This is a genomic window from Streptococcus vulneris, assembly GCF_019218685.1.
GTDB classification, from domain to species: Bacteria; Bacillota; Bacilli; order Lactobacillales; family Streptococcaceae; genus Streptococcus; species Streptococcus vulneris.
Genome location: NZ_JAHUZC010000003.1, coordinates 1 through 57671, shown reverse-complemented (window position 1 = coordinate 57671; position 57671 = coordinate 1). Strand labels below are relative to the sequence as shown.

Annotated in this window: 53 protein-coding genes (1 of these 53 running past the window's edge); 48 read left to right on the top strand and 5 right to left on the bottom strand. The window is 41.5% G+C overall.

The annotated features are described in order from the left end of the window. The 19 genes from KUA57_RS03510 to KUA57_RS03420 form a co-directional block, all read left to right on the top strand. On the top strand, nt 1-5706 hold the 3' portion of the coding sequence (locus KUA57_RS03510; protein ID WP_218493628.1) for a ZmpA/ZmpB/ZmpC family metallo-endopeptidase. The gene continues 165 nt to the left of window position 1, outside the view; the window shows 5706 of its 5871 coding nt (coding positions 166-5871); the start codon falls outside the window, past its left edge; it ends in the stop codon at nt 5704-5706. Nucleotides 5707-5858: 152 nt separating this feature from the next. Further along, nucleotides 5859-6551 (top strand): phosphoglycerate mutase, encoded by a 693-nt coding sequence (locus KUA57_RS03505; protein ID WP_000240129.1) that lies wholly within the window; start codon nt 5859-5861, stop codon nt 6549-6551. Between the two features lie 120 nt (nt 6552-6671). Continuing rightward, nucleotides 6672-7373 carry an ABC transporter ATP-binding protein gene (locus tag KUA57_RS03500; protein WP_020901700.1) on the top strand — a complete coding sequence of 234 codons (702 nt, stop codon included), beginning with the start codon at nt 6672-6674 and terminating at the stop codon, nt 7371-7373. Further along, on the top strand, nt 7369-10077 hold the full coding sequence (locus tag KUA57_RS03495) for an FtsX-like permease family protein (RefSeq protein ID WP_185756818.1): 2709 nt from the start codon (nt 7369-7371) through the stop codon (nt 10075-10077). Before KUA57_RS03500 ends, KUA57_RS03495 begins: the two co-directional genes overlap by 5 nt. A 144-nt stretch (nt 10078-10221) precedes the next feature. Further along, a complete protein-coding gene (gene rpsO, locus KUA57_RS03490) occupies nt 10222-10491 on the top strand; it encodes a 30S ribosomal protein S15 (RefSeq protein ID WP_001018251.1) in 270 nt (89 codons plus the stop codon). Nucleotides 10492-11213: 722 nt separating this feature from the next. After that, nucleotides 11214-11825, top strand: a complete 612-nt coding sequence (locus tag KUA57_RS03485) for a CadD family cadmium resistance transporter (RefSeq protein ID WP_125448184.1) — start codon at nt 11214-11216, stop codon at nt 11823-11825. A 495-nt stretch (nt 11826-12320) separates the two neighbouring features. Continuing rightward, a complete protein-coding gene (locus KUA57_RS03480; protein WP_070479865.1) occupies nt 12321-12599 on the top strand; it encodes a TIGR04197 family type VII secretion effector in 279 nt (92 codons plus the stop codon). Then, complete coding sequence (locus KUA57_RS03475) at nt 12596-12955, top strand: DUF3958 family protein (protein ID WP_000039827.1); 360 nt, start codon at nt 12596-12598, stop codon at nt 12953-12955. Before KUA57_RS03480 ends, KUA57_RS03475 begins: the two co-directional genes overlap by 4 nt. Continuing rightward, a complete protein-coding gene (locus tag KUA57_RS03470; protein WP_125448183.1) occupies nt 12945-14597 on the top strand; it encodes a T7SS effector LXG polymorphic toxin in 1653 nt (550 codons plus the stop codon). Before KUA57_RS03475 ends, KUA57_RS03470 begins: the two co-directional genes overlap by 11 nt. A 12-nt stretch (nt 14598-14609) precedes the next feature. Continuing rightward, nucleotides 14610-15218: a TipC family immunity protein gene (locus KUA57_RS03465; RefSeq protein WP_125431265.1), complete on the top strand. Its 609-nt coding sequence runs from the start codon at nt 14610-14612 to the stop codon at nt 15216-15218. After that, nucleotides 15215-15520, top strand: coding sequence for a hypothetical protein (locus tag KUA57_RS03460; protein ID WP_250646308.1), 306 nt, complete (start codon nt 15215-15217; stop codon nt 15518-15520). Before KUA57_RS03465 ends, KUA57_RS03460 begins: the two co-directional genes overlap by 4 nt. Nucleotides 15521-15681: 161 nt before the next feature. Further along, nucleotides 15682-16296 carry a TipC family immunity protein gene (locus KUA57_RS03455; protein WP_218493627.1) on the top strand — a complete coding sequence of 205 codons (615 nt, stop codon included), beginning with the start codon at nt 15682-15684 and terminating at the stop codon, nt 16294-16296. 12 nt (nt 16297-16308) lie between these two features. After that, the gene (locus KUA57_RS03450) at nt 16309-16932 is read left to right on the top strand and encodes a TipC family immunity protein (RefSeq protein ID WP_218493626.1); all 624 of its coding nucleotides are present in this window, start codon (nt 16309-16311) and stop codon (nt 16930-16932) included. Nucleotides 16933-16936: 4 nt separating this feature from the next. Then, nucleotides 16937-17551, top strand: a complete 615-nt coding sequence (locus tag KUA57_RS03445) for a TipC family immunity protein (RefSeq protein WP_218493684.1) — start codon at nt 16937-16939, stop codon at nt 17549-17551. A gap of 4 nt (nt 17552-17555) precedes the next feature. Then, nucleotides 17556-18170 carry a TipC family immunity protein gene (locus tag KUA57_RS03440; protein ID WP_218493625.1) on the top strand — a complete coding sequence of 205 codons (615 nt, stop codon included), beginning with the start codon at nt 17556-17558 and terminating at the stop codon, nt 18168-18170. Between the two features lie 226 nt (nt 18171-18396). Continuing rightward, nucleotides 18397-19443: a FecCD family ABC transporter permease gene (locus KUA57_RS03435; protein ID WP_218493624.1), complete on the top strand. Its 1047-nt coding sequence runs from the start codon at nt 18397-18399 to the stop codon at nt 19441-19443. 1 nt (nt 19444) lies between these two features. Further along, nucleotides 19445-20200 carry an ABC transporter ATP-binding protein gene (locus KUA57_RS03430; protein WP_125448163.1) on the top strand — a complete coding sequence of 252 codons (756 nt, stop codon included), beginning with the start codon at nt 19445-19447 and terminating at the stop codon, nt 20198-20200. Between the two features lie 19 nt (nt 20201-20219). Further along, nucleotides 20220-21230, top strand: a complete 1011-nt coding sequence (locus KUA57_RS03425) for an ABC transporter substrate-binding protein (protein WP_125448162.1) — start codon at nt 20220-20222, stop codon at nt 21228-21230. Next, nucleotides 21211-21903: an alpha/beta hydrolase-fold protein gene (locus KUA57_RS03420; protein ID WP_218493623.1), complete on the top strand. Its 693-nt coding sequence runs from the start codon at nt 21211-21213 to the stop codon at nt 21901-21903. Before KUA57_RS03425 ends, KUA57_RS03420 begins: the two co-directional genes overlap by 20 nt. A 43-nt stretch (nt 21904-21946) precedes the next feature. Here the strand turns inward: KUA57_RS03420 and KUA57_RS03415 are convergent, their stop codons facing one another. Next, on the bottom strand, nt 21947-22696 hold the full coding sequence (locus KUA57_RS03415; RefSeq protein WP_125448160.1) for a lysophospholipid acyltransferase family protein: 750 nt from the start codon (nt 22694-22696) through the stop codon (nt 21947-21949). A gap of 132 nt (nt 22697-22828) precedes the next feature. On the opposite strand from KUA57_RS03415, the gene KUA57_RS03410 reads away from it, so the two are divergent. The 6 genes from KUA57_RS03410 (at nt 22829) to KUA57_RS03385 (ending at nt 30089) form a co-directional block, all read left to right on the top strand. Beyond that, complete coding sequence (locus KUA57_RS03410; protein ID WP_218493683.1) at nt 22829-25165, top strand: cation-translocating P-type ATPase; 2337 nt, start codon at nt 22829-22831, stop codon at nt 25163-25165. Nucleotides 25166-25266: 101 nt separating this feature from the next. Further along, nucleotides 25267-25944, top strand: coding sequence for a tRNA (adenine(22)-N(1))-methyltransferase (locus KUA57_RS03405; protein WP_218493622.1), 678 nt, complete (start codon nt 25267-25269; stop codon nt 25942-25944). Then, on the top strand, nt 25931-26728 hold the full coding sequence (locus KUA57_RS03400; RefSeq protein ID WP_218493621.1) for a Nif3-like dinuclear metal center hexameric protein: 798 nt from the start codon (nt 25931-25933) through the stop codon (nt 26726-26728). Before KUA57_RS03405 ends, KUA57_RS03400 begins: the two co-directional genes overlap by 14 nt. 16 nt (nt 26729-26744) lie before the next feature. Continuing rightward, on the top strand, nt 26745-27848 hold the full coding sequence (locus KUA57_RS03395) for an NAD(P)/FAD-dependent oxidoreductase (RefSeq protein WP_185756816.1): 1104 nt from the start codon (nt 26745-26747) through the stop codon (nt 27846-27848). Between the two features lie 254 nt (nt 27849-28102). Beyond that, nucleotides 28103-29122, top strand: a complete 1020-nt coding sequence (gene galE, locus KUA57_RS03390; protein WP_001156552.1) for a UDP-glucose 4-epimerase GalE — start codon at nt 28103-28105, stop codon at nt 29120-29122. Between the two features lies 1 nt (nt 29123). Continuing rightward, the gene (locus KUA57_RS03385; protein ID WP_250646307.1) at nt 29124-30089 is read left to right on the top strand and encodes a glycosyltransferase family 2 protein; all 966 of its coding nucleotides are present in this window, start codon (nt 29124-29126) and stop codon (nt 30087-30089) included. A 57-nt stretch (nt 30090-30146) separates the two neighbouring features. Here KUA57_RS03385 and KUA57_RS03380 read toward each other — a convergent pair whose 3' ends face one another. Next, the gene (locus KUA57_RS03380; protein ID WP_185756814.1) at nt 30147-30344 is read right to left on the bottom strand and encodes a ferredoxin; all 198 of its coding nucleotides are present in this window, start codon (nt 30342-30344) and stop codon (nt 30147-30149) included. A gap of 45 nt (nt 30345-30389) precedes the next feature. On the opposite strand from KUA57_RS03380, the gene KUA57_RS03375 reads away from it, so the two are divergent. The 10 genes from KUA57_RS03375 to whiA all read left to right on the top strand — a co-directional run bounded on the left by KUA57_RS03375 (nt 30390) and on the right by whiA (nt 37446). Beyond that, on the top strand, nt 30390-30887 hold the full coding sequence (locus KUA57_RS03375) for an SAG1386/EF1546 family surface-associated protein (RefSeq protein WP_125448157.1): 498 nt from the start codon (nt 30390-30392) through the stop codon (nt 30885-30887). An 8-nt stretch (nt 30888-30895) separates the two neighbouring features. Next, a complete protein-coding gene (gene cmk / locus KUA57_RS03370; RefSeq protein WP_042750775.1) occupies nt 30896-31570 on the top strand; it encodes a (d)CMP kinase in 675 nt (224 codons plus the stop codon). A gap of 119 nt (nt 31571-31689) precedes the next feature. Then, the gene (locus KUA57_RS03365; protein ID WP_218493619.1) at nt 31690-32196 is read left to right on the top strand and encodes a dihydrofolate reductase; all 507 of its coding nucleotides are present in this window, start codon (nt 31690-31692) and stop codon (nt 32194-32196) included. After that, the gene (locus KUA57_RS03360) at nt 32196-32366 is read left to right on the top strand and encodes a hypothetical protein (RefSeq protein ID WP_045612102.1); all 171 of its coding nucleotides are present in this window, start codon (nt 32196-32198) and stop codon (nt 32364-32366) included. The genes KUA57_RS03365 and KUA57_RS03360 overlap by 1 nt, the downstream gene beginning before the upstream one ends. 36 nt (nt 32367-32402) lie before the next feature. Further along, the gene (gene clpX, locus KUA57_RS03355) at nt 32403-33635 is read left to right on the top strand and encodes an ATP-dependent Clp protease ATP-binding subunit ClpX (RefSeq protein ID WP_218493618.1); all 1233 of its coding nucleotides are present in this window, start codon (nt 32403-32405) and stop codon (nt 33633-33635) included. Nucleotides 33636-33643: 8 nt separating this feature from the next. Further along, nucleotides 33644-34231, top strand: coding sequence for a ribosome biogenesis GTP-binding protein YihA/YsxC (gene yihA / locus KUA57_RS03350; protein WP_000422605.1), 588 nt, complete (start codon nt 33644-33646; stop codon nt 34229-34231). Between the two features lie 10 nt (nt 34232-34241). After that, nucleotides 34242-34622: a RidA family protein gene (locus KUA57_RS03345; RefSeq protein ID WP_001140420.1), complete on the top strand. Its 381-nt coding sequence runs from the start codon at nt 34242-34244 to the stop codon at nt 34620-34622. A gap of 51 nt (nt 34623-34673) precedes the next feature. Next, entirely contained in the window at nt 34674-35564 is an 891-nt protein-coding gene (gene rapZ / locus KUA57_RS03340; protein ID WP_061590350.1) for an RNase adapter RapZ, read from the top strand. Beyond that, nucleotides 35561-36538: a YvcK family protein gene (locus KUA57_RS03335; RefSeq protein ID WP_001231075.1), complete on the top strand. Its 978-nt coding sequence runs from the start codon at nt 35561-35563 to the stop codon at nt 36536-36538. The genes rapZ and KUA57_RS03335 overlap by 4 nt, the downstream gene beginning before the upstream one ends. Then, nucleotides 36535-37446 (top strand): DNA-binding protein WhiA, encoded by a 912-nt coding sequence (gene whiA / locus KUA57_RS03330; protein ID WP_000011285.1) that lies wholly within the window; start codon nt 36535-36537, stop codon nt 37444-37446. The genes KUA57_RS03335 and whiA overlap by 4 nt, the downstream gene beginning before the upstream one ends. A 32-nt stretch (nt 37447-37478) precedes the next feature. Here whiA and KUA57_RS03325 read toward each other — a convergent pair whose 3' ends face one another. Beyond that, complete coding sequence (locus tag KUA57_RS03325) at nt 37479-38447, bottom strand: NAD(P)/FAD-dependent oxidoreductase (RefSeq protein WP_125409541.1); 969 nt, start codon at nt 38445-38447, stop codon at nt 37479-37481. A 137-nt stretch (nt 38448-38584) separates the two neighbouring features. Here KUA57_RS03325 and cdaA point away from each other — a divergent pair, with 137 nt between their 5' ends. From cdaA to KUA57_RS03285, 8 genes are all read left to right on the top strand, one after another. Next, entirely contained in the window at nt 38585-39442 is an 858-nt protein-coding gene (cdaA, locus tag KUA57_RS03320) for a diadenylate cyclase CdaA (RefSeq protein WP_064275962.1), read from the top strand. Then, on the top strand, nt 39429-40208 hold the full coding sequence (locus KUA57_RS03315) for a CdaR family protein (protein ID WP_218493617.1): 780 nt from the start codon (nt 39429-39431) through the stop codon (nt 40206-40208). Before cdaA ends, KUA57_RS03315 begins: the two co-directional genes overlap by 14 nt. Nucleotides 40209-40232: 24 nt before the next feature. Then, complete coding sequence (gene glmM / locus KUA57_RS03310) at nt 40233-41585, top strand: phosphoglucosamine mutase (RefSeq protein WP_023948132.1); 1353 nt, start codon at nt 40233-40235, stop codon at nt 41583-41585. Between the two features lie 73 nt (nt 41586-41658). Beyond that, a complete protein-coding gene (locus KUA57_RS03305; protein ID WP_001050081.1) occupies nt 41659-42033 on the top strand; it encodes a DUF1149 family protein in 375 nt (124 codons plus the stop codon). Between the two features lies 1 nt (nt 42034). After that, nucleotides 42035-42883 carry a DegV family protein gene (locus KUA57_RS03300; protein ID WP_000762173.1) on the top strand — a complete coding sequence of 283 codons (849 nt, stop codon included), beginning with the start codon at nt 42035-42037 and terminating at the stop codon, nt 42881-42883. A 392-nt stretch (nt 42884-43275) separates the two neighbouring features. Next, the gene (gene dapB / locus KUA57_RS03295; RefSeq protein ID WP_000027873.1) at nt 43276-44043 is read left to right on the top strand and encodes a 4-hydroxy-tetrahydrodipicolinate reductase; all 768 of its coding nucleotides are present in this window, start codon (nt 43276-43278) and stop codon (nt 44041-44043) included. Next, nucleotides 44040-45239: a CCA tRNA nucleotidyltransferase gene (locus KUA57_RS03290; protein ID WP_080977758.1), complete on the top strand. Its 1200-nt coding sequence runs from the start codon at nt 44040-44042 to the stop codon at nt 45237-45239. Before dapB ends, KUA57_RS03290 begins: the two co-directional genes overlap by 4 nt. Then, nucleotides 45236-47107: an ABC-F family ATP-binding cassette domain-containing protein gene (locus KUA57_RS03285; protein ID WP_125448151.1), complete on the top strand. Its 1872-nt coding sequence runs from the start codon at nt 45236-45238 to the stop codon at nt 47105-47107. Before KUA57_RS03290 ends, KUA57_RS03285 begins: the two co-directional genes overlap by 4 nt. A gap of 36 nt (nt 47108-47143) precedes the next feature. Here the strand turns inward: KUA57_RS03285 and mntE are convergent, their stop codons facing one another. Further along, nucleotides 47144-48328: a CDF family manganese efflux transporter MntE gene (gene mntE / locus KUA57_RS03280; protein WP_125416205.1), complete on the bottom strand. Its 1185-nt coding sequence runs from the start codon at nt 48326-48328 to the stop codon at nt 47144-47146. Between the two features lie 307 nt (nt 48329-48635). Here mntE and KUA57_RS03275 point away from each other — a divergent pair, with 307 nt between their 5' ends. The 4 genes from KUA57_RS03275 to yaaA all read left to right on the top strand — a co-directional run bounded on the left by KUA57_RS03275 (nt 48636) and on the right by yaaA (nt 54381). Then, nucleotides 48636-51332, top strand: coding sequence for a cation-translocating P-type ATPase (locus tag KUA57_RS03275; RefSeq protein WP_125416203.1), 2697 nt, complete (start codon nt 48636-48638; stop codon nt 51330-51332). A 115-nt stretch (nt 51333-51447) separates the two neighbouring features. Continuing rightward, nucleotides 51448-51858 (top strand): peptide deformylase, encoded by a 411-nt coding sequence (locus tag KUA57_RS03270; protein ID WP_218493616.1) that lies wholly within the window; start codon nt 51448-51450, stop codon nt 51856-51858. An 11-nt stretch (nt 51859-51869) separates the two neighbouring features. After that, nucleotides 51870-53465 (top strand): hypothetical protein, encoded by a 1596-nt coding sequence (locus KUA57_RS03265; RefSeq protein WP_218493615.1) that lies wholly within the window; start codon nt 51870-51872, stop codon nt 53463-53465. Between the two features lie 187 nt (nt 53466-53652). Continuing rightward, entirely contained in the window at nt 53653-54381 is a 729-nt protein-coding gene (yaaA, locus tag KUA57_RS03260) for a peroxide stress protein YaaA (RefSeq protein WP_218493614.1), read from the top strand. A 50-nt stretch (nt 54382-54431) separates the two neighbouring features. On the opposite strand, the gene pclR is transcribed toward yaaA, so the two are convergent. After that, complete coding sequence (gene pclR, locus KUA57_RS03255) at nt 54432-55916, bottom strand: virulence transcriptional activator PclR (RefSeq protein WP_218493613.1); 1485 nt, start codon at nt 55914-55916, stop codon at nt 54432-54434. Between the two features lie 217 nt (nt 55917-56133). Between pclR and KUA57_RS03250 the strand changes: the two genes are divergently transcribed. Next, a partial coding sequence (locus tag KUA57_RS03250; RefSeq protein WP_218493612.1) for a mucin-binding protein occupies nt 56134-57671 on the top strand: 1538 nt, incomplete at its 3' end.

Here is a 57671-nt window from a genome sequence, read left to right as displayed (position 1 = left end):
ACAGAGTTAAGTAAGCAAGAGAAGGACTTGATTGTAAAGGATTTTCCTAATATTGCTGAAGATAGTGAGAGTACCTATTATCTAGTCTATCGTATGGATGAGAAAGCCCAACTAGGTCAGTTGCCTAATACCGGTGAGCACAATAATCTGGTTACCGCCCTTACTGGTGGAGCCCTCGCTTCGATTGGACTCCTCATTTTTGCTGTTTCGAGAAAGAAAGGCAATAAGAAAGCATTGTTGAAGGTTGTTTTGATAACAGGCGTGGGGAGCGGTTTGGTCTCTTCGGTTCAGGCTATTGAAAATCAGCTTTTGCTACAATACAATCAAGAATATCAATTATCCCAAGGAGATAGTCTGCCTCTGCCAAGAGTCCTGTCAGGTTATACCTATCTAGGCTATATTAAGCAAGACAAGAAAATTAATCAGTTAGAAACTGTTGCTAGAGATCAGAAACTAGACGATACGGTTCACCCTCATTTCCAGTCCAATGAAGGTGGACAAAATGTAAGAGATGAGCGGAAAAATCCGTCTCCAACAATCCCTACTGACAAGCCAATCCCTTCTAAAGATTCACCCAATCAAAAGCCGTCTGGTATTGCTAGTGTGGATCCTCATGACGAAGTCTTGGCTGGTCGTTTAAATAAACCAGAGCTCTTATACAAAGATCAAGAGATTGTAACCAATCTAGACTTTTCAGAAGTGGTTCAGGAAAATCCCGAACTAGCAGAGGGAACCATTCGTGTCAAACAAGAAGGTCGTGCTGGGAAGAAGATTGAACTTATTCGCATCTTCACTGTTGAAAATCAAGAAATTTCCCGAGAAGTTCTCTCGACTAAGGTAGAAGAAGCCTTACCACGTATAGTAGAAAAAGGGACTAAGAAGGCAGTTGCTCCGAGTGAAGCACCTCAGTCTGCAAGAAAAGGAGAGCCTGAGACTCAGGCCTCATTACCAGAATATAAAGGTGAGCAATCTGGTGCAATAGTTGCCCCTAAGACAACTGAAAAACCAGAATATACAGGAATTCAATCTGGAGCCATCGTCGAACCAGAAACGGCTGATAAGCCATCCTATACAGGTCCCCAGTCCGGAGCGGTTGTTGAACCAGAGAAAGTAGCTCCACAACCAGAATACAAGGGAACTCAAGCTGGTGCCATCGTCGAACCGGAGACTCAGCCTTCCCTGCCAGAATATAAAGGTGAGCAATCTGATGCAATAGTTGCCCCTGAGAAAACTGATAAACCATCCTATACAGGCACTCAGTCTGGAGCAATAGTCGAACCCGAGAAAGTAGCTCCACAACCAGAGTACAAGGGAACTCAAGCTGGTGCCATTGTCGAACCGGAGACTCAGCCTTCCTTGCCAGAATATAAAGGTGAGCAATCGGGTGCAATAGTTGCCCCTGGGACAAATGAAAAACCAGAATATACAGGAATTCAATCTGGAGCCATCGTCGAACCAGAAACGGCTGATAAGCCATCCTATACAGGTCCCCAGTCCGGAGCGGTTGTTGAACCAGAGCAAGTAGCTCCACAACCAGAGTACAAGGGAGCTCAAGCTGGGACCATCGTCGAACCAGAGACCCATGCTTCCTTGCCAGAATATAAAGGTGAGCAATCGGGAGCTGTTGTAGCCCCTGAGACAAATGAAAAACCAGAATATACTGGCATTCAATCTGGAGCAATAGTCGAACCAGAACAGGTACCATCGAAACCATCTTATACAGGCACCCAATCGGGAGCAATAGTTGAACCCGAACAAATTGCCCCTCTTCCAGAATATACTGGCAATATTGAGCAAGCAAAACCAGAAAATCCGGCTGAAAAACCAAAAGAAAAAGATCCAGAAAAAACACTTGAATTAAGAAATGTTTCTGATCTGGAGTTATATAGTCAGACCAATGGTACTTACAAACAACATGTTTCTTTAGACAGTGTTCCAAGTAATATAGACACTTACTTTGTTAAGGCAAAATCGTCGTCATTCAAAGATGTCTATCTACCTGTCGCTTCAATAACTGCAGAAATAAAAAATGGACAATCCGTTTATAAAATCATAGCCAAAGCTGAGAAACTCCAGCAAGAGCTAGAAAATAAATATGTCGATAATTTCACCTTCTATCTCGCAAAAAAGGCCACAGAAGAAACAACAACTTTCGCTTCCTTTAGCAACCTGGTTAAAGCAATCAACAAGAATCTCTCTGGAACCTATCATTTAGCGGCTAGCTTGAATGCCAACGAAGTGGAGTTGGGACCTGATGACAGATCTTACATCAAAGGCACCTTTACTGGTCAGTTGATTGGTGAAAAAGATGGTAAGCAGTATGCTATTTACAATTTGAAAAAGCCACTGTTTGCCACATTGAGAGGGGCCACAGTAGAAAAGTTGAGCCTAAAAAATGTCGCTATTTCAGGTAAAGATGATATCGGTTCACTGGCAAATGAAGCTACGGATAACACAAAGATTAAGCAAGTTCATGTCGATGGTGTTCTGGCTGGGGAACGTGGTATCGGTGGTTTGTTGGCTAAGGCAGACCAATCAAGCATCACAGAGAGCAGTTTTAAGGGAAGAATTGTTAATACCTACGAAACGACTGCTGCATACAATATTGGTGGTTTGGTCGGTCATTTGACAGGAGGCAGAGCTTCACTGACTAAGTCAAAAGCGACAGTAGCCATTTCATCCAACACGAATAGTTCAGATCAGACTGTTGGTGGGCTAGCAGGTCTAGTAGACCAAGATGCGCATATACAGGATAGCTATGCTGAAGGTGATATCAACAATGTCAAGCACTTTGGTAGAGTTGCAGGTGTGGCTGGATATTTGTGGGATCGAAAGACGAATGAGGAACAGCATGCAGGAAGATTGACCAATGTACTAAGCGATGTCAATGTAACCAACGGAAATGCTATTACCGGTTACCACTATAATGAAATGAAGGTGGCTAATACATTCAGCAACAAAGCTAATAGAGTCTACAATGTCACCTTGGTCAGGGAAGAAGTCGTCAGCAAGGAATCATTTGTAGAAAGAGGAACAATTTTAGATGCTTCTGAAGTGACTAATAAAAAAGCAGAAATCACTCCTTTCACTCCTCCAACAGTGGAGCCCCTTTCAACAAGTGGTAGTAAAGAAAGTGATTTTTCTAAGGTGAATCATTATCAAGCTCAGCGCGCCTTGGCTTATAAAAACATTGAAAAATTGCTACCTTTCTACAACAAGGCAACCGTCGTCAAATACGGAAACCTGGTCAATGAGAACAGTCTTTTATATAAAAAAGCACTCTTGTCTGCAGTCATGATGAAGGATGACCAAGTCATCACCGATATTGTTTCCAACAAACAGACTGCAAACAAACTCTTGCTCCATTACCAGGATCATTCCTCTGAAACATTCCAGCTCAAGTACCAGAATGATTTTGCTAAGTTGGCAGAATATAGTCTAGGAGATACGGGGCTTCTCTATACGCCAAACCAATTCTTGTATAATCAAGAAACGATTATCCGGCAAGTCTTACCAGAATTGAAGAAGGTAAATTATCATTCAGATGCTATTAGAAACACACTTGGTATTTCACCAAAAGTGAAGCAAACCGAGCTCTATCTAGAAGAGCAGTTTGCTAAAACGAAGGAGCATCTAGAAGACAGTCTGAGAAAACTCTTGTCAGCGGATGCTGGTCTAGTGGAAAACAATCAAGTAATGACAGGTTATATTGTAGATAAAATCAAGCGTAACAAGGAAGCCTTGCTTCTTGGTATGAGCTACTTGGAGCGTTGGTATAACTTTAGCTATGGTCAGGTTAATATTAAAGACTTGGTCTTGTATCACCTTGATTTCTTTGGAAAAGGAAATGCATCTCCGTTAGATACTTTGATTGAGTTAGGGAAATCAGGATTTAATAATCTGCTTGCTAAGAACAACGTTGATACTTATGGTATCAGTCTTGCCAGCCATCATGGAACGACAGATTTGTTTAGCACGCTAGAAAATTACCGAAAAGTCTTTTTACCAAACACTAGCAACAATGACTGGTTTAAAAAACAGACCAAAGCTTTCATTGTCGAAGAAAAATCCACTATTGCAGAGGTCAAAGCTAAGCAAGAGCAAGCAGGGACTAAGTATTCTATCGGTGTTTATGACCGAATTACTAGTAGTACTTGGAAATACCGCAATATGGTCTTGCCTCTCCTTACTTTGCCAGAAAGATCTGTATTTGTCATTTCAACCTTGTCTAGCTTAGGATTTGGCGCTTACGATCGCTACCGCAACAGTGACTATAGGGCTGGAGATAAACTCAATAAGTTTGTTGAAGATAATGCGCGTGAAACAGCCAAGCGTCAGCGAGATCACTACGATTATTGGTATCGTATTTTGGATAAACAGTCACGTGAAAAACTCTATCGTACGATCCTGCTTTATGATGCCTATAAGTTTGGTGATGATCATACTGAAGGAAAGGCTTCAACAATCGCAGACTTTGAGAATTCAAATCCTGCAATGCAACATTTCTTTGGACCAGTTGGTAACAAGGTAGTTCATAATCATCACGGTGCATACGCAACAGGAGATGGTGTCTATTATATGTCTTACCGTATGTTGGATAAGGATGGCGCTATTACGTATACCCATGAGATGACCCATGATTCAGATCAGGATATCTATCTTGGTGGCTATGGTAGAAGAAGTGGTCTTGGTCCTGAGTTCTTTGCTAAAGGCTTATTACAAGCGCCAGATCATCCAAATGATGCAACCATTACTATTAACTCAATCTTGAAACATTCAAAATCAGATAGCTTAGAAGGATCCCGTCTACAAGTCTTAGATCCGACGGAACGATTCAAAGATGCATCCGATCTCCAAAAATATGTTCATAACATGTTTGACCTCATCTATCTGTTGGAATATCTTGAAGGGCAATCAATCGTTAAGAAACTGAATGTTTCCCAGAAAATGGAAGCTCTCAGAAAAATTGAGAACAAGTATGTGAAAGATCCAGCAGACGGAAATGATGTTTATGCTACTAATGTTGTGAAAGATTTGACTGAAGAAGAAGCCCAAAAATTGACTAGCTTTGAGAGTTTGATTGACAATAACATTCTTTCGGCTCGAGAGTATCAGGCTGGCACTTATGAGAGAAATGGCTACTTTACGATTAAACTCTTTGCACCAATCTTTTCAGCATTGAGCAGTGAGAAAGGAACTCCTGGAGATCTTATGGGGCGTAGGATAGCTTATGAACTCTTAGCTGCTAAAGGATTTAAAGATGGTATGGTCCCATATATTTCCAACCAATATGAAGAAATTGCTAAACAAAATGGTCAGACAATCAACCTCTACGGTAAAAAGCAAGGATTAGTGACAGATAAGCTTGTCTTAGAAAAGCTATTTGGTGGTCAGTATTCATCTTGGGCAGGCTTTAAAAAAGCTATGTATCAAGAGCGCGTTGCTCAGTTTGATCATTTGAATAAAATTACTTTTAAAGATCCGACGCAATCATGGATGAGCAATGCCACGAAAACCATTCAAAGAGTAAAAGAATTGCAAGAACTGATGGATCAAGCTGTTCTCAAGGATGCAGAAGGTACGCGTTGGAGTGACTATAACCCAGAAACTGACAGTGCCGTCCATAAACTTAAGAGAGCAGTCTTTAAAGCCTACCTAGACCAAACAAATGATTTTAGAACCTCTATTTTTGCAAATAAAAAGTAATGAATTATAGAAGTTCCTAATCAGGATGAGAGGACTTTACTTCCTGACTGTCAGAACTTGTCGATTTTAACTAGCTTTTTTGTGAAAAATTGTGTAAAATAGAATAGATAAACGAGGGGAAACCTCGGAAAATTTAAAGGAGAATCCATCTAATGGTAAAATTGGTTTTTGCTCGCCACGGTGAGTCTGAATGGAACAAAGCTAACCTTTTCACTGGTTGGGCTGATGTTGATTTGTCTGAAAAAGGTACACAACAAGCGATTGACGCTGGTAAATTGATCAAAGAAGCTGGTATCGAATTTGACCAAGCTTACACTTCAGTATTGAAACGTGCGATCAAAACAACTAACTTGGCTCTTGAAGCTTCTGATCAATTGTGGGTTCCAGTTGAAAAATCATGGCGTTTGAACGAACGTCACTATGGTGGTTTGACTGGTAAAAACAAAGCTGAAGCTGCTGAACAATTTGGTGATGAGCAAGTTCACATCTGGCGTCGTTCATACGATGTATTGCCTCCAAACATGGACCGTGATGATGAGCACTCAGCTCACACTGATCGTCGTTACGCTTCACTTGACGATTCAGTTATTCCAGATGCTGAAAACTTGAAAGTGACTTTGGAACGTGCCCTTCCATTCTGGGAAGATAAAATCGCTCCAGCTCTTAAAGATGGTAAAAACGTATTCGTAGGAGCTCACGGTAACTCAATCCGTGCCCTTGTAAAACACATCAAAGGTTTGTCAGATGACGAGATCATGGACGTGGAAATCCCTAACTTCCCACCATTGGTATTCGAATTCGACGAAAAATTGAACGTAGTTTCTGAATACTACCTTGGAAAATAATTTGTAAAAAGAAAGCCTAGGAATACCTAGGTTTTTCTTTTTATTCTAGTATCCAACTCTTCGAAAAAGCGTTATAATGATAGTAAAGAGTGACTTAATTGTAAGAAAGAGAGAAGGACGATGGCTTATATTGAGATGAAACATTGTTACAAGCGTTATCAGGTTGGGGATACGGAGATTGTGGCTAATCGTGATGTGAATTTTGAAATTGAAAAAGGGGAGCTGGTCATTATTCTTGGCGCTTCAGGTGCTGGAAAATCAACCGTTCTCAATCTCCTAGGAGGTATGGATACCAATGATGAGGGGGAGATTTGGATTGATGGTGCCAATATTGCCAACTATAGTTCGCACCAACGAACAAACTATCGTCGTGAAGATGTAGGCTTTGTTTTTCAATTTTACAATCTGGTCTCCAATCTGACAGCCAAGGAAAATGTGGAATTGGCCTCAGAAATTGTGACAGATGCCTTGGATCCTGAGCAGGTCTTGACAGACGTAGGTCTGGCTCATCGCCTCAATAACTTTCCAGCCCAGCTTTCTGGAGGGGAGCAACAGCGAGTGTCCATTGCACGCGCTGTAGCTAAGAATCCTAAAATTCTCCTTTGTGATGAACCGACAGGTGCCTTGGATTACCAGACAGGGAAGCAAGTCTTGAAGATTCTCCAAGACATGTCTCGTCAAAAGGGAGCGACGGTAATCATCGTGACTCACAATAGCTCGCTAGCTCCTATAGCTGATCGCGTGATTCACATGCGTGATGCCACTGTTATGAGAGTAACAATCAATGAGAATCCACAGGCTATCGATACATTGGAGTATTAGCATGAAAAAAACATACCGAAAAGACATGTTCCAGTCGGTGATTGCTTCTAAGGGACGCTTTGCTTCTATCTTGACCTTGATGATGCTGGGTTCTTTAGCCCTAGTAGGTCTTAAAGTAGCCAGTCCAAACATGGAACGCACGGCAGGGGATTATCTCCGTAAAGCCAATACCCTGGATCTGGCAGTGATAGCTGATTATGGCTTGGACAAAGAAGATCAGGACGAACTAAAGACCCTTCAAGGAGCAAGTGTTGAGTTTGGCTATATGGCAGACCTAACCGTTGAAAATAGTGAAGAAGCGGTTCGACTGTATTCTAAGCCAGAGGGAATTTCAACCTTCCAAGTGACAGAAGGGCGACTTCCAGAGGCTGATGGGGAAATTGCCTTGGCTGATTTCTGGAAAGACCGCTATCAGATTGGGCAGACAATTACCTTTAGCAAGAAAGAAGAAGGAAAGTCTGTTATAAAATCCCAATCTTTCATAATTACTGGATTTGTTCAGTCGGGTGAGATACTTTCTCAAGAAGACTTGGGAGGGGCTAGTAGTGGAAATGGAAGCCTGGCTGGCTATGGAGTGATTTTACCCAGTCAGTTTGACTCAGATGTTTATAGCATTGCGCGTGTGCGCTATGATGATTTAAAAAATTTGGATGCTTTTTCATCAGACTATAGAAGCAAACGAGATCAACACCAGGAAGACTTACAAAACTTGCTTGCCGATAATGGTCAAAAAAGATTGGCAAGTATCAAAGCAAATGGGCAAAAGAGCTTGGAAGATGGAAAAGAGCAGCTCCAAACAGCTGAAGGTAACCTTCAAAAAGGCAAGAGCCAGTTAGAACAGGTTGAAAGTCGATTGAAAACGCAAGAAGAACAAGTGACTGCTTTGCCTGAGCCTCAAAAGAGTCAAGTCAAGGAGCAATTGACAAAAACTAAGGAAGAATTGGCTACAGAAAAAGAAAAAATGGCTCAGACAGAGAGTAATCTAGCCAAGGAAAAAGAGAAGCTTGAACAACACCAGAAAGAGCTTGATGAACTGGCAGAGCCTACTTACCATGTATACAACCGCCAAACCATGCCAGGCGGTCAAGGCTATCTCATGTACAGTAACGCTTCAGCAAGTATTCGTTCTGTCGGGAATATCTTTCCAGTGGTGCTTTATATGGTTGCTGCAATGGTGACCTTTACAACTATGACTCGCTTTGTGGATGAAGAGCGTACCAATGCTGGTATTTTCAAGGCCCTAGGTTACCAGAATAAAGATATTGTTGCCAAGTTTGTCCTCTATGGTTTTCTTGCAGGAACTGTGGGAACTGTTTTAGGAACGCTTCTAGGACATTATCTCCTTGCAGGCGTGATTTCGGATGTTATAACAGCTGGAATGGTTGTTGGGAAAAGTCAGGAGTATTTCTATTGGTCTTATAGTCTTATTGCCCTAGCTTTAAGTTGGGTATCCAGCGTTTTGCCGGCTTATCTGGTGGCACGGAGGGAATTGCACGATGAAGCAGCTCAACTTTTGCTGCCCAAACCTCCCGTTAAAGGATCAAAGATTTTGCTGGAACGCTTGAGCTTTATTTGGAGTCGTTTGAGCTTCACTCATAAGGTTACGGCGCGAAATATTTTCCGTTATAAGCAACGGATGTTGATGACCATTTTTGGAGTTGCGGGTTCGGTTGCTCTCCTATTTGCAGGTCTTGGCATTCAGTCTTCTGTGGGAGGAGTTGTCGATCGTCAATTTGAACAAATCCAGCAATACCAGATGATTGTAGCGGAAAAGAGCAGTGTAGCGGAGCAAGAAAAAGCAGACCTAGAAAGTGCCTTGCAAGCTGAGCCTATCCATGCTTATCAAAAGATTTACTCTAAATCCATTGAAAAAGATTTCAAAGGAAAAGCAGGACTTCAGACTATCACTATAATGGTCACAAGCCGAGAAAATTTCAAACCCTTTATCGCATTAGAGGAAAATGGCCAAGAGGTGCAGGTCACAGATGGAGCAGTCGTGAGTCAAAAATTAGCTCAACTAGAAGGTATTACGGTTGGAGACAAGCTGGAGCTTGATGGGAAAGAAATCAGGGTCGCGGCTATTTCTGAAAACTATGTTGGACACTTTGTTTATCTCAACCGAGCGACATACGAACAAGTCTACGGTACCAGTCCGAAAGACAATACCTACCTAGTAAAATTAAAAGAGCCAACACCATCCAATACGGAGAAAGAAGCTGCGGCCTTTATGAAAAAAACTGCTGTTTCTGGGGTGGTCCAAAATGCAACGGCTATCCACCTTTTTGAATCTGTAGCCAATTCTCTCAATAAAACCATGGCAATCCTTGTCCTTGTTTCCGTCTTGCTAGCCATTGTCATTCTTTACAATCTCACCAATATCAATGTGGCAGAACGTATCCGTGAACTTTCGACCATCAAGGTTCTCGGTTTCCATAATAAAGAAGTGACCCTCTATATCTACCGCGAGACCATGGTGCTGTCTTTTGTGGGGATTGTTCTCGGTTTGGTAGGCGGCTACTATTTACATCAATTTTTGATTCAAATGATCTCACCTGTCACCATACTTTTTTATCCACGAGTCAGCTGGGAAGTCTCTGCTCTTCCAATCGTCGCAGTGACTGTGATCTTAGCCTTACTGGGTCTCTTTGTAAATCACCACTTGAGAAAGGTGGATATGCTTGAAGCCCTGAAATCAGTAGAGTAGATCAAGTTTTTAAAAAGTAAATCAGTTGACAAAGTCCCTGCTTCTTGGTAGAATAAGAACTGTCGGAAAGACAAATAACTTCTTCTTGGTTGCAGGCATGCCAACCTGTCACTCGGATGAAGCCAAATAAAAAGGAGAAACATCATGGCAATCTCAAAAGAGAAAAAAAATGAAATCATCGCACAATATGCACGTCACGAAGGTGATACAGGTTCAGTAGAGGTTCAAGTTGCTGTCCTTACTTGGGAAATCAACCACCTTAACGAACACATCAAACAACACAAAAAAGACCACGCTACTTACCGTGGATTGATGAAGAAAATCGGTCGCCGTCGTAACTTGCTTGCATACTTGCGTAAAAACGACGTTAACCGTTACCGTGAGTTGATCAACTCTCTAGGACTTCGTCGCTAATCTTGCGTCTAAAACGTTTCTATACTTCGTTGGCTTCGGCTTGATGTACCATTAGTACAATCTTCGCCTCGTCCGCCTAGTCTATAAACGTTTTATCCAGCAAGACTGGAGCTCTCTGACTTCAGAGGGCTTTTTGTTTTTATCTGCTTGCTTAGGCCGTGTTCAATTAACAAGATACAAAGGCCGTCAAAAGCACAAAGCAAAAATAGGAAAATTGACGAAGAAACTTCAGTTTCTAGGAGATTTTATCTTTTTTGCCAAGTGCTTAGGCCGTGTTCAATTGAGCATGTCTTGATAATGAAGCTACTCCATTGGGTAGCTTTTTTGTATGGATTTTATCCCAATCTCAAATTGGCTCTCTGATTTTTAGAGAGCTTTTTTATTGAGGTTTTATCGATCACAATTTTGGAGACTACAAAAACCTCAAATGGTATCAGCTAATTACACCATAAAGGTGCGTAGCTACTCGGCTTGAAAAGCCGAGTAGCTGTCTGCAAGCCCCTTCGGAGAGCCCACACTTTACGAAGTAAAGTATAGTATGTTATACTTTACATGGAAGTAGTCACCGAATTCCAGTTAGAAATTACTTTGTAACTACGTTTTGAGGAGGAGTAAAATGCTTTCCTACGTTCGAAATTACCCACTAGCGATAGCTAAATTAATGTGTCTGTGCTCTCCTAAAATCTGCTGATTTATTACTGACTAATACAGGAGGTTTTTTTATGGGACAGACAATCATATCTGCTATTGGTGTTTATATTTCCACCAGTATCGATTATTTAATTATTTTATTTATTTTATTTGCACAGCTATCACAGAATAAACAAAAATGGCATATTTATGCGGGGCAATATCTAGGCACAGGCTTACTTGTAGGGGCGAGTTTAGTTGCTGCTTATGTCGTTAATTTCGTGCCTGAAGAATGGATGGTTGGATTGCTTGGTTTAATCCCTATCTATTTAGGGATTCGCTTTGCAATTGTTGGAGAAGGTGAGGAAGAAGAGGAAGAAATTATTGAAAGATTAGAACAAAGCAAGGCAAATCAACTGTTTTTGACAGTTACATTGCTGACAATTGCGTCTGGTGGAGATAATTTAGGTATCTATATACCTTATTTTGCTTCGTTAGATTGGTCACAGACCCTCGTGGCTTTGCTTGTGTTTGTAATCGGCATAATTATCTTATGCGAGATTAGTCGGGTGTTATCCTCTATTCCGTTAATATTCGAGACAATTGAAAAATACGAGCGAATCATTGTGCCCTTAGTATTCATTCTACTTGGACTATACATCATGTATGAAAATGGCACGATAGAGACTTTTCTGACCGTGTAGATTTTTTTGTTTCACTAGGATTTTAGCCCGAGCTCAAATCAGCTCTCTGATTTTCAGAGGGCTTTTTATGTTGTCACTTTACCTCGCGATATACTCGAGTATAATCTTCGGTTACGGTTCCTAGCACTATAAGGTAAAATAAACCAGATTTTCTCCCTTCGTGTAGATTTTATCTTTTTTGCCAAGTGCTTAGGCCGTGTTCAATTAACAAGATACAAAGGCCGTCAAAAGCACAAAGCAAAAATAGGAAAATTGACGAAGAAACTTCAGTTTCTAGGAGATTTTATCTTTTTTGCCAAGTGCTTAGGCCGTGTTCAATTGAGCATAGCTTGATAATGAAGCTAGTCTAATTAGGTAGCTTTTTAGATATAAAACTATTTTATTATCTAAATATAGAATAAATTAGGGCTTGCATTCAAAACATGGTATAATAGGTCTATATAGCTAAATAAAGTAAACCTATCACAAGGGATTGAGAAAAAGGATAAAACAGTCATGTCAACAGTAAAAAGTGATCTAAATATTGCGCAAACATATGCGAGTCAGCTGAAAAATGCTTGTCAATCGTTAACAGCAATTGCTGTGGCTAGTCAAGATGATCGAACGACCCTTCAAGGGAATAACAAAGCCCATCAATGTCTGACAAAGTCTCAAAATCTAGCTAGTCAGATTTCGGCAGCCGTCACCCTGACTTCCGAACGACTGCACTCTATAGCGAGTGATTTTGAGGCGTTAGATGAAGCGGGTGCCAATGGTTTTAGGAGTCATGCATGAGCAAGTTGGATGAGTTGAAGAAAAGAGAGCGAGAACTCTTGTACCAGCTAGAAGACAATGGAAAAGAGAAATATCGCACCAAAGAACTGATAGAAACCTTTGAAGGGTATGATAGAGCTAGTCACCGTTATCAAAATGATTTGTGGGAGGCGGCCTATCAGAGCCGATATGCAGGACAGTTGGAAGAAACACTCCTACAAAGAAACCAACTTAAAAACCAAATTCTTGAGAACCTCAGCTACCGCATGGATGATTTGAAAAAAGAAAAGTTCCGGTTAGAGGGAGACTTGGATGCGGTCTACTATGAAAGACGCAAAGAACTAGAAAGAGAGGAGGAAAAACGACATGGGCATTGATATGTACTTAGAACAATCACAACTACAAAGTTCGAGTGTAGCAACCATGTGTCAATCTCAGGTGGAGGCTTATCAAGACTTGCAATCAGCCATTCAAAAGTTTTCAGAGGATACAGAGAGTCTAAAGGGCGATGCTTATAATTCGGCTAGAAGTTTTTTTGCAAGTGTCTTATTACCCTTGAGCAAAGGGGGACAACTCTATGCCGAGACCTTCTCTCAAGCTATCAAGAAATTACCAGAAGACTACCAAACGATGGTCGACAGCAAGAGTTGGCGGGAGGATGATCTACTTGATAAGATCCGCCAGGAAGAGCAAATGATTGCCTATCTAGATGAAGTCAACCAAACCCTTTCTAGCTTGACCATGGATAGTGAAGAAAAGGGAAGATTGAGACGCAGTAATGTGGAACTCATGCGAGGACATCATGCCAATAAACGCGTCTATGAAACGATTTTGAGAGACCTGCGCGCCTATGATAGCTATTCAGGAGGACTGTTCGATGAACTAGACAGTATCGATGTGCAACTGAGTCGCGGACTGGCCCAGATTGAAACGAGTTGGGATGCAAAGACAGGGGTCTTTAAAGTCCCATCTGACCTGACTTGGGCCAACTACCTATTTGCCTATTCTGACACAAAGGATATGAAACTCAGTCGTCAAGAGAAAGCCTTTGTTCAGACCATGATGGCAGAGTACGGATTTGACGCAGAGACAGCCCAACAGCTCTTGACCATCAAGCAAGGGATAGATAAGAAGTTCCCAACCTCAAGTCAAGAGTTTCGTGACTATATCTTTTTGCGAGTCGTCGGTGCCGCCAACTATGATGACTTTAAGTGGAACGAAACGGCAGGTGGATTGTGGCATTATTTTTATAAAGAATTTGTGAGTGATCCGAATACAGGCCAAAAATTGAGAACATTGAAACCAATTCTTGAAATCTTTCAAGAACTGGGATTGAAAGAAGAAAAGGCCAAAGAACTGTATTATAATCTTAGATTGCAGCATGAGATGGCGGGTGGGAAATCTGATAATATAGATCAAATTAAGAAATATGATCGAAAAAATGGAACTAACCATTATGATTCCTATAAAAGTACTTATGAAGGGATTTATGGTGATACGGGTAACTTTGACCAATTTTGGGATAGCAAACTGAAGGCCTACTCTAACAATGGAGCAGGTCACGCAGACTTTACCCACCAGTCCATCACTATGGCGACTCATCTTAATCCTAATCAAGTTCAGTTATCCGACATCTATGGCGGTAGAGAGCATGTCAAGGATCTTTCAGGGTGGGAGGGAGACACGACCTTTAATGCAAACGATATGAAGCCAAGTATTGGCGAGGATGACTACAAGGCAGACCTAGACTCGGTCAACCTTATCAGCCGTATGCAAGAGGGACAATCCTATGACCAAGCTATAACTTCTTATTATGCTGACCTTCAAAAAGACTCTTCTCAGAGAGAAAGAGAATTCTTGAAAAATAAGGATTGGAAAAAGGTAAGAGGTACTATCTATTCTAGCCTAGTACCGGCGGATATACTAAAAAAAGGTGAGGTTTCTATTAAAGAGTATATTGAGGAAGAATACCCAGAAGTATCCACATTTTTAAATCGCTTAGAAGCCTTGGTAGACTAGGAGGAAAAGTTAATGAAGAAAACACTGAGTATATTAGCTTTAGTTGCAATAATCATATCATCCTGTTTCTACTTTTTTATCCATCAACCTAAAAATATTTTTGATGAAATCTACCAAGAAACGGAGAAGACCTATCGTACAAATAATATTTTAAGAAACATAGATGGGTTTAAAATTAGTCCAGGTTGGCCTAATGATGGAGAATATTTTGCATACACCCCTTCAGGGAAGTATCAAACTCATCCTGAAGGTTATAAAGACATAAGTATTGGATTTAACTTTGGTTCAGGTATTAAAGGAATGACGATTCTTTTTGAAAAAAGGATTAATTCGGATATTACCCTATGGTATTCGGCTCACTATAATATAAAAAAGAAAGTCCTTCAAAAGGAGATTGCGATTTTTGAAGAACCAAGGCAACCAGGTCAATATCTAGAGGATGAAGAAAAAATAAGAGAATATCTCAGAAAATATAATATTTCTAAAGAAGAATTAGAGAAAGACTATGACGAAATCGTTAACCAGAAAGTCTTGAAAGATTGGTGCACGATTTATGACAGCAAGTATTCACCAAGCAACTATGGCGATGTTAAGATTGAAACCCAGTGGGAGAATTGGTGATAGGCCATGCAGACTTTACCCATCAGTCCATTACCATGGCGACTCATCTAAATCCTAATCAAGCTCAGTTATCCGATCTCTATGGTGGTAGAGAGCGTGTCAAGGACCTTTCAGGCTGGGAGGGAGACACGACCTTTAACGCTAATGATATGAAGCCAAGTATTGGCGAGGATGACTACAAGGCTGACCTAGATTCGGTCAACCTTATAGGCCGGATGCAAAAGGGGCAATCCTATGACCAAGCTATCTCTTCTTACTATGCTGACCTTCAAAAAGACTCCTCTCAGAGAGAAAGAGAATAAGGATTGGGATACAGTCAGAGATACTATTTATGATAGTTTGCGACCAACAGATATTAAGCTAGATGGTGAGGATGCTCTTAAAGCATATATTGAAAGAAAATATCCAGGTGTATCCAAGTTTTTAAATCGCTTAGAAGTTGTGGCAGATTAGGAGGATGATTATGAAAAAAATACTCGGTCTAGTAGCGTTATTTGTACTAATTGTAGTATCTTGTTTTTACTTTTTTATCAATCAACCTAAAAATATTTTTGATGAGATTTATCAGGAGACGGAGAAAACCTATCGATCAAATAATATTTTAAGAAATATAGATGGCTTTGAAATCAGACCGGATTGGCCAAGTGATGGAGAGTATTCTAAATATTATCCATTTGGAACTTATAATAAAGACCATACCCCAGAAGAGTATTTTGAAATCGAAATAGGTTTTAATTTTGATACAAAAACACAATTAAGTTCAATCTCATTTGAAAAACGAATTGGGCCAAATGTTAGAGTTAGAATATGGGATAACTATACTCGTAAGGATCGTGTTTTAAAAAAATTTGTGAATATAGGTTTAAAGAAAGCAGATACGGAAACTTATATTGAAGACGAAGCTCAGGTGAAATCCTACCTAGAACAGTACGGTATCACTGCTAAGGACTTGGATTCTTACTACGACGAAATCGTCAACCAGAAAGTTCTGAAAGATTGGTGCTCGATTTATGACAGCAAGTACTCGCCAAGCAATTATGGCGATGTGAAAGTCGAAACCCAGTGGGAGAATTGGTGATAAGGTGATAACATGAAGAAAATCCTAGGCCTAGTAGCTTTATTTGTGATAATCGTATTATTTTGTTTTTACTTTTTTCCTAAACAACCTAAAAACATTTTTGATGAAATTTATCAGGAGACGGAGAAGACTTATCTTGGAAACAATGTTTTTAACCAGTTGAAAGATGTTGAAGTACATAAGTATGAAATATATGATAAAGATATGCAGGGAACAGGAAAGTATACTCCCAAGGTAATTTACATTGATAATTATCTTCCTGAAAATTATTCCGAGACTGAAATAGAGTTTAATTTCGATAGTATAAACAAAGGAATGTTTATTTGGTTTGAGTGGAAAGTTAATTCAAAGTTTTCTTTGTGGTATTTAAGTTATTACAATATTAAGAGTAAGACTCTAGAGAAAGAACTTGCAATTATAGAGGAGCCAAGAAAGGCTGGAGAGTACCTCAAAGATGAAGAAAAAATAAGAGAATATTTAAAAAAATATAACATATCCAAAGAAGATTTAGACAAACATTACGACGAAATTGTCAACCAGAAAGTTCTGAAAGATTGGTGCTCGATTTATGACAGCAAGTACTCGCCAAGCAATTATGGCGATGTCAAGATTGAAACCCAGTGGGAGAATTGGTGATAGCATGAAGAAAATACTAGGTGTTTTAACAATAATTGTATTACTTGTATCAGTTTGTTTTTACTTTTTTCCTAAACAACCTAAAAACATTTTTGATGAAATTTACCAAGAAACGGAGAAAACATATCGGTCAAATAATATTTTAAGGCATATAGATGGGTTTAAAATCAGACCAGATTGGCCAAGTGATGACCCCAATATTTTGTATACTCCGTTCGGATTATACAACAAAGAGAAAATACCGTCAGATTATTCTGAGATAGAAATTGGTTTTAATTTTCAAAACTCACAAAAGGTTTTGTTCATTTACTCTGAAAGAAGACTATCTTCTAATGTTAGTGTAAAAGTATGGGGAAGCTACAATTATAAATTAGGTGTTTTGAGTAAAGAAGTTACTATAATAAAAAAAGAAAATAATTCCAAAGTATATATTGATCAGCAATCAGAGGTAAAATCATACCTAGAGCAGTACGGCATCACTGCTAAGGACTTGGATTCTTACTACGACGAAATCGTCAACCAGAAAGTTTTGAAAGATTGGTGTACCATTTATGACAGCAAGTACTCACCAAGCAATTATGGTGATGTGAAAGTCGAAACCCAGTGGGAGAATTGGTGATAAGATGAAGAAAATCCTCGGTTTAGTAGCGTTAATCTTACTAATTGTATTATCCTGTTTCTACTTTTTTATCCATCAACCTAAAAACATTTTTGATGAAATTTATCAGGAGACAGAGAAGACTTATCGTTCAAATAATATTTTAAGAAATATAGAAGGTTTTGAAATTAGACCGGATTGGCCAAGTGATGGAGAATATTCTAAATACTATCCATTTGGAACTTATAATAATGACCATACCCCAGAAGAGTATTTTGAAATCGAAATTGGTTTTAATTTTACTACAAAAACACAATTAAGTTCAATCTCATTTGAAAAACGAATTGGGCCAAATGTTAGAGTTAGAATATGGGATAACTATACTCGTAAGGATCGTGTTTTAAAAAAATTTGTGAATATAGGTTTAAAGAAAGCAGATACGGAAACTTATATTGAAGACGAAGCTCAGGTGAAATCCTACCTAGAACAGTACGGTATCACTGCTAAGGACTTGGATTCTTACTACGACGAAATCGTAAATCAGAAAGTTCTGAAAGATTGGTGCTCGATTTATGACAGTAAGTACTCACCAAGCAACTATGGCGAGGTGAAAGTCGAAACCCAGTGGGAGAATTGGTGACATAAAGATTCTCACTAATTATATAAACAGGTGGCTCTCTATTTTCAGAGGGCTTTTTACGTTGTCACCTTACCTCGATATACTCAAGTATTATCTTTACTTACGGTTCCTAGCACTATAAAACCAACTATATTCATTTGTTCTCATCTTGTTCCATTGTTGAAAATATGGTATACTTTTCATGAGAATTTTCTAAATTTTTAAGATTCTATCAAAGGAGGTTTGCATGCTTTCCAAATTTTCTGGAAGCCGACAAGACCAGCAATTTGTGTTACTTTTAGTTATTTTGCTAGGTATTTTAGGGATTTCTCTCTTTCTAGCAGTTTCAATGGGATCTGTTGCGATTGATCTAGGAGATACCTATCGGATTATTTTGAGCAGGTTAGGATTTCCTCTTGAGATAGGAGAGGTTTCTAAGTCTACTCTTGCCATTGTATGGAACATGAGATTCCCTCGAGTATTGTTAGGTCTGATAGTAGGAGCAGGCCTTTCTATGTGTGGTAGCGTGATGCAGTCTACAGTGAACAATCCCATCGCTGAGCCTTATGTCTTAGGCATCTCTGCGGGTGCAACTCTAGGGGCAACCTTGAGCATCATTCTTGGTTTAAAAGTGATGATTAGCCTTGGAGCTTTTCTTGGAGCTATTTTGGCAACAATTGCTGTCCTCATCATTGCCTCTATGCAGGGAAGGATGACGATTTCTAGTCTAATCTTATCGGGAACGGTGGTCAGCGCTCTCTTTCTGGCTTTTTCCAACTTTATTATCTCAGTTGGCGCTAATGCGGATAGCGTGATGACCATTAAGTTTTGGACCATGGGCTCGCTCGCTGGGACTTCCTGGGCAGACTTGGTCCTGCCAACTATAGTAGTAGGAATAGCCTTTCTATTTTTCTCTACTCAGTATCGTGTTTTCAATGCGATGATGATGGGAGATGAGGCTGCTTTAACTTTGGGGATTCCTTTACGCTTTTATTGGTATCTTTATGTGACCATGGTGGCTGTGCTGACAGCAGTCTTAGTGGCAACCTGTGGGATTATTGGATTTGTCGGTCTGATTACTCCACATTTAGCTCGAGGGTTAGTAGGAACGAATTACAAGAGGCTTTTTCCTGTTGCAACCTTGCTAGGTGCCCTCTTTGTCATCTGGGCAGACGTACTCTCTCGTATCATCATTCCAAACGCAGAGCTTCCTATTGGTATTTTCACAGCCTTAGTAGGTGCTCCCTTCTTCATCTACATTGTTGGAGGTCGGCGAAGGGAGGTGAGGGTCTGATATGGACTTGATTTGTCAGGATATCCACTTTGGACTAGGAGAGAAAAAAATCCTCAAAGGAGTCTCTCTTAAGGTTGAGGAGCATCAATTTCACACGATACTAGGACCAAATGGAAGCGGGAAAACCAGTCTACTTAAACTCCTCTATCGTCAGGAAAAGGCGGACAAAGGCTTGATAAGCCTAGATGGAAAGCCACTGGAACATTGGTCACTCAAAGAAACAGCCAAGCAAATGGCAGTTGTGACTCAGTTTAATCAATTGCAGTTTGATTGTACAGTTGAAGAAATCGTCTTGCTGGGAAGAACTCCCCACCTCTCTTTTTTACAGAAGGAAAGGGAAAGAGATTATGCCCTCGTTCAAGATGCTCTTGTCAAGGTGGATATGCTTGAGAAGAAAACTCGTCTCTATTCGTCCCTGTCAGGGGGAGAGAAACAGCGAGTCTTACTAGCCCGCGCTTTGGCGCAAGAACCGACTCTCTTGCTCCTGGACGAACCAACCAATCACCTGGATATCAGGTATCAGCTAGACTTGTTGGCTATTGTGAAGGAGCTCAAGGTCAATGTTCTAGCTGTCCTACATGATATTCAACTTGCTTGTCGCTATTCGGATTATCTCTATCTGATGAAAGAGGGAGAAATCCTTTACCAAGGGACTCCAAAGGAGACCATCACCCCTGAGTCATTGCAAACTGTATACGGAGTTCAAAGTCAGGTGACTTGGACCGAGGACCAGCAAGCCATGATTCACTATTTATAAGAATGAAAAGGAAAACAAAATGAAAAAAACACTAAGCATTTTACTCGTAACAGTAGCTACCTTAACTTTGGCAGCTTGTGGTAACACTACTACAGAAAAAGCTACCACACAATCTAGCACAGAGACAAGTCAAAAGGCTAAAGCAGAGACGACTTATCCGCTAACTATCAAAACCTATGATGCTAAAGGAAATGAAGTCGAACAAGTTTTTGACAAGGCACCTGAAAAAGTTATCACCAACAATCTTTCAACCACTGAAATCTTATTGGAGTTGGGGTTGAAGGATAAAATTGTTGGCATGCTCAATCCAGACAATGCTGTGACGGACAAATACAAGGACGCGATTGCGACGATTCCTCAAATTGGGGATAAAAAAACAGTCTCACAAGAGACAGTCCTTTCTTATGAGCCGGACGCTGTGATGGGGCGAAACATGATGTTTTCTGAAAAATCCTTGGGGACAGTTAGCGCTTGGAATGAAAACAAAATCCCAATTTATACGCAAAAAGCTTCTCTCTCTACAATTCAGCAAGATTTGGGGAATATCGTAGAAGATGTCAAAAATCTTGGCATGATTTTTAATGTTCAGGACAAGGCTAATGAATACGCATCCCAATTACAAACTAAAATTGATGCTGTTAAGAAAGCAAACCCAGCAAGTCAAGGTGAAAAGAAAAAGGCTTTGATTATGGTTGCCTATAATGATGAAACCTTCGGTGCCTACAAGTCTGCTTTGCAAGAAAGTTTGCTGAACCAACTTGGTTATACAAACGTTGCTACGGGTACATCAGGCTTGACCTTGGAAAATCTCGTGTCAATGGATCCTGAATTGATTATCTATGTAACCAGCGACCGCAATAAAAAATTGGATGAAAAAGCAGTAGAGTTGATGAAGGCAAATGCTGTTTTGGAAAGCGTTCCTGCTATTAAGAATCAAAAAATCATGACCATCTCTTACGATGAATTGATGGACTATGGTCCAGCAGTGATTGATTCCCTTGAGAAAATCAATGACTTTATCAATAAATAATGAGTTTGATTGGGAAGGAATTCAAGTTAAAATCAGCCTTCCTTCTAACTACGACCCCAATCAAATCTATCCGGCAATTTTATTGAATGATGGAAACTTGGACTTCCTATCGTCCCTTTCCGAATCTGTGATTTTAGTGGGATTGACCTCTAAAAATCGCCTAGATGACTACACTCCTTGGAAGGCAGCTGCTCTGAGAGATGGAGCTCCAGAGTTTGGAGGTCAGGCCAACGTCTATCATGATCATTTATTTGGAGGTCTTTTAGACAAGTTGCAGTCGCTTTATCGCCTGGATGAAGCACGCCTTGCTTATGGAGGTTATTCACTAGGTGGTTTAGCGGCAGTCTACAGTCTTTTCAGCTTTGACAAGGTTTCCTGTGTCTTTTCGATCTGCGGTTCCTTTTGGTATCCTGATTTTGTGACTTACTGCAAGACAGAGACAGTGAAAAATTTGGACTGTTTGCTGTATTTACAGAACGGTCAAACAGAAGGAGCACACCATACTAATCGCTTGGCTCAAGCACCAGTCTATGCTGAGCAGATCCATACCAGTCTTCAGAAACACTATCCGAACTGTCAGTTTGTCTTTGACCCTTATGGGCATCATGAACAAGTGGATGAGAGATTTCTAGCTTTTTCTAACTGGTTAGCTCAAAAATGGAAAATCGAATAAAAGATTTATCCCTTGGCTTTTGCCAAGGGATTGTTGTATTTATTTAAATAAGTTTTTCTCTTTTCTTATCTGGATTCCATACGAAGCTTGCGATAAAGCTAAAGATGATGGTTAGGATAGCGAGGATAATGGCAAGGATGAGGGCAGGGATGCGGATAAGCCACCAGAGTGGGTTTGGTTTTTTATTATTGTGCCATTGTTTCGTTTCTTGGTCCAAACGTTGGAATTCTGCTTGAATGCGATTGGCTACTGTTTCAATGCCTTCATCATTCATTTTCTTGATATCGGAGATATCGATTGGATTTCCAAAGTTCATATCGACACGCTCACGGCTAACCAAGCCTTTCAAGGTCATGGGACCTGTGTAGGTAACCGGCATGATACGGACCTTGGCCATTTTGGCAATCAGAGCTACGCCACCTTTTACATCGTTTGAGTGACGGCTCCCACTTGGAAACATGATGAGAGAGCGGTCACTTTTTTTGAGAACATTGATAGGGTATTTGATGGCAGAAGCGCTAGGATTTTCCCGGTCGATAGGAAAGGCACCACACATACGAATCCACCAACCAAAGATACGGTTGGTAAAGAGCTCTTTTTTGGCCATAAAGATAAACTGTTTTGGCTTGGTCGCAAAAGCCATGTAAACTGGATCCCACCAAGTGCGGTGAGGGGCAACCAGAATATAATTTTCATCTTGATTAGGAATTTTATCAGTATTATGATAATGGGCATTGCCATTGATGGACCATAGGAGCAAGACAACCAATCCACGTAAATAAGTATAAAACATGCGATCTCCTTCGATTATTTTCTTGTTATTATTATACCTTATCAAAGGAGGGCTGGCAAACTTTTCCCTTGACCAGGTCCATATTTGGGATGAGATTAGAATTCTTTTAGAAAAAATGATATGATAGAATTTATGGATAAAAATAAGATTATGGGATTAACCCAAAGAGAAGTCAAGGAAAGACAGGCTAAGGGCTTGGTCAATGATTTTACCGCATCGGCAAGTACTAGCACTTGGCAAATCGTTAAACGAAATGTCTTTACCCTTTTTAACGCTTTGAACTTTGCCATTGCTTTGGCCCTTGCCTTTGTGCAGGCTTGGAGCAATCTGGTCTTCTTTGCTGTTATCTGCTTTAACGCTTTTTCTGGGATTGTGACCGAGCTGCGGGCTAAACACATGGTGGACAAGCTCAATCTCATGACCAAGGAAAAGGTCAAGACTATTCGTGATGGCCAAGAAGTGGCTCTGAATCCTGAAGAATTGGTGTTAGGAGATGTCATTCGTTTGTCTGCAGGAGAGCAGATTCCTAGTGATGCCTTGGTTTTGGAAGGCTTTGCGGAAGTCAATGAAGCCATGTTGACGGGGGAAAGTGATTTGGTGCAAAAGGAAGTGGATGCCTTGCTTTTGTCAGGAAGTTTCCTAGCCAGTGGGGCAGTTTTAGCTCAAGTTCACCATGTCGGTGTAGACAACTATGCTTCCAAACTCATGCTGGAAGCCAAGACCGTTAAACCAATCAACTCTCGTATCATGAAATCGCTGGACAGGTTAGCTGGTTTTACTGGGAAGATTATCATTCCTTTTGGTCTGGCTCTCTTGCTAGAAGCCTTGCTTTTAAAAGGCTTGCCTCTTAAGTCGTCCGTTGTAAATTCATCGACAGCCCTTCTGGGAATGTTGCCTAAGGGAATTGCCCTCTTGACCATTACTTCGCTCTTGACTGCAGTGATTAAGTTGGGCTTGAAAAAGGTCTTGGTGCAGGAGATGTACTCTGTTGAGACCTTGGCGCGCGTGGACATGCTCTGTTTGGACAAGACGGGCACCATCACCCAAGGGAAGATGCAGGTGGAGGCTGTTCTTCCACTGACGGAAACTTATGGTGAAGAGACCATTGCCAGCATTTTAGCCAGCTACATAGCTCACAGTGAGGATAAAAATCCAACTGCGCAAGCTATTCGCCAGCGTTTTGTGGGAGAAGTTGCTCATCCTATGATTTCCAATCTGCCTTTCTCAAGTGACCGCAAGTGGGGAGCCATGGAGTTAGAAGATTTGGGAACAGTTTTCTTAGGTGCACCTGAGATGTTGCTGGATTCTGAGGTACCAGAAGCCAGAGAGGCCTTGGAGAGAGGTTCACGTGTCTTAGTCTTAGCTCTCAGTCAGGAGAAATTAGACCATCACAAGCCACAGAAACCATCTGATATTCAGGCTCTAGCCTTGCTGGAAATCTTGGACCCGATTCGGGAGGGAGCAGCAGAGACGCTGGACTATCTCCGTTCTCAGGAAGTGGGGCTCAAGATTATCTCTGGTGACAATCCAGTTACGGTATCCAGCATTGCCCAGAAGGCTGGTTTTGCGGACTACCACAGCTATGTCGATTGCTCGAAAATTACGGATGAGGAATTGGTTGCTATGGCGGAGGAGACTGCGATTTTCGGACGTGTTTCCCCTCATCAAAAGAAACTCATCATCCAAACACTGAAAAAAGCGGGTCATACAACAGCTATGACAGGGGATGGAGTTAATGATATTCTGGCTCTTCGTGAGGCGGATTGTTCTATCGTGATGGCTGAGGGAGATCCCGCGACTCGTCAGATTGCCAATCTGGTTCTCTTGAACTCAGACTTTAATGATGTTCCTGAAATTCTCTTTGAAGGTCGTCGGGTGGTCAATAACATTGCCCACATCGCCCCGATTTTCTTGATAAAGACCATCTATTCATTCATATTAGCGGTCATCTGTATTGCCAGTGCTTTACTAGGTCGGTCTGAGTGGATTTTGATTTTCCCCTTCATTCCGATCCAGATTACCATGATTGACCAGTTCGTGGAAGGTTTCCCACCATTCGTTCTGACTTTTGAGCGAAATATCAAACCTGTCGAGCCAAACTTCCTCAGAAGATCCATGCTTCGTGCCCTACCAAGTGCTCTCATGGTTGTGTTCAGCGTTCTTTTTGTGAAAATATTTGGAAGTAGTCAAGGTTGGTCTGAGATAGAAATCTCAACCCTCCTCTATTATCTCTTGGGGTCAATTGGTTTCTTATCTGTATTTAGAGCCTGCATGCCATTTACCCTATGGCGTGTCCTCTTGATTGTTTGGTCAGTAGGAGGCTTCCTAGCCACAGCTCTCTTCCCAAGAATTCAAAAACTGCTTGAAATTTCAACCTTAACAGGACAAACACTACCTGTTTATGGTCTCATGATGTTGGTCTTTACGGTGATTTTCATCCTGACTAGTCGCTATCAAGCCAGAAAATAAAGAAAGGCTGCAATCTGTGGATTGCGGTCTTTTTAGGTACAAGATTGCCAGCTGAAATGTGGTATAATAAAAGGTAATAGAGTTTTGGAAAGAGAGAGAAGATGATTTCAAAGAGATTAGAATTGGTGGCTTCCTTTGTGCCCCAAGGGGCTATTTTACTAGATGTGGGGAGTGACCATGCTTATCTGCCTATCGAGTTGGTTGAGAGAGGCCAAATCAAAAGCGCCATTGCAGGTGAGGTGGTGGAAGGTCCCTACCAATCTGCAGTCAAAAATGTTGAGGCGCACGGCCTAAAGGAGAAAATCCAAGTCCGTTTAGCCAATGGGCTGACAGCTTTTGAAGAGGCAGACCAAGTGTCGGTCATCACCATTGCAGGCATGGGAGGTCGTTTGATTGCTAGGATTTTAGAAGAAGGCTTGGACAAGTTAGCTAATGTAGAGCGTTTGATCCTCCAGCCTAATAATCGTGAAGACGACTTGCGTATCTGGTTGCAAGACAACGGATTTCAGATTATAGCCGAAAGCATCTTAGAAGAAGCTGGCAAGTTTTACGAGATTTTGGTGGTGGAAGCAGGACAAATGAAGCTATCAGCCAGCGATGTCCGCTTTGGTCCTTTTTTGTCCAAAGAAGTCAGCCCAGTCTTTGTCCAAAAATGGCAAAAAGAAGCTATTAAGCTAGAGTTTGCCCTTGGACAAATCCCAGACAAAAATCTGGAAGAACGTCAAGTTCTAGTAGATAAGATTCAAGCCATCAAGGAGGTGCTCCATGTTAGCAAGTGAAGTGATTAACGCGTATGAAGCCTTTTGCCCTCAGGAATTTTCCATGGAGGGAGACAGTCGTGGTCTGCAAATTGGAACTCTAGACAAGGATATCCAAAGGGTCATGGTTGCTCTGGATATTCGTGAAGAGACGGTGGCAGAGGCCATTGAAAAGGGTGTAGACTTGATTATCGTTAAGCACGCACCTATTTTCCGTCCCATCAAGGATTTGGTAGCTAGCCGTCCACAAAATCAGATTTACATTGATCTCATCAAGCATGACATTGCAGTTTATGTCAGCCATACCAACATTGACATCGTTGAAAATGGCCTCAATGACTGGTTCTGCCAGATGCTAGGTATCGAGGAAACGACCTATCTACAGGAGACAGGTCCAGAACGTGGAATTGGTCGTATTGGAACTATTCAGCCTCAGACATTTGGGGAATTGGCCCAACATGTCAAGCAAGTCTTTGGTTTAGATAGCCTTCGAATGGTGCATTATCAAGAGAGTGATTTGCAGAAGTCTATTTCAAGAGTGGCCATCTGTGGTGGTAGCGGGCAGTCTTTCTATAAGGATGCTTTAGCTAAAGGAGCGGATGTCTATATCACTGGTGATATTTACTACCACACTGCCCAGGATATGTTGTCTGATGGGTTACTGGCATTGGACCCAGGTCACTATATTGAAGTGCTTTTTGTGGAAAAAATTTCTGCACTCCTTACTCAATGGGAGGCTGAAAAAGGCTGGACTATCGATATTGTACCTAGTCAAGCATCGACCAATCCTTTCCACCATATCTAGTTAGAAAGTGAAAACAATGAAAAAAGTTGCCATTATCGGAGCAGGGATTGTAGGTGCAACAGCTGCCTACTACCTCTCTAAAGAAAGTGACCTAGAGGTGACCGTTTTTGACCATGGACAAGGTCAAGCTACCAAGGCCGCAGCAGGAATTATCAGCCCTTGGTTTTCCAAACGCCGCAATAAAGCCTGGTACAAAATGGCGCGCTTGGGGGCTGACTTTTATGTGGATTTATTAGCTGATTTAGAGAAGTCAGGACAAGAAATCGACTTTTACCAGCGTTCGGGAGTCTTTCTCCTGAAAAAGGATGAAACTAAGTTGGAAGAACTCTATCAACTAGCCCTCCAGCGTAGAGAAGAATCTCCTTTGATAGGGCAATTAGCCATTCTGGACCAAGCATCAGCTAATGAATTATTCCCTGGTTTGCAGGGATTTGATCACTTGCTCTATGCTTCTGGTGGAGCGAGAGTAGATGGCCAACTTTTAGTGACTTGTTTGCTAGAATCCAGTCAGGTCAAGCTGGTCAAAGAAAAAGTAACTCTGACACCTTTAGCATCAGGTTACAAGATTGGTGAAGAGGTGTTTGATCAGGTTATTTTAGCGACGGGAGCTTGGTTGGGTCACATATTAGAACCCTTGGGTTATGATGTAGATGTTCGTCCTCAGAAAGGGCAATTACGAGATTATCAACTTGCCCAAGATATGGAATCATACCCTGTTGTTATGCCAGAAGGGGAGTGGGATTTAATTCCTTTTGCAGGTGGGAAATTGTCCCTAGGCGCTACCCACGAAAATGACATGGGATTTGATTTGACGGTAGATGAAACCTTACTCCAACAAATGGAGGAGGTGGCCTTGCCCCACTATCCTGCTTTATCGGAAGCGACTTCCAGAAGTGAACGAGTGGGAATCCGTGCCTATACCAGTGATTTCTCTCCTTTCTTTGGAGAGGTTCCAGAATTGTCAGGTGTCTATGCAGCCAGTGGACTAGGTTCATCAGGCCTCACAACTGGTCCTATCATTGGTTACCATCTAGCTCAACTGATCCAAGACAAGGAGTTGACCTTGGACCCTCTAAACTACCCAATTGAAAACTATGTCAAACGAGTAAAAAGCGAATAATACTCAATGAAAGTCAAAGAACAAACTAGGAAACTAGCCGCGGGCTGCTCAAAGCACTGCTTTGAGGTTGTGGATCGAATTGACGAAGTCAGTAACTCTACCTACAGCAAGGCGACGTTGACGTGATTTGAAGAGATTTTCAAAGAGAATAAGAATTTTACTGAAATTTTAGCCTCCCCTCTAGGATGGCAAATGACATTCCCTATCAAAAATGGTAAAATAAGAAAAAATAATCCGAGAATCGAGGAAAGAAGATGCAAGAAAAGATTTTGGTAACGGGTGGAGCAGGTTTTATCGGAACTCACACTGTTATTGAGTTAATCCAAGCAGGTCATCAGGTTGTTGTGGTGGATAACCTTGTTAATAGTAACAGAAAAAGTTTAGAAGTTGTTGAGAGAATCACAGGAGTTGAAGTGCCTTTCTATGAGGCAGATATTCGTGATACAGATACCCTCAGAGACATTTTCAAACAAGAAGAACCAACAGGGGTCATTCACTTTGCTGGCTTGAAGGCTGTTGGCGAATCAACCCGTATCCCTCTTGCCTACTATGACAACAATATCGCAGGAACTGTCAGCCTTTTGAAAGCCATGGAAGAAAACAACTGTAAAAACATCATCTTCAGTTCTTCTGCGACAGTTTACGGAGATCCTCATACAGTGCCAATCTTGGAAGATTTCCCACTTTCAGTGACCAATCCATATGGCCGCACTAAACTCATGTTAGAGGAAATTTTGACGGATATCTACAAGGCAGACTCAGAATGGAATGTGGTCTTGCTTCGTTACTTTAACCCAATCGGAGCTCATGAGAGCGGAGATTTGGGAGAAAATCCAAACGGTATTCCAAATAACCTTTTGCCATATGTGACTCAAGTAGCCGTTGGGAAATTAGAGCAAGTGCAAGTGTTTGGAGACGATTACGATACGGAAGATGGAACTGGTGTTCGTGACTATATCCATGTTGTTGATTTGGCCAAAGGTCACGTTGCAGCTCTGAAAAAAATCCAAAAAGGTTCAGGCCTAAACGTTTATAACCTTGGAACAGGGAAAGGCTACTCAGTTCTTGAAATTATCCAAAATATGGAAAAAGCAGTGGGACGTCCAATTCCTTACCGCATTGTAGACCGTCGCCCAGGGGATATCGCAGCCTGCTATTCAGATCCTGCAAAAGCCAAAGCAGAACTGGGCTGGGAAGCAGAACTCGGCATCACCCAAATGTGTGAAGACGCATGGCGTTGGCAAAGTAAGCATCCAAATGGATTTGAAGACTAAGATGGTGATGTCAATCATTGTCCCCTGTTTAAACGAAGAGGAAGTACTTCCTCTTTTTTATCAGGCTTTGGAAGCTTTACTTCCAGATTTGGGAACAGAAATCGAGTATGTCTTTGTCGATGATGGATCAAGTGATGGGACCTTGGAACTCTTAAAGACCTATCGGGAGCAAAATCCAGCAGTGCATTATATTTCTTTCTCGCGAAATTTTGGTAAAGAAGCAGCTCTGTATGCAGGCTTGCAATATGCGACAGGAGATCTAGTGGTGGTGATGGATGCAGACCTCCAAGATCCTCCTAGTATGTTGCTTGAGATGAAAGCCTTACTAGACCAGAATACAGACTTGGACTGTGTTGGGACCAGGAGAACTAGTCGGGAGGGAGAACCCTTCTTTCGCAGTTTTTGTGCTAATCTCTTTTACCACCTTATGCAAAAAATTAGTCCAGTAGCCCTGCCGTCAGGTGTCCGTGATTTTCGCATGATGAGAAGATCTGTAGTGGATGCCATTTTAGCTTTGACCGAGTCCAATCGTTTTTCAAAGGGGCTCTTTACCTGGGTGGGGTTTAAAACCCACTATCTGGACTATCCAAATGTCGAAAGGCAGGCTGGCAAGACCAGTTGGAGTTTTAGGCAACTCTTTTTCTACTCTATTGAAGGGATTGTTAACTTTTCAGATTTTCCCTTGATTATAGCCTTTGTGGCAGGTCTCCTATCTTGTTTTATTTCTCTACTAATGACCTTTTTTGTTGTGGTTCGGACCCTCATTTTGGGCAATCCGACGTCAGGTTGGACCTCTCTGATGGCTGTTATTCTCTTCCTTGGTGGGATTCAACTCTTGACCATTGGGATTCTCGGCAAGTATATCAGTAAGATTTATCTAGAGACTAAAAAAAGACCACTTTATCTCGTCAAAGAAAAAAGTGACCTTCCTGATTTTACAGAAAAAAATAAAGAGAAAAGACTATAATTTTGCATGGAAATATGCTAAACTAGAAGAAGTGGAACGTTCTTGTTGATATTAGAGTTAATCTTTAATCAAGGCACGTGTCGGACAGTTTCTAACAGCTTCTACGATGTCCTGTCTAGGAGAGATTTCTTTTTCTAGTTGGTCAGGGTCATCGTAAAAACGCACGATTCCATTATCGTGATAATCAAATAATTCAGAATAAGTTTGGCAAAGCCCACAGGCGATGCAACGTTCAGGTATAAGTGTGATTTTCATATTTATATTGTAATAAGAAAAGTAAAAAAAAACAAGGAGTAAGGTATGGCAAAAGAACCGTGGCAAGAAGATATTTATGAGAATCAGGAAGAACAGACGAGAACGGAACGACATCAACGTAATCAAAAAGGTACAGGCGTTGTTGCAAATCGTGTTTTGACGATTCTAGCTAGTCTCTTTTTCGTGATTGTTGTAGCAATGATAATAGTATTGATTTACCTTTCAAGTGGAGGGAGTAATCGCACAGCAGCCTTGAAAGATTTTCACGATTCAGATACAAAAGTAGAGCAAGTTTCTTCTACTTCTAGTAGTAGTTCAGAGCAGGCATCTTCTAGTTCAGAGGAGAAGGTAGAAGAGTCATCTAGTAGCTCAGAACATCCAACTGATCCAGAAGGAACTACAAAAGTTATGGCTGGAGAAGGAGAAGCAGCCATTGCCGCTCGTGCAGGAATCTCGATTGCTCAGCTAGAGGCCTTGAATCCTGGGCATATGGCTACAGGGTCTTGGTTTGCTAATCCAGGTGATGTTATCAAAATCAAATAGGAGTTGATATGAAAACAATTCAAATTGCTATCGATGGTCCAGCTTCAAGCGGTAAGAGTACGGTCGCAAAGATTATTGCTAAGGATTTTGGTTACACCTATCTAGATACAGGTGCTATGTATCGTGCAGCGACCTATATGGCTCTGAAACACCAGTTAGGAGTGGAAGAGATTGAGGAACTTTTAGCCTTATTGGACCAGCATCCAATCAGTTTTGGGCGCTCAGAAACTGGAGAACAACTTGTCTTTGTAGGAGATGTGGACATTACTCATCCTATTCGTGAAAATGAAGTGACCAATCATGTTTCTGCTATTGCGGCAATTCCTGAAGTTCGTGAGAAACTAGTTTCTCTCCAACAAGAGATTGCCCAGCAAGGTGGGATTGTCATGGACGGTCGCGATATTGGAACTGTTGTATTGCCACAAGCAGAACTGAAAATTTTTCTAGTAGCTTCTGTTGATGAAAGAGCAGAGCGTCGTTACAAGGAAAATATTGCCAAGGGAATTGAAACAGACCTTGAAACCCTAAAAGAGGAAATTGCTGCGCGTGACTACAAGGATAGTCATCGTGAGACTTCACCTCTCAAACAAGCAGAGGACGCTGTCTACCTTGATACAACTGGCTTGAACATTCAAGAAGTAGTTAAAAAAATTGAATCAGAAGCAAAAAAACGCATGTCCTAGGGACCGGAGAAGCAGGCTAAAGCTAGCCTGCTTCTTTTCTATCAAACTGAACGCATTCCAAACCAGTCTTTTTTTGAGTTTTTTGATAAAATAGTACTATCAGTGGAAAGGATGGAAGCATGACTAAGAAAATTGTAGCTATTTGGGCCCAGGATGAAGAGGGTGTGATTGGTAAGGACAATCGTCTGCCTTGGTATTTACCAGCAGAACTGCAACACTTCAAAGAAACAACTCTGAATCATGCTATCTTGATGGGGCGCGTGACCTTTGATGGGATGGGGCGTCGCTTGCTTCCAAAACGGGAGACCTTGATTTTGACACGTAACCCGGAAGAAAAGATAGATGGGGTTACTACTTTTCAGGATGTCCAGTCTGTTCTCGACTGGTATCAGGGGCAAGACAAGAATCTCTATATTCTCGGTGGAAAGCAGATTTTTCAGGCTTTTGAGCCCTACCTTGACGAAGTGATTGTGACTCACATTCATGCTCGTGTGGAGGGAGATACCTATTTTCCTGAGGAGTTTGACTTGTCTCTTTTTGAGACGGTTTCAAGCAAATCTTATACCAAAGATGACAAAAATCCTTATGATTTTACCATCCAATACCGCAAGAGAAAGGAAGTCTAATGGAACGTAGTATATTTGGTTTTTTCACAGCCATGCTGTGTTTGGTCTGCTTACTTGCAGGAGTACAGGCTTTTCGTAAAAAGCGCTATGGACTTTCTGTCCTGCTCTGGTTAAATGCCTTTACCAATTTGGTCAATAGTATCCATGCTTTTTACATGACCTTATTTTAGATAGAATGACAGTATAGAATAGAACGGAAGGAAATCATGCCTACAACTAGGAATAATGATATGATGGTTTATTGCTCATTTTGTGGCAAAAGCCAGGAAGAAGTACAAAAAATAATCGCAGGTAACAACGCCTTTATCTGTAATGAATGTGTGGAGTTAGCCCAGGAAATTATTCGGGAGGAGTTGGCTGAGGAAGTCTTGGCAGACTTGTCTGAAGTTCCAAAACCAATCGAACTTCTCCATATCTTGAACCACTACGTAATCGGTCAAGATCGTGCCAAGCGTGCCTTGGCAGTAGCTGTTTACAACCATTACAAACGCATCAATTTCCACGATACGCGTGAAGAGTCAGAAGATGTGGATTTGCAGAAGTCAAACATCTTGATGATTGGCCCAACTGGTTCGGGGAAAACTTTCCTTGCTCAGACCTTGGCTAAGAGCTTGAATGTACCTTTTGCAATTGCGGATGCGACAGCTCTTACGGAGGCTGGTTATGTAGGTGAGGATGTGGAAAATATCCTCCTCAAACTCTTGCAGGCTGCTGACTTTAACATTGAGCGTGCAGAGCGTGGGATTATCTATGTGGATGAAATTGACAAGATTGCTAAGAAAAGCGAGAACGTGTCTATCACACGTGATGTTTCTGGGGAAGGTGTGCAACAAGCCCTTCTCAAGATTATCGAGGGAACTGTTGCTAGCGTGCCCCCTCAAGGTGGACGTAAGCATCCACAACAAGAGATGATTCAAGTGGATACTAAAAACATCCTCTTCATCGTGGGTGGTGCCTTTGATGGTATTGAAGAAATCGTCAAACAACGTCTGGGTGAAAAAGTCATCGGATTTGGTCAAAACAATAAAGCGATTGATGAAAACAGCTCTTACATGCAAGAAATCATCGCAGAAGATATTCAAAAATTTGGTATTATCCCTGAGTTGATTGGACGCTTGCCTGTTTTTGCAGCTCTTGAACAGTTGACAGTAGATGATTTGGTGCGTATTTTGAAAGAACCAAGAAATGCTTTGGTGAAACAGTACCAAACCTTGCTTTCTTATGATGATGTCGAGTTGGAATTTGACGACGAAGCCCTTCAAGAGATTGCCAACAAGGCCATCGAACGGAATACAGGGGCGCGAGGACTTCGCTCGATTATCGAAGAAACCATGCTAGATGTCATGTTTGAAGTACCGAGTCAGGAAAATGTGAAATTGGTCCGCATCACTAAAGAAGCTGTTGATGGAACGGATAAACCAATCCTAGAAACAGCCTAGAGGTGACTATGGAACTTAATACACATAATGCTGAAATCTTGCTCAGTGCGGCTAATAAATCCCACTATCCGCAGGATGAACTGCCAGAGATTGCTCTAGCAGGACGTTCAAATGTTGGTAAATCTAGCTTTATCAATACCATGCTGAACCGTAAGAATCTAGCCCGAACATCAGGTAAACCTGGTAAAACCCAGCTTCTCAACTTCTTTAATATTGACGACAAGATGCGCTTTGTGGATGTGCCTGGTTATGGCTATGCCCGTGTTTCTAAAAAGGAGCGTGAAAAGTGGGGGCGCATGATTGAGGAGTACCTAACGACTCGGGAAAATCTTCGTGCAGTGGTCAGTCTAGTTGACCTTCGTCATGACCCGTCAGCAGATGATGTGCAGATGTACGAATTTCTTAAGTATTATGAGATCCCAGTCATCATTGTGGCGACTAAGGCGGACAAGATTCCTCGTGGTAAATGGAACAAGCATGAATCAGCAATCAAAAAGAAATTAAACTTTGACCCAAGTGACGACTTTATCCTCTTTTCATCTGTCAGCAAGGCAGGGATGGATGAGGCTTGGGATGCAATCTTAGAAAAATTGTGAGGAAAAGAAAATGGCAAAAACAATTCATACAGACAAAGCCCCAAAGGCTATCGGACCATATGTTCAAGGAAAAATCGTTGGCAACCTTTTGTTTGCTAGTGGTCAAGTTCCTCTCTCTCCTGAAACTGGGGAAATCGTTGGAGAAACGATTCAAGAACAGACAGAGCAAGTCTTAAAAAACATCGGTGCTATTTTGGCAGAAGCAGGAACTGACTTTGACCATGTTGTCAAAACAACTTGCTTTTTGAGCGATATGAACGACTTTGTTCCTTTTAACGAGGTTTACCAAACGGCCTTTAAAGAGGAATTTCCAGCTCGTTCAGCAGTAGAGGTAGCTCGTCTTCCTCGTGATGTAAAAGTCGAAATCGAAGTCATCGCAGAGATTGGATAAGCTAGTTGAAGTTTGGTTCTGCCAAACTTCTTTTGATATAAGGAGAAAAAGATGACAAAGAAACAACTTCACTTGGTGATTGTGACAGGAATGAGTGGTGCAGGGAAAACAGTTGCCATTCAGTCCTTCGAAGATTTGGGTTATTTTACTATTGATAATATGCCGCCAGCTCTCTTGCCTAAGTTTTTGCAGTTGGTGGAAACAAAGGAAGACGACCATAAGTTGGCCTTGGTAGTAGATATGCGTAGCCGTTCTTTCTTCTCAGAGATTCAAGCTGTTTTGGATGAGTTGGAAAACAAGGAAGAACTGGACTTTAAAATTCTCTTTTTGGATGCAGCTGATAAGGAATTGGTTGCTCGTTACAAGGAAACCAGACGGAGTCACCCATTAGCAGCAGATGGACGGATTTTGGATGGAATCAAGCTGGAACGTGAGCTCTTGGCGCCTTTGAAAAATATGAGCCAAAATGTGGTGGATACGACTGAACTTACTCCTCGTGAGCTGCGTAAAACCCTTGCAGAGCAGTTTTCAGATCAAGAGCAAGCCCAGTCTTTCCGTATCGAGGTCATGTCTTTTGGCTTTAAATATGGAATCCCAATTGATGCAGACTTGGTCTTTGATGTCCGTTTCTTGCCAAATCCCTATTATCTACCAGAACTGCGTAATCAAACGGGTGTAGATGAACCAGTTTATGACTATGTCATGAATCATCCTGAGTCAGAAGATTTTTATCAGCATTTGTTGGCCTTGATTGAGCCGATTTTGCCAAGTTACCAAAAGGAAGGGAAGTCAGTTTTGACCATTGCCATGGGATGTACGGGTGGACAACACCGTAGTGTAGCCTTTGCTAAACGCTTGGCGCAGGACTTATCCAAGATTTGGCCTGTTAATGAAGGGCATCGCGACAAAGACCGAAGAAAGGAAACGGTAAACCGTTCATGAGAAAACCAAAGATAACGGTGATTGGTGGAGGGACTGGGATCCCCGTCATTCTTAAAAGTCTGCGTGAAAAAGATGTGGAAATCGCTGCTATCGTAACGGTGGCCGATGATGGTGGTTCATCAGGTGAACTCCGAAAAAACATGCAGCAGTTGACACCGCCAGGAGATCTCCGCAATGTCCTTGTGGCCATGTCGGATATGCCTAAGTTTTATGAGAAAGTCTTTCAGTATCGCTTTTCTGAAGATGCAGGAGCCTTTGCTGGTCATCCATTGGGTAATCTCATCATTGCTGGCTTGTCAGAAATGCAGGGTTCGACCTATAATGCCATGCAGTTACTGAGCAAATTTTTCCATACAACTGGGAAGATTTATCCTTCCAGTGACCATCCCTTGACCCTTCATGCAGTCTTTCAGGATGGGACAGAAGTGGCTGGAGAGAGCCATATTGCAGACCATCCAGGCATGATTGACCATGTCTATGTGACCAATACCCTCAACGATGATACGCCTCTGGCTAGCCGTCGAGTAGTGCAGACCATTCTTGAAAGTGATATGATTGTCCTAGGTCCTGGTTCTCTCTTTACCTCTATTTTGCCCAATATCGTGATTAAGGAAATCGGGCAGGCGCTTTTGGAAACCAAGGCAGAAATCGCCTATGTCTGCAATATCATGACTCAACGTGGGGAGACAGAACACTTTACAGATAGTGACCACGTGGAAGTCTTGCATCGTCACCTTGGCCGACCTTTTATCGACACTGTCTTGGTGAATATTGAAAAAGTGCCTCAGGAATACATGAATTCCAACCGGTTTGATGAATATTTGGTGCAGGTGGAACATGATTTTGCTGGTCTTTGTAAGCAAGTTCCGCGTGTGATTTCATCCAACTTCCTTCGTCTGGAAAATGGGGGTGCCTTCCACGATGGAGATTTGATAGTGGACGAATTGATGCGCATTATACAGGTGAGAAAATGAGTTTCACAGTAGCAGTAAAAGAAGAAATCCTAGGTCAGCACCATCTAAGCCGACATGAACTGTCTGCCATTATCAAGATGTCTGGCAGTATTGGTCTCTCGACTTCGGGTTTGACCTTGTCTGTCGTGACAGAAAATGCCAAGCTGGCTCGTCACCTCTATGAGTCCTTTCTCCATTTCTACGAAATCAAATCGGAAATTCGCCACCACCAACGGAGCAATCTTCGCAAGAATCGAGTCTATACCGTTTTTACAGATGAAAAGGTGCAGGACCTGCTGAGTGATTTGCACTTGGCAGACTCCTTCTTTGGCCTGGAAACAGGTATTGACGAGGAGATTTTATCAGATGAGGAAGCAGGTCGTGCTTATCTTTGTGGCGCTTTCTTGGCAAATGGAAGCATTCGTGACCCTGAGTCAGGCAAGTATCAGTTGGAAATCAGTTCTGTTTATCTGGACCACGCACAAGGGCTTGCCTCTCTTCTCCAGCAGTTTTTGCTGGATGCCAAGGTGCTTGAGCGCAAAAAGGGAGCTGTGACCTATCTCCAGCGTGCTGAAGATATTATGGACTTCTTGATTGTCATCGGAGCTATGCAGGCGCGTGATGATTTTGAGCGGGTTAAGATTTTGCGAGAAACCCGTAATGACCTCAATAGGGCCAATAATGCAGAAACAGCCAATATTGCTCGGACAGTTTCTGCCAGCATGAAGACTATCAACAATATCAGTAAAATCAAAGATATCATGGGCTTAGAAAACCTGCCAGTGGATTTGCAGGAGGTAGCGCAATTGCGGATTCAGCACCCAGACTACTCTATCCAGCAGTTAGCAGATAGTCTCAGCACCCCTCTGACCAAAAGTGGCGTCAATCACAGACTTAGAAAGATAAATAAATTAGCCGATGAACTATAAAACCACGAATCGTAGGACTCGTGGTTCTTTTCTTATAAACTTGTTGAGTGTTTGGGTTGTACTTTTTGCTCAGGGTCGATGTAGTTGATGGCGTTGTTGACGGCGGTTGGTGCTTCTCCGAGGCCTGTCGCAATCAGATCAATTTTTCCGTCATAGTAGCAGCAGTCACCGATAGCATAGATACCTGCTTGGCTGGATTCCTGTTTGCTGTTGACGATAATCTTGTGGCGGTTGAGGTCCAGACCCCAGTTTTTAAGGTTACCAACAGAAGATTTGAAACCATAGTTGACAAAGAGGTGGTCTATGTCAATAGTTTCTGTTTCATCAGATTTAACTTTTGTGATTTCCAACTTGTCAAGCGTTTTTCCATCTCCAAGGAGTTGGCTAGGGATGAATGGTGTCTTGATGGTCACAGATGATTCTTGCAAGGCTTGGACACTGTGTTCCAAGGCGCGGAAATTATCTCTGCGGTGAACAAGGGTAGTCGGTGAAATTTTTTCAAAAGCCAAAGCCCAATCCACAGCCGAGTCTCCTCCACCAAGAATCGTCACTTTCTTACCAGCATATTGCTGGATGTTGGAAACGTGGTAGTGGATATTTTCATAGCCTTCAACGCCTTCTAGTTCCAGAGGACGTGGTTTGAAGGCACCGCCACCCATAGCGATGATAACTGTTTTAGACAGGTGACTTCCTTTAGAAGTTGTAATTACAAAGCCTTCTTCTTGTTTTTCAATCTCAAGAACCGTTTCGTTGAGATGAATAGGGGTATCAAAGCCGTTTAGTTGTTCAATCAAGCGGTTAGTCAACTCTTCTCCAGTCAGATTTGGGAAACCTGGGACGTCTAAAATTTCCTTTTCAGGATAGAGAATAGCAGGTTGTCCACCTAGTTGGGGAAGAGAGTCGATGATTTGGACCTTGGCTTGGCGTAGGTGGGCATAGAAGGCTGCAAAAAGCCCGACGGGACCACCACCTACAATGGTAATATCATAGAGTTGAGACATGGTTTCTCCTTTGTTTTTTCTAGTCAGTTTATTTTATCATATTTTTCCTTAATTTAAAATGAAGTAGGATAGGGAAAAAAATGTCAGAAAAATGGTATAATAGAAAGGAACGTGTTTGGACAGAGAGGAGACAGCAGATGAACTTTCAACAATTATCCAACCTGCAATATTGGACTAGCTTGTTTTCTAGTCCTTGGAGTATTGCCATCAATCTGTTTGATATTTTGATTGTGGCCTATATTTTATATCGTTTTACAAAAGCGATAGCTGGCACCAAGATTATGATTTTGGTGCGTGGGGTCGTGATCTTTGTATTAGCCCAGGTTGTAGCCAATATCCTTGGTTTAACAACGATTTCTTGGTTGATTAATCAAATTATCACCTATGGGGTTATTGCTGCGGTTGTTATCTTCTCTCCAGAGATTCGGACTGGTTTGGAACGCTTGGGAAGGGCGACAGATTTCTTTTCTACTGCTCAAATTAGTGCAGAAGAGCAAATGATTCGTGCCTTTATCAAGTCGGTTGAATATATGAGTCCTCGTAAGATTGGTGCTCTGGTTGCCATCCAACGAGTTCGGACCTTGCAAGAATATATTGCGACAGGGATTCCTTTGGATGCCAATATTTCAGCTGAACTCCTTATTAATATCTTTATCCCCAACACTCCCCTACACGATGGTGCTGTGATTATCAGAGAAAATCGGATTGCAGTCACCTCTGCCTATCTGCCCTTGACAGAAAGCACAGGGATTTCCAAGGAATTTGGGACCAGACACCGGGCGGCTATCGGTTTGTCAGAAGTATCCGATGCCTTGACCTTCATCGTCTCAGAGGAAACAGGTGGCATTTCTATTACCTATAACGGTGTTTTCAAGCACGACTTGACGATTGAAGAATTTGAAGCAGAGCTACGAGCAATTCTTTTGCCAGCCGTTGAGGAAAAAGTCAGTTTCAAGGACCGTTTGTTAGGAGGTTGGAAATATGAGAAAAAATAGTCTATACATCATTTCATCTCTCTTTTTTGCTTGTATCTTATTCATCTATGCAACGTCAACCAACTTTCAAAATAGTAATACCGCAAGGCAGGTTAAATCAGAAACTTACACCAATACGATAACGAACGTTCCTATCGTTATTCACTATGATGATGACCAGTATTTCATTAGCGGATTTGCATCAGAAGTTTCAGTGGTATTAACCGGAGCCAATCGTGTGACCTTGGCCAGCGAAATGCAGGAGAGCACTCGTAAGTTTAAGGTAACTGCTGATTTGACGGATGCCAGTGTTGGAACGATTGAAGTTCCCTTGAATATTGAAAATCTTCCAAGTGGATTGACCGCTGTGGCAACGCCTCAAAAGATTACAGTGAAAGTTGGGAAGAAGGTTAAGCGAGATGGGATGCTTGTTGTGCCACAAGTTGACCAAAGCCAGATTGATCCCAAGTTACAAATTGATAGTATAACCGTGTCAAACGAACGAGTTTCGGTCACAACTGACCAGGAAACATTAGCTAAGATTGACAAAGTTATTGCGCTTTTACCAACCAGCGAACGCATAACAGGTAATTACAGTGGTTCAGTACCTTTGCAGGCAATCGATCGCAATGGTGTTGTCTTACCGGCAGTTATTACTCCGTTCGACACAACAATGAAGGTGACTACAAAACCAGTAGCACCAAGTTCAAGCGCATCAAATTCAACAACAAGCAGTTCGTCGGAGACATCTTCGTCAACGAAAGCAACTAGTTCAAAAACGAATTAAAAATAGGAAAAGGATTTTATAAAAATGGGTAAATATTTTGGGACTGATGGAGTCCGTGGAGAAGCTAACGTAGAATTAACGCCAGAATTGGCCTTTAAACTAGGACGTTTTGGAGGCTATGTTCTTAGCCAACATGAAACGGAAGCACCGAAAGTTTTTGTAGGACGTGATACACGTATTTCTGGGGAAATGCTAGAATCTGCCTTGGTAGCTGGTCTTCTTTCAGTTGGTATTCACGTATACAAACTAGGTGTTTTGGCAACACCAGCAGTAGCTTACTTGGTAAAAACTGAAGGAGCAAGTGCTGGTGTCATGATTTCTGCTAGCCACAATCCAGCCCTTGATAACGGAATTAAGTTCTTTGGCGGTGATGGCTTCAAACTGGACGATGAAAAAGAAGCAGAAATTGAAGCCTTGCTAGACGCTGCGGAAGACACTCTTCCTCGTCCAAGTGCTGAAGGCTTGGGAACCTTGGTAGATTATCCAGAAGGTTTGCGTAAGTATGAAGGATATCTTGTTTCAACTGGAACTCCTCTTGAAGGAATGAAGGTTGCCTTGGATACGGCTAATGGTGCAGCTTCTACAAGTGCCCGTCAAATCTTTGCAGATCTTGGTGCTCAATTAACTGTTATTGGGGAAACACCAGATGGTCTTAACATCAACCTTAATGTTGGTTCAACCCACCCAGAAACCCTTCAAGAAGTGGTCAAAGAAAGTGACTCAGCTATCGGTTTGGCTTTTGACGGAGACAGTGACCGTTTGATTGCTGTCGATGAGAATGGCGATATCGTCGATGGTGACAAGATTATGTACATCATCGGAAAATACCTTTCTGAAAAAGGACAATTGGCGCAAAATACAATCGTGACAACCGTTATGTCTAACCTTGGTTTCCACAAGGCCTTGGATCGTGAAGGCATTAACAAGGCAGTCACTGCAGTTGGCGATCGTTACGTTGTTGAAGAAATGCGAAAATCAGGCTACAACCTTGGTGGTGAACAGTCTGGTCACGTCATCTTGATGGATTACAATACAACAGGTGATGGCCAATTATCTGCTGTTCAATTGACCAAAATCATGAAGGAAACTGGTAAGAGCTTGTCAGAGTTGGCAGCAGAAGTAACCATCTATCCACAAAAATTAGTCAATATCCGAGTGGAAAATGCCATGAAGGAAAAGGCTATGGAAGTGCCAGCTATCAAGGTTATCATCGAGAAGATGGAAGCTGAAATGGCGGGGAATGGCCGTATCCTTGTTCGCCCAAGTGGAACAGAGCCTCTTTTGCGTGTTATGGCAGAAGCGCCTACAACAGAAGAAGTGGACTACTATGTTGATACCATCGCAGACGTAGTTCGAGCTGAAATCGGGATTGACTAAATCCTAGAAAACTAGATGAAAATAAAAAATTATGGTACAATAGCTTATAATATTGTAGCCGAGGGAGAAAGACATGAATCTTAAACGTGAACAAGAATTTGTTAGTCAGTATCATTTTGATGCGCGTAATTTTGAATGGGAAAATGAAAATGGAGCTCCTGAAACTAAGGTGGATGTGAACTTCCAATTAATTCAACATGACCAAGAAAATCAAGTGACTTCCTTGATTGTTGTCTTGAGTTTTATGATTGTATTTGATAAATTTGTCATCAGTGGAACCATTTCACAGGTGAACCATATCGATGGTCGTATTGTTAACGAACCAAGTGAATTGAACCAAGAAGAAGTGGAAACCTTGGCTCGTCCATGTTTGAATATGCTCAACCGTTTAACTTACGAAGTAACTGAAATTGCATTAGACTTACCAGGAATCAATTTGGAGTTCTAATATGAAATTAGCTGTTATCACAGATTCCTCTGCCTATCTCAGTGCAGATACCTTGCAAAGAGAAGATTTATTTGTTTTGGATATTCCTGTCAATATTGATGGTGAGGAGTATGTCGAAGGCATCAATCTGACTGCTGAGGAATTTTACCAAAAAATGGCTCAGGCCTCTGAATTGCCTAAGACCAGTCAACCAAGTATTGCCAAGTTAGATGAGATTCTAACTTCGCTCAAAGAACAAGGTTATACACATGCTTTGGGACTTTTCCTATCTTCTGGAATTTCAGGTTTTTACCAAAATATCCAGTATATGGTGGATGACTATGAGGGCTTAACCATTGCTTTTCCAGACACTTTGATCACAAGTGCTCCTCTGGGTATCATGGTTGAAAGTGTCTTTAACTGGCGAGACCAGGGCGATGACTTTGCCATTATTCAGGATAAGCTAGCTATTCAGATTAGTCACACATCTGCTTTCATCATGGTGGATGACTTGGACCACTTGGTTAAAGGGGGACGCCTTTCAAATGGAGCTGCGATTTTGGGCAATCTGCTAAGCATTAAGCCGATTCTTTATTTTAATGACCAAGGTGTGATTGAAGTGTACGAAAAAGTTCGTACTGAAAAGAAAGCAACCAAGCGTTTAATTGAGATTATCAAGGAAGCAACAGCTTCAGGCCAATACCGTATCATTGTCATTCACGGGAATGCTCCTGAAAAGGCTGAAGAATTGCGTCAGCACTTGCTAGATTCTGAAGTGGGTACGGATATTTCACTTGCTACATTTGGTAGTGTCATTGGAACACACCTAGGAGCAGGAAGTATTGCTCTGGGTTATATTCCAGTGATTTAGTTAGCACTTCTAGACTAGTTAAGAAGGCTTGTATCTTAGAAATTGAACACGGACTACCTGCCTCTTGAAAAAAGATGTCTGTCTTGCCTTTTGTGGAAAGTCAGCGCCATCCCCTATTTTTCACGGGCAGCTAAGGCCCTTTGTATCTTGATAATTGAACACGCCTGGAACCCTCTGTGAAAAAGATAGTTCTTCCAAGGAGGGAGGAGACACTCCTTGATTAGAACTCCTATTTTCACTCTGTGTTCTTACAGGCTTTGTATCTTAGAAATTGAACACGGACTACCTGCCTCTTGAAAAAAGATGCCTGTCTTGCCTTTCATGGAAAGTCAGCGTCATTCCCTATTTTTCAAGGGCAGCTATCGTCCTTTGTATCTTAGTCAGGAGTAGAGATGAGTATTCGAGTAATTATTGCTGGTTTTAAGGGAAAGATGGGCCAGGCTGCTTGTCAGATGGTCTTGGCTGATCCAGACTTGGACTTGGTAGCAGTTTTGGATCCCTTTGAGTCTGAATCAGAATGGCAGGGTATTCCTGTTTTCAAGGATAAGGCTGATTTGGTCGGTTTTGAAGCAGATGTCTGGGTAGACTTTACTACACCAGCTGTTGCCTATGAAAATACACGCTTTGCTCTTGAAAATGGCTTTGCTCCAGTAGTTGGGACAACAGGTTTCACGAGTGAAGAAATTGCAGAGCTAAAAGCATTTTCTCGTGCTCAAGATTTGGGTGGCTTGATCGCTCCTAACTTTGCCTTGGGTGCTGTTTTACTCATGCAATTTGCAAGGCAGGCTGCTAAATATTTCCCAAATGTGGAGATTATCGAGCTCCATCATGACAAGAAAAAGGATGCTCCGAGTGGAACTGCTATTAAAACAGCTGAGTTAATGGCAGAAGTTCGAGAGTCTATCCAGCAGGGTGCAGCAGATGAGGAAGAATTGATTGCAGGTGCCCGTGGTGCTGACTTTGATGGCATGCGCATCCACTCAGTTCGTTTGCCAGGCTTAGTAGCCCATCAGGAAGTCATTTTTGGCAATCAGGGAGAAGGATTGACCCTCCGTCATGACTCCTATGATCGCAGCTCCTTCATGACAGGGGTGAATTTGGGAATTAAAGAAGTTGTCAAGCGTCATGAGCTTGTCTATGGATTAGAACACTTATTATGAGATTAACGCAAATGCCTTCTGAATTTCAGAAGGCTTTACCAGTATTAGAAAAAATTAAAGAAGCAGGTTTTGAGGCCTATTTTGTTGGAGGTTCTGTTCGAGATGCCCTCCTCAATCGTCCTATCCATGATGTGGATATTGCGACGTCTTCTTATCCAGAAGAAACCAAGCAGATTTTTCCGCGAACAGCCGATATCGGAATCGAGCATGGAACCGTCTTAGTTTTAGATGGGGATGAGGAGTATGAGGTAACCACCTTTCGGACAGAGGATGTCTATGTGGACTATCGCAGACCCAGTGCGGTCTCCTTTGTGCGCTCGCTAGAAGAAGACCTCAAGCGCCGTGATTTTACAGTCAATGCCTTTGCTTTGGACGAGACAGGAGAAATCATTGACTTGTTCCATGGTTTAGAAGATTTGGAAAAGCAAGTCTTACGAGCAGTTGGAGTGGCTAGTGAGCGTTTCAACGAAGATGCTTTGCGGATTATGCGTGGTTTTCGTTTTCAGGCTAGTCTTGGCTTCGAACTTGAGTCAGAAACATTTAAAGCTATGAAAATTTTGACGCCACTTTTGGAGAAAATTTCTGTGGAGCGTACCTTCGTTGAGTTTGATAAACTCTTGCTGGCTCCATTTTGGAGAAGGGGTTTGGCTTCCATGATTGAGAGTCAAGCTTATGACTATCTCCCTGATATGGCATCTAGCCAGGACGAGCTTAATAGACTGTTTGATTTAGAGACTGATTTTACTTTTGAATCCTCTGAACAAGCCTGGGCAGCTCTACTGTGGGCTTTGGAGATTGAAAATGCGCAGCCATTTTTGAAGGCTTGGAAGACCTCACGTCAATTTGCCAAGCAAGTTCAGGATTTGCTGACTATTTTGGCCTTGCGTGAAAAGGGAGAATTGAGCAAGCGCGATTGTTATCGCTTTGACTTGGATTTACTTTTACAGTCTGAAAATCTTCGTCAGGCCCAAGGAAAAGAAGTCAACCCACAAGCCATCACTGAAACCTACCAGAGCTTGACCATTCATGATAAGAAAGAAATTCAGATTAACGGTGGCATTTTAATCAAGGAATATGGTTATCAGCCGGGCCCAGACTTGGGAGAGATTTTAACAGAGATTGAATATGCCATTGTCGATGGAGAATTGGAAAATGACCGTCAAGCCATCCATGCTTATCTGAGGGAGAAAAAATGAGTGATTTTATCGTTGAAAAACTAAGTAAATCCGTCGGTGACAAGACCGTTTTTAAGGATATTTCCTTTATTATCCATGACCTAGACAGAATCGGTCTAATCGGTGTTAATGGGACTGGCAAGACCACCCTTTTAGATGTTCTATCTGGTGTTTCTGGCTTTGATGGGGATGTCAGTCCCTTTTCGGCTAAGAATGATTACCAGATTGGTTACTTGACTCAGGACCCTGATTTTGATGATAGCAAGACGGTTTTGGATACGGTCCTCTCCAGCGACCTCAAGGAAATCCAACTCATTCGTGAGTATGAGTTGATCATGCTCAACTATAGTGATGACAAACAGGCGCGTTTGGAACGGGTCATGGCAGAAATGGACTCTCTCCAAGCTTGGGAAATTGAGAGTCAGGTCAAGACGGTTCTTAGCAAGCTGGGTATTCAGAACTTATCTACTCCAGTGGGAGAATTGTCAGGTGGTCTAAGAAGACGGGTCCAGTTGGCGCAAGTTCTTCTTGGCAACCACGACCTCTTGCTGCTGGATGAGCCGACCAACCATCTGGACATTGCGACTATTGAGTGGCTGACCCTCTTTTTGAAAAATTCCAAGAAGACCGTCCTTTTTATCACCCACGATCGCTATTTCTTGGACGCTTTGTCAACACGGATTTTCGAGTTGGATCGAGCTGGATTGACCGAGTATCAAGGGAATTATCAGGACTATGTTCGCCTTAAGGCTGAACAAGATGAGCGCGATGCGGCTCTTCTCCACAAAAAGGAACAACTTTATAAGCAAGAATTGGCATGGATGCGCAGACAACCGCAGGCGCGTGCGACCAAGCAGCAAGCTCGTATCAATCGTTTCCATGATTTAAAGAAAGAAGTTTCAGGTGGCGTTGCTGAGACAGACTTGACCATGAACTTTGAAACCAGTCGGATTGGGAAGAAAGTTATCGAGTTTCAGGATGTTTTCTTTGCCTATGAAAACAAGCCTATTTTGCAAGATTTTAATCTCTTGGTACAGGCTAAAGATCGTATTGGAATTGTTGGGGATAACGGTGTTGGGAAATCAACTCTCCTTAACTTGATTGCAGGCATTCTTGAGCCGACAGCAGGACAAGTTGTGATTGGGGAAACTGTTCGCATCGCCTATTTCTCTCAGCAAATTGAGGGTTTGGATGAAAGCAAGCGAGTGTTCAATTACTTGCAGGAAGTGGCAGAAGAGGTCAAGACCAGCGGTGGTTCTACGACTTCGATTGCAGAGTTGCTGGAGCAGTTCCTTTTCCCACGTTCGACGCATGGAACCTTGATTGAGAAATTGTCTGGGGGAGAGAAAAAACGTCTTTATCTCCTCAAACTGCTCTTGGAAAAACCAAATGTTCTTCTCTTGGACGAGCCGACAAATGACTTGGATATTGCTACTCTTACAGTTTTGGAGAATTTCTTGCAAGGCTTTGCTGGTCCAGTTTTGACAGTTAGCCATGACCGTTATTTCTTAGATAAGGTAGCGACCAAGATTCTCGCTTTTGAGGATGGCAAGATTCGTCCTTTCTTTGGTCATTATACCGATTATCTTGATGAAAAAGTCTTTGAAACAGAGTTGGCCAATCAAGTGCAAAAGGCCGAAAAGGAGAAAGTGGTCAAGGTCCGTGAAGACAAGAAACGCATGACCTACCAAGAAAAGCAGGAGTGGGCAAGTATTGAAAGCGATATTGAAGCCTTGGAAAATCGTATCGCTGTCATTGAAGAGGAAATGCAGGCCAACGGCTCTGACTTTGGTAAGTTGGCTACTCTCCAAAAAGAACTGGATGAGAAAAACGAAGCACTCCTTGAAAAATACGAACGCTATGAGTATCTAAGTGAATTTGATAGCTAGAAGAATAGAAAAATCCCGTCTCATGACAGGATTTCTCTATTCTTTTTTGGTTTCTTGATGAAAGATATTTTGCCAGGTTTCGTGACGACGCCAGATACTGGTATGGACGATACCATCTAACTCATAGCAGATGAGTTTGGTCTTTTGACTGATGGAAGTGATTTGGATGTCCTTGATAGCTGAATTCAAGTCTTTTTCTGCTTTATAGGCCTCTTTATTCATCTGTTCTCCATCTTGACGAATATAGACAAAATCGTCAGCTAAGAGTTCTTCCAGTTGATTTCCCTGATCAATCAATTGTTCGCGCATGAGCAATTTTTTATAGACATTGTCTAAAATCTCATCCTCAGGGATAGGTGCTGGCTCGATATGGACATCGGTATCAAAGACGCCAAAACGTTCCTCCAGCATAGACTCGACTTGATCCGCGATTTCATGACTCTCAAAAACAGACAAGTCAGGATTCATTTCTAGCGTAATATCAAGGTAAATGTTGCTACCGTAGGTGCGACCTCTTTGAGATTTAACCTTGCTAATTTTGGGAATTTCCATAATGGCCTTTTGATAGTCCTCAAGCAGGCGGTCGTCAAAACCATCGGAAAGGCTAAAGGAAGACTCGATAAAGATATCATAGGCAGTCTTCAAGATAAAGAAAGTGATGATAATGGCAACCAGTTTATCCACAATGGGATAATTGAAACTGCTGGCCAGGATGGCAATGGTAGTACCAAGTGAGGTAACAGCATCAGAAAGATTGTCCTGGGCGGCAGCCTTGAGTGCCTTGGAGTTGGATTTCTTACTGAGGCGAGTATTGTAGAGATAAACTAGAAACATAATCGCTGCAGAAATGATTCCTAGAGTTGCACCCAGAGGGTCAATAACCGTTTCTTCATGACTGAGAATCTTTTGAATGGTATCCCTTAGAACATCAAAACCAACATAGAACATGATGATGGAAGTGACCAAGCTAGCCAAATCCTCAATCTTCCAGTGGCCAAAACGGTGGTCTCGGTCTGCAGGCTGGCGCGCCATCCGGATTCCAATCAAGAGGGCCACATTTCCAATGATGTCCGACACGTTGTTAAAACCATCGGCCACCAAACTGGATGAATGAAGGAGGTGACCAGTTGCTAATTTGGCTGCAGACAAGATCAAATAGGTCGAAATACTGATAATGGCCCCACGCTCAGCTAACTTGAGATTTGAGATAGATTGCTTCATTCAACTTCCTTTCTAGTCATATAGCATTCTACCATTATACTGGTTTTCAAGGGAAAATTCAAATAAGTCATTTTTTACTCTTTGAAAACTTTTCAAAATTTGGTATAATAGTACTACTCAAGGGAGTAGCTGGCAGAAACCTGTGATAGTGTCGTCATTCCGAATTTTATACTGAAAAGTATGCTTTCCGGCACTATCTTAAACAGCGAGACTTGTTATGATTAACAGGTCTCTTCTTGTTTGTCGTGAAAAGATGCGATGAGGGAAAAGAGAGTCTGTTTTGCACACAATGTCAAGGAGGAGACACATGTCAAAAGAACAAAAACGCCAAGCGTTTTACACTCAGAGTCCTGAAGAGGTCTTGAAGGCTGTGGATGCGACCGAGCAAGGTTTGTCATCAAGTGAGGCGGAAAAGCGCCTTGCAGAATTTGGCCACAATGAACTCGAAGAAGGCGAGAAACGATCAATCCTGGTCAAATTTATCGAGCAATTTAAGGATTTGATGATTATCATCCTAGTTGCTGCAGCAATCTTGTCAGTTGTGACTTCTGGTGGGGAAGATATCGCAGATGCTATTATCATCCTAGCTGTGGTTATCATCAATGCTGCCTTTGGTGTTTACCAAGAAGGGAAAGCAGAAGAAGCCATCGAAGCTCTCAAATCCATGTCTAGTCCAGCTGCCCGCGTTCTTCGTGATGGGCATATGGCGGAGATTGATTCTAAAGAATTGGTACCAGGTGATATCGTCGCTCTCGAAGCTGGTGATGTAGTACCTGCAGACCTACGTTTACTAGAAGCCAACTCTCTTAAAATCGAAGAAGCAGCTCTTACAGGTGAGTCTGTGCCAGTCGAAAAAGACTTGTCAGTCGAGCTTACTGCAGATGCTGGTATTGGTGACCGTGTCAATATGGCCTTCCAAAACTCAAACGTGACCTATGGTCGTGGGATGGGTGTTGTTGTCAATACAGGGATGTACACTGAAGTTGGTCATATCGCTGGTATGCTTCAAGATGCGGATGAGACAGATACACCACTTAAACAAAACTTGAACAACCTTTCTAAAGTCTTGACCTATGCTATCTTGGTTATTGCACTTGTTACTTTTGTAGTGGGTGTTTTCATTCAAGGGAAAAATCCACTCGGTGAGTTGATGATCTCTGTTGCCCTTGCCGTTGCAGCTATTCCAGAAGGGCTCCCAGCTATCGTAACTATTGTTCTTGCCCTTGGTACTCAAGTTTTAGCCAAACGAAACTCAATCGTTCGTAAGTTGCCAGCAGTTGAAACTCTTGGTTCAACAGAAATCATCGCTTCTGATAAGACTGGTACGTTGACCATGAACAAGATGACAGTCGAAAAAGTCTTCTACGATGCAGTCCTACATGACTCAGCTGATGATATTGAACTGGGTCTTGAAATGCCGCTTCTACGTTCAGTAGTCTTGGCCAATGATACGAAAATCGATGTGGATGGCAATCTGATTGGTGACCCTACTGAAACAGCCTTCATCCAGTATGCCTTGGATAAGGGTTACGATGTCAAAGGTTTCTTAGAGAAATATCCACGCGTGGCTGAGTTGCCATTTGATTCTGAACGTAAGCTCATGTCAACAGTTCATCCACTTGCAGATGGACGCTTCCTCGTAGCTGTTAAAGGTGCGCCAGACCAACTCTTGAAACGTTGTGTTCTTCGTGATAAGGCTGGGGATATTGCTCCGATTGATGAGAAGGTTACAAACCTCATTCACACAAACAACTCTGAAATGGCTCACCAAGCCTTGCGTGTCCTTGCTGGTGCTTATAAGATTATTGACAGCATTCCAGAAAACCTCACTTCTGAAGAGCTTGAAAATGATTTAATCTTTACTGGTTTGATTGGGATGATTGACCCTGAACGTCCTGAAGCTGCTGAGGCTGTTCGTGTAGCTAAGGAAGCTGGAATCCGTCCAATCATGATTACGGGTGATCACCAAGACACTGCAGAAGCTATTGCCAAACGTTTGGGAATCATTGATGCAAACGATACAGAAGGTCACGTTTTAACTGGTGCTGAGCTCAACGAACTATCTGATGAAGACTTTGAAAAAGTAGTTGGTCAATACTCTGTTTATGCGCGTGTATCTCCAGAGCATAAGGTTCGTATCGTCAAGGCTTGGCAAAAACAAGGTAAGGTCGTTGCCATGACAGGTGATGGTGTCAATGATGCGCCAGCTCTGAAAACAGCCGATATCGGTATCGGTATGGGAATCACTGGTACAGAGGTTTCTAAGGGGGCTTCTGACATGATTCTTGCAGATGATAACTTTGCGACTATCATCGTTGCAGTGGAAGAAGGACGTAAGGTTTTCTCAAACATTCAAAAGACTATTCAGTATCTACTTTCTGCCAATACTGCTGAAGTATTAACTATCTTCCTATCAACCTTGTTTGGTTGGGATGTCTTACAGCCAGTTCATCTTTTGTGGATCAACTTGGTAACCGATACTTTCCCAGCTATCGCTCTAGGTGTTGAGCCAGCTGAGCCTGGTGTCATGAACCATAAACCACGTGGACGCAAGGCAAGCTTCTTCTCAGGTGGTGTTTTGAGTTCTATCATCTATCAAGGTGTACTCCAAGCAGCTATTGTTATGAGTGTTTATGGCCTTGCCCTTCTTTACCCAGTTCATGTGGGTGACAATCATGCCATTCATGCGGATGCTCTAACTATGGCCTTTGCAACCCTTGGTTTGATTCAGCTCTTCCATGCCTACAATGTCAAGTCTGTTTACCAATCCATCTTGACAGTTGGCCCATTCAAGTCTAAGACCTTCAACTGGTCTATCTTGGTATCCTTCATCCTTCTTATGGCAACAATCGTCGTAGAACCGCTTGAAGGTATCTTCCACGTAACCAAACTAGACTTGTCTCAATGGGGAATTGTTATGGCTGGAAGCTTCTCAATGATTATTATTGTCGAAATTGTTAAGTTTATTCAACGCAAACTCGGTTTTGATAAGAATGCGATTTAAAAAGAAAGTCATCTTCGGATGGCTTTTTGTTACAGTTAAGGGAAAGGGCTTGCAGTTATCGGCTTTTGTGCTATAATTGCTATAATATAGTAAAAAGTAAGAGGTGTGTGAGGAAGTGGAGAAGAAAATTGTAAAGGATATTTTGTTTTTATCTCAAGTGTCTCAGCCGGCAAGTCAGGATGATCTGTATCTTGCCAGAGATTTGCAGGATACACTCTTAGCAAATCGTGAGACCTGTGTCGGTCTAGCTGCCAATATGATTGGGGTGCAAAAGCGCGTGATTATCTTTAATCTGGGATTGGTTCCCGTGCTCATGTTTAACCCTGTGCTCCTGTCCTTTGAAGGACCTTATGAGACAGAGGAAGGTTGTTTGTCATTGACAGGTGTGAGACCTACTAAGCGTTATGAAACCATAAGGGTTTCCTATCGTGACAGCAAGTGGCAGGAACAGATCATTACTTTGACAGGTTTCCCAGCCCAGATTTGCCAGCATGAACTGGATCACTTGGAAGGACGAATCATTTAGGAGGAAAGCAAATGAAACGAATAGTCTTCGAACTTATTTTTATCGCAACGACCTGGTATATCTTTTTACCGCCTCTTAACCTGACCAGCTGGGAATTTCTCTTTTTCCTCTGTGGGCATTTGTTGGTTGTGGCAGTATTATTTGGCTTTGGCAAGGGGATAAACCTTGTCAAAACGGTTCATGTGCGCCACGGCAAGGCAGAAGCTGCCTTAAATCTAGAGGGTTTTAAAATCAATCGGTTAGGAGAAATCCTTTTAGCTTCTATTGGAGGAATTCTTCTCTTGGCAGCTTTGGTTTCCTTGGTGACTTCTAGCATTTTTCAGGCTAAAAATTATGCCAATGTAGTCACGGTGACGGAAAAAGACTTTACTGAATTTCCTAAGACTGACACCAGTAAGGTTCCTATCTTAGATAGAAGTACCGCTGAAAAAATTGGTGACCGCTACTTGGGTTCCCTAACGGATAAGGTTTCGCAGTATGTGGCGGCAGACACCTATACTCAACTAACGATTGACGGAAAGCCTTATCGAGTTACGCCACTAGAATACGCAGACCCTATCAAGTGGTTTAATAATCAAGCCAAGGGAATCGGCGAGTATATCAAGGTGGACATGGTAACTGGTAATGCGGACTTGGTGGACTTGAAAACACCAATCAAGTATTCTGACTCGGAGTATTTTAACCGCGATGTCAAGCGTCACCTACGCTTGAAGTACCCAACTAAGATCTTTAAAACTCCATCTTTTGAGGTGGACGATGAGGGCAATCCTTTCTATGTAGCAACGGTTTACCAAAAGCAATTTGGCTTAGCGGTTCCTCGTCCTGTTTCAGTCATTATCTTGGATGCAACAAATGGAGAAACCAAGGAATACAGCTTGGCAGATGTTCCAGAATGGGTGGACCGTGTTTATCCAGCTGAGGAAACCATCGAGCAAATCAACTATAACGGCAAGTACAAGGACGGTTTCTGGAATGCTATGATTTCCAAGAAAAACGTGACCCAGACTACCAAGGGCTATAATTACTTGTCTATCGGGAATGACATCTACCTCTACACAGGTGTGACGTCGGCTAATGCGGATGAAAGTAATCTTGGTTTCATTCTTGAAAATATGCGAACAGGAGAAATCACTAAGTATAGCTTGGCTTCTGCGACAGAAGAATCAGCCCGTGAATCAGCAGAAGGTGCTGTTCAGGAGAAATCCTACAAGGCGACCTTCCCAATCCTCATCAACCTCAATGACAAGCCTCTCTACATCATGGGCTTGAAGGACAATGCTGGTTTGGTCAAAGAGTACGCTCTGGTAGACGCAGTCGAGTACCAAAATGTTATCGTAGCTACGACAGTGGAAGAGCTACTCAGCAAGTACGCCAATAAAAACGATCTTGAAATTGATAATGAAACCACAGAAAGTATCAAGGGTGTGGTAGCAGATCTCAAATCAGCTGTTATCAAGGGAGACACCGTCTACTTCTTTAAAGTTGATGGCAAGATTTACAAGGTTAAGGCCTCAGTATCAGATGACCTCCCTTACCTCGAAAATGGTAAAACCTTCGAAGGTCAAGTAGGAAAAGACAACTATCTCAAGACCTTTAAAGTGCAGTAAGGGAAGAGGCTGGGCAAAAACTCAATTTCAGGAAAAAATGAAGTAAATTATTCCACAATAAAACGCATAGTATCAAGATTTTTCAACACCTGATATTATGCGTTTTTTTCTGAGGTTTAAGACTTTTCCCAGTCTCTTTTCAGATGAATTTCTTGGTAGTGGCAAAAAAATATGCTACACTATTAATATGAAAATTTTAATCCCAACAGCAAAAGAAATGAACACAGATTTACCAAGTATTGAAGCCACTCCTTTAAAGCCAGAAAGTCAGGCCGTGCTTGATGCCTTGGCTCTCTATTCTGCTAGTCAATTGGAGAGTTTTTACAAGGTATCAGCTGAAAAGGCGGCGGAAGAATTTCAACATATCCAAGCTTTAAAAAGGCAAACTGCTCAACACTACCCAGCCTTGAATCTATTTGATGGGCTTATGTACCGTCATATCAAGCGAGATAAATTGACCGAGGCAGAACAAGTCTATCTTGAAAATCATGTCTTTATTACCTCGGCTTTGTACGGAGTCGTTCCAGCCTTGTCACCTATGGCCCCTCATCGTTTGGATTTTTTGATGAAGTTAAAAGTCGCTGGTAAGACTTTGAAGAGCCATTGGAAGACAGCCTATGATGAAGCTGTGAAGAAGGAAGACCTAATTTTCTCCCTTTTGTCATCCGAGTTTGAAACTGTATTTTCTAAGGAAATCAGAGAAAAAATGGTGACCTTCAAATTCATGGAGGATAGAGGCGGTCAACTGAAGATTCATTCAACTATTTCCAAGAAAGCGCGTGGTGCCTTTCTAACAGCCCTGATCGAAAATCAAGTTCAAACAGTGGAGGAAGCTCGTCGCTTAAGCTTTGCAGGATTTGTTTACAGAGAAGACTTGTCCCAACCACAGGAATTGGTTTTTGTAAAGGAAGTATAGAAAATAGATAAAAGAAAAAGTCAGCAGAATTATGCTGACTTTTTTCTAGCTTATAAAGTATTGGATATATGAATCTCATTTGATAAACAGTTAAGATGATTAACCAAATTCATGATTGACAGATGGTTTCGGCAAATAAACTTCTTGGTAATTCCTGGAATATAGAAATTAGACACAATGATATCGTAGTCTGTCTGATTTAAAATCTCGGGGCTTGTTTCCAATTCATCCCAAGTATCAAAGGTGAATCGATTGCTACAATAGTATGTAAGCATATCCTTTAAAGTAAGCGATAGGGCGTGGTCAAAGTTACTGATAATCAAAACCTTGATAGGTGGTCGATTCTCTAACAACTGAGTAGAGAGGTTTTCAGCATGGGTTAAGATGGTGTACATCAAGTGTTCCAACTGTTCAGGATGGTCATACTGTCCAATTGCCTGACGATATTGAGCCAGTTCTTGACGTGCACTTCCCATAAAGTCTGGGAAGTAAACTTCAAATTTTTTAATCGTCAATGCTTTTTGTTCAAATAAGATTGGGGTAGAAAAGATTTCCTGTCTTTCAAAGAAAGCAGTGTTGTGTAAATGCCAAATCAGCTCATCATGATTAGTAAAAGTAATATTATATTGTTTTGATAGGCGTTCTAATATTTGACTAAGTAATTGGTAAGAGTGTCTTGCTTCACTGTTCTCTTCTAAAGAGTTGAAGAATTCTTGAGGATCTAAGAAAATGTTACTTTGAATAAAGGAAATAAAAATTTGTGCAATGATATCTGGAGTGATTTCAAGTCCCAGTTTTTCAGAGAAATGAACAAGTATCTCCTCAAAGTTTGGAATACTCGCCAAAATAGGATAGTATTCATCATAGAAATGATTTGGTAAGTCGATAAAATGACCATTTTTGATGCGGTAAATACTGATAGCTATCATCAGTTTGTACATTCTATAAATTGAAAATCGCATTGGATAATTCGTGATTTTATAGAAGAAGTCAGTAAATTCTGTTAAATCTTCCTCAGGAAGGTCAGGAAAAGGCCAATCTAGGAAATAATAGCGCTCAGAAAAATATTGGGCAAAAAAATAGCGAATATCGATTTCATTGCCACGTATTTCGCATGGAGTAAATGATAGTTCAATTTGGAATTGAGTTGATAGAGTTTTTGTAATATTTCTGCCCAGTCGATAGAGGTTGGCATTACTAGAGTGAAGATTTTCTATTGTTCGATAAATAGGTAGCCCCTCATTAAAAAACAGATACTCTAGTAATTGAAAAGATTGAGAATTAGCAAGAAAATATTGATAAATATCTTCTACACTAGTGTTAACTTCTAAATCTATCATGATTCCGTTAACAGAAGATTGGATGTCAATAGATGGAAAGGAAACACGTAATTCATTTAAATCACTTTTTAAGATTCGTTCTGTACATCCTAATTTTTCGGCTAGTTCATGCAATTTCATCCAATTACGATTCTGAATTAAGGTTTCCATTAAACGTAATTGTCTTTGATCTTTTGTGGATAAAAGGTTTCTCATATGGGTATTATCCTCCTTAATTTATTATATCATTTTTCTGTTTTTAATCAACTATAATGTTAGAGCTAAAAAAATGTTCCGACGATTCAAAAAAAAGAGAATATAATAACTGGCTCTGAAAATCAGAAATACGATATAGTAATTCCTTGGATAGTGTTGATTTATATATTAAATAGTTGTAGAGTAGGAATTATAAAATATTACTTAGGAGTTCAAAATGAAACATTCACATAAGAAATCATTTGACTGGTATAGTATGCAACAACGATTTTCTATTCGTAAGTATCACTTTGGTGCAGCGAGTGTTTTACTTGGTACAGCCTTGGTCTTAGGATCAGCTGCTAATGCTCAAACTGTACAAGCGGATGAAAATGGTTCTGAAAATACAAAGACAGTTAAAGCTGATAAGTTAGATGATTCTGCTAAGATTGTGGAAACGCAAAGTACAAATACTAAGTCAGAGAAGACTTATGCAGCTCCATCTGTTTCAAATCCAGTGGAAGCAACTCCAACTAAATCTGATGAAGCTAAAATGCCAGCAGAAAAAGTTGAAGAAGCTAAAATTCAGAAAGAAGAAGTATCTTCTAAAAATGCTGTTGATAAGTCAAAATTATCAGCGGCTCTTTCGCGTGCAGAAAAATTGGAGATTAAATTGTACACTGAAGAAAGTGTAAAACGTCTTCAATCTAGTATTCAATCTGCTAAAGTATTACTAAACAGAGCAAATGTGACAGAATCAGAATTATCTCAAGCAGAGTCTGAACTTCAAGCTGCAGTTATTGCTTTGGAACTTAGAGGGGCGACTACGACTAAAGTTACTGATAAAACTGAAGTAGTGAGCAAAATTGAATCTGCTGAAAAGAAAAATGCAGAATCAAAAGTAGCTGAACAAACTTCTGAAGTAGACAAAGAGTCAGAAGAAAAAGATAAAATTGCCTTAAAACCTGTAAAGGGGCTTCGAGTTGAAGATGCAAAGGCAAATAAAAAAGGCGGGTGGAATATTCCGTTAGATCAAGAAGCACGCTTAAGATTAAAGAGTGCTATTGAGGCTCATGCCGCACAAGGTAGTTCGCGTCGTCGGAAACGTGCTATCGGAGATTTGGATTATACCTTCAAGAAAGTTATGACCCCAGTTAACCCAGGTTTCTACGCAGATGCCAAGAGTGTTGATGAGTTAACAGTTAACCCAGACTATATAAATGAAACAGTTGTCAACGTTTGGTATAAAGACTTAGGTTATATCAATTTAGTCGACAAAGATGGACATTACATCAATTCAAATGGTGAAGTAGTAGAAAATAAAGAAGCAGCTGTCCGTAGACAATACAAAAATGATTTTAATGACACAACAAGAGCAGATGTTACTGAAATTCCTCAAGCACCAGTTGGTTGGAAAATTAGTGACAAGCAATCTATTCGTGGATATGATGCAGAAACAAAAACTATTGATCCAAACGACGATAATGATTTAGATGCTGTTGGTAAAGACTCTAATGTAGTCATTGAAAAAGAAAATCAAAAAGCAATTATCCGTTACGTAAGCACTAACGGTAACCGTGTTCTCACAACAGATGAAGTAACAGGTAAGTCAGGCGAAGCCATTGCCTACAGCACAACAAGTCAAATCACAGAATTCAAGAAACAAGGCTATAAGCTTGTCAGCGATGAATTCACAGCAGGTGGTGCGAAGGTTTATGACTACGATACAGCACGTGACCAAGTCTACACTGTAACCCTTTCAGAACGTGTTGAACC

Bases quoted from the DNA above. Each gene is read 5' to 3' on its own strand.
- KUA57_RS03505 (WP_000240129.1), top strand. From the start codon at position 5,859: ATGGTAAAATTGGTTTTTGCTCGCCACGGTGAGTCTGAATGGAACAAA.
- KUA57_RS03500 (WP_020901700.1), top strand. From the start codon at position 6,672: ATGGCTTATATTGAGATGAAACATTGTTACAAGCGTTATCAGGTTGGG.
- rpsO (WP_001018251.1), top strand. From the start codon at position 10,222: ATGGCAATCTCAAAAGAGAAAAAAAATGAAATCATCGCACAATATGCA.
- KUA57_RS03485 (WP_125448184.1), top strand. From the start codon at position 11,214: ATGGGACAGACAATCATATCTGCTATTGGTGTTTATATTTCCACCAGT.
- KUA57_RS03480 (WP_070479865.1), top strand. From the start codon at position 12,321: ATGTCAACAGTAAAAAGTGATCTAAATATTGCGCAAACATATGCGAGT.
- KUA57_RS03475 (WP_000039827.1), top strand. From the start codon at position 12,596: ATGAGCAAGTTGGATGAGTTGAAGAAAAGAGAGCGAGAACTCTTGTAC.
- KUA57_RS03470 (WP_125448183.1), top strand. From the start codon at position 12,945: ATGGGCATTGATATGTACTTAGAACAATCACAACTACAAAGTTCGAGT.
- KUA57_RS03465 (WP_125431265.1), top strand. From the start codon at position 14,610: ATGAAGAAAACACTGAGTATATTAGCTTTAGTTGCAATAATCATATCA.
- KUA57_RS03455 (WP_218493627.1), top strand. From the start codon at position 15,682: ATGAAAAAAATACTCGGTCTAGTAGCGTTATTTGTACTAATTGTAGTA.
- KUA57_RS03450 (WP_218493626.1), top strand. From the start codon at position 16,309: ATGAAGAAAATCCTAGGCCTAGTAGCTTTATTTGTGATAATCGTATTA.
- KUA57_RS03445 (WP_218493684.1), top strand. From the start codon at position 16,937: ATGAAGAAAATACTAGGTGTTTTAACAATAATTGTATTACTTGTATCA.
- KUA57_RS03440 (WP_218493625.1), top strand. From the start codon at position 17,556: ATGAAGAAAATCCTCGGTTTAGTAGCGTTAATCTTACTAATTGTATTA.
- KUA57_RS03435 (WP_218493624.1), top strand. From the start codon at position 18,397: ATGCTTTCCAAATTTTCTGGAAGCCGACAAGACCAGCAATTTGTGTTA.
- KUA57_RS03430 (WP_125448163.1), top strand. From the start codon at position 19,445: ATGGACTTGATTTGTCAGGATATCCACTTTGGACTAGGAGAGAAAAAA.
- KUA57_RS03425 (WP_125448162.1), top strand. From the start codon at position 20,220: ATGAAAAAAACACTAAGCATTTTACTCGTAACAGTAGCTACCTTAACT.
- KUA57_RS03420 (WP_218493623.1), top strand. From the start codon at position 21,211: ATGACTTTATCAATAAATAATGAGTTTGATTGGGAAGGAATTCAAGTT.
- KUA57_RS03415 (WP_125448160.1), bottom strand. From the start codon at position 22,696: ATGTTTTATACTTATTTACGTGGATTGGTTGTCTTGCTCCTATGGTCC.
- KUA57_RS03410 (WP_218493683.1), top strand. From the start codon at position 22,829: ATGGATAAAAATAAGATTATGGGATTAACCCAAAGAGAAGTCAAGGAA.
- KUA57_RS03405 (WP_218493622.1), top strand. From the start codon at position 25,267: ATGATTTCAAAGAGATTAGAATTGGTGGCTTCCTTTGTGCCCCAAGGG.
- KUA57_RS03400 (WP_218493621.1), top strand. From the start codon at position 25,931: ATGTTAGCAAGTGAAGTGATTAACGCGTATGAAGCCTTTTGCCCTCAG.
- KUA57_RS03395 (WP_185756816.1), top strand. From the start codon at position 26,745: ATGAAAAAAGTTGCCATTATCGGAGCAGGGATTGTAGGTGCAACAGCT.
- galE (WP_001156552.1), top strand. From the start codon at position 28,103: ATGCAAGAAAAGATTTTGGTAACGGGTGGAGCAGGTTTTATCGGAACT.
- KUA57_RS03385 (WP_250646307.1), top strand. From the start codon at position 29,124: ATGGTGATGTCAATCATTGTCCCCTGTTTAAACGAAGAGGAAGTACTT.
- KUA57_RS03380 (WP_185756814.1), bottom strand. From the start codon at position 30,344: ATGAAAATCACACTTATACCTGAACGTTGCATCGCCTGTGGGCTTTGC.
- KUA57_RS03375 (WP_125448157.1), top strand. From the start codon at position 30,390: ATGGCAAAAGAACCGTGGCAAGAAGATATTTATGAGAATCAGGAAGAA.
- cmk (WP_042750775.1), top strand. From the start codon at position 30,896: ATGAAAACAATTCAAATTGCTATCGATGGTCCAGCTTCAAGCGGTAAG.
- KUA57_RS03365 (WP_218493619.1), top strand. From the start codon at position 31,690: ATGACTAAGAAAATTGTAGCTATTTGGGCCCAGGATGAAGAGGGTGTG.
- KUA57_RS03360 (WP_045612102.1), top strand. From the start codon at position 32,196: ATGGAACGTAGTATATTTGGTTTTTTCACAGCCATGCTGTGTTTGGTC.
- clpX (WP_218493618.1), top strand. From the start codon at position 32,403: ATGCCTACAACTAGGAATAATGATATGATGGTTTATTGCTCATTTTGT.
- yihA (WP_000422605.1), top strand. From the start codon at position 33,644: ATGGAACTTAATACACATAATGCTGAAATCTTGCTCAGTGCGGCTAAT.
- KUA57_RS03345 (WP_001140420.1), top strand. From the start codon at position 34,242: ATGGCAAAAACAATTCATACAGACAAAGCCCCAAAGGCTATCGGACCA.
- rapZ (WP_061590350.1), top strand. From the start codon at position 34,674: ATGACAAAGAAACAACTTCACTTGGTGATTGTGACAGGAATGAGTGGT.
- KUA57_RS03335 (WP_001231075.1), top strand. From the start codon at position 35,561: ATGAGAAAACCAAAGATAACGGTGATTGGTGGAGGGACTGGGATCCCC.
- whiA (WP_000011285.1), top strand. From the start codon at position 36,535: ATGAGTTTCACAGTAGCAGTAAAAGAAGAAATCCTAGGTCAGCACCAT.
- KUA57_RS03325 (WP_125409541.1), bottom strand. From the start codon at position 38,447: ATGTCTCAACTCTATGATATTACCATTGTAGGTGGTGGTCCCGTCGGG.
- cdaA (WP_064275962.1), top strand. From the start codon at position 38,585: ATGAACTTTCAACAATTATCCAACCTGCAATATTGGACTAGCTTGTTT.
- KUA57_RS03315 (WP_218493617.1), top strand. From the start codon at position 39,429: ATGAGAAAAAATAGTCTATACATCATTTCATCTCTCTTTTTTGCTTGT.
- glmM (WP_023948132.1), top strand. From the start codon at position 40,233: ATGGGTAAATATTTTGGGACTGATGGAGTCCGTGGAGAAGCTAACGTA.
- KUA57_RS03305 (WP_001050081.1), top strand. From the start codon at position 41,659: ATGAATCTTAAACGTGAACAAGAATTTGTTAGTCAGTATCATTTTGAT.
- KUA57_RS03300 (WP_000762173.1), top strand. From the start codon at position 42,035: ATGAAATTAGCTGTTATCACAGATTCCTCTGCCTATCTCAGTGCAGAT.
- dapB (WP_000027873.1), top strand. From the start codon at position 43,276: ATGAGTATTCGAGTAATTATTGCTGGTTTTAAGGGAAAGATGGGCCAG.
- KUA57_RS03290 (WP_080977758.1), top strand. From the start codon at position 44,040: ATGAGATTAACGCAAATGCCTTCTGAATTTCAGAAGGCTTTACCAGTA.
- KUA57_RS03285 (WP_125448151.1), top strand. From the start codon at position 45,236: ATGAGTGATTTTATCGTTGAAAAACTAAGTAAATCCGTCGGTGACAAG.
- mntE (WP_125416205.1), bottom strand. From the start codon at position 48,328: ATGAAGCAATCTATCTCAAATCTCAAGTTAGCTGAGCGTGGGGCCATT.
- KUA57_RS03275 (WP_125416203.1), top strand. From the start codon at position 48,636: ATGTCAAAAGAACAAAAACGCCAAGCGTTTTACACTCAGAGTCCTGAA.
- KUA57_RS03265 (WP_218493615.1), top strand. From the start codon at position 51,870: ATGAAACGAATAGTCTTCGAACTTATTTTTATCGCAACGACCTGGTAT.
- yaaA (WP_218493614.1), top strand. From the start codon at position 53,653: ATGAAAATTTTAATCCCAACAGCAAAAGAAATGAACACAGATTTACCA.
- pclR (WP_218493613.1), bottom strand. From the start codon at position 55,916: ATGAGAAACCTTTTATCCACAAAAGATCAAAGACAATTACGTTTAATG.